Genomic DNA, 56,764 nt, shown 5'->3' with positions numbered 1-56,764 from the left:
TTGCTCGTCTCGCTCGTCATCTGCTGTTCTTGCTTTCTCTGCGTGCTCGTTCGGGCCCGGGTGCTGTCGCGCGCTGCGCAACTAGCCCAGCGGCGTCCCGAAGATAAAGACGGTAATGAACCCAAACACCTGGTCGAGCGCCCAGACGAGCGCCATCATGATCACGACGAACGCGATCACCACGATCGTGTAGCGGACGAGCTCTTTGCGCGTCGGCGTGACGACCTTCTTCAGCTCGGCGAACACCTGCTGCACGAACAGGATGATCTGGCTGAACCAGTTGCGCTTGGCAGCGCGATCGGCCTTGGCGCGCTCGACCAGGCCGCCGCTTTCCTCAACTTCGCTACTGCTCATCGCCGTTCCTTTCAATAAACCCGTCCGGCGCTTTCGCGCCGGACGGGAGCGGCAGGGCGGACAGGACTCGAACCTGCAACCTGCGGTTTTGGAGACCGCTGCTCTACCAATTGAGCCACCGCCCTATGGAAACTAACTCCGAATTTCGCGTGCCGTCCGGGAAACCTTCAGGCATAGGAAATTTTGGCAGAAGTCAACTACCTCGCACCACTGTACGGGATCCCGGGCGCGTTTGTCGAACCGGGGTCGCGCGCGCAGATTCACTGCTCGGTGGAGCCACCGCGCGGAGCATGCCCCCGCGCGAGGCGTCACGGCGTAGACTATTCGCGTGACCAACATCTCTCGTCTGTCAAAGAAGATCGCCGCTATTGCGGAGTCAGCAACCCTTAAAGTCGATGCGAAGGCGAAGGCCCTCCAGGCAGAGGGTCGCCCAGTCATTAGCTACGCCGCGGGCGAGCCCGACTTCGCGACTCCGCCGCACATCGTCGACGCGGCCCGCGCCGCCCTCGACGATCCCAAGAACTTCCGCTACACCGCCGCTGCGGGGCTCCCCGAGCTCAAGCGCGCGATCGCCGACAAGACCGCCCGCGACTCGGGATGGGCAGTCGATCCCGCCCAGGTGATCGTCACCAACGGTGGCAAGCAGGCCGTGTACCAGTCGTTCCAGGCACTGCTCGATCCGGGCGACGAGGTCCTCCTCCCCGCGCCGTACTGGACCACGTACCCCGAGGCAATCCAGCTCGCGGGCGGCGTGCCCGTCGAGGTGTTTGCCGGGTCCGATCAGGGCTACAAGGTGACCGTGGAGCAGCTCGAGGCGGCGCGCACCGAGCGCACCAAGGTGCTCCTGTTCGTCTCCCCCTCGAACCCCACCGGGGCCGTCTACTCCCCCGAGGAAACGAAGGCGATCGGCGACTGGGCCGAGACCCACGGCCTGTGGATCATCGCCGACGAGATCTATCAGAACCTCACCTACGACGGCGTGCGCGCGGTCTCGATCGTCGAGGCCACCCCCGCACTGCAGGACCGCACGATCCTCGTGAACGGCGTCGCAAAGACCTACGCGATGACGGGCTGGCGTCTCGGCTGGATGATCGGCCCGGCCGACATCATCAAGGGCGCCGCCAACCTGCAGTCACACCTCTCGTCGAACGTCAACAACATCGCGCAGCGCGCGGCCATCGCGGCGCTCACCGGCCCGCAGGAGCCGATCGAGGAGATGCGGCTCGCGTTCGATCGCCGCCGCAAGCTGATCGTTGGCGAGCTCAACAAGGTGCCCGGCTTCAACTGCCCCACCCCCGAGGGCGCGTTCTACGCCTACGTGGACGTGACCGCGGCTCTCGGCAAGCCCGTGCGCGGCGTGACCCCGACCACCTCGCTCGAACTCGCTGATCTGATTCTTGAGCACGCAGAGGTCGCCGCGGTGCCCGGCGAGGCGTTCGGCCCGTCCGGCTACCTGCGCTTCAGCTACGCGCTCGGCGACGAGGCGCTGCTCGAGGGTGTCCGCCGCATCCAGGGCCTGCTCGCCGAATAACAGGCCACATCGCGGCAGCGCGCACGGGCCGGATCCCGCACTCCACTGGGTGCGGGATCCGGCCCACTGCTTTTTCCGGGCGCAGCTCGCCGCTGGCGCCGCACCCGCAGTGGACTAGCCGGCGGCGGAGGCCGGCGGCGCTGCGAAGGCGCGGAGCACCTGGTCGAGCACGAGCTCGACCGGCTGGTCGCTGCGGAACAGGAGCCAGTCGAGGCAGGCGCCCGCGAGCGCCCCGAAGAACGCTGCCCCCGCGGTCTCGGTGATCTCCGAAAGTGCCGCTCCGCCCGGCGCCCGGCGCTCGGCTGCGCGCAGCACGTCGGTGAAGCGCACCACCACCGACGATCGGGCGAGCTCCATCGTGCCCGCCCAGGGCCGGTCGGTGCGGAACACCTCTGACGCCATGAGCTTTGCGAGGTCGAGGTTGCCGCGCAGCGTCTCGAGGGTCGCGGCGGCAACGGCGCGCGGGCCGTCGGCGGCCGGTGCGCCCACGCGCGCCTCGTCGATCGCCGCGGCGAGCCGCGCGAACCCGTCGCGGATCACCTCCTCGAAGATCGCGTCCTTCGAGGCGAAGTTGTAGTACAGGCTGCCCTTCGCCACGCCGGCGGCCTCGGCAATCTGATCCATCGAGGCGCCGCTGATCCCGTACTGGGCGGCGACGCGCACAGCGGCTTCGGTGATGAGCTGCTTCGTATTCACACGTGCCATGACTCCATCTTCCCCTAGTGGGCCGTGGTTCGCCCCCACGATGGCGGGATCACGCGGCCGGTGGCGCGCGAACAGGAACGGGGGTGGCCTGGATTCTTACCCAGGCCACCCCCGCGCGTTGGCGACGAACTCGGTTCGACTAGATCGCGAGCTCCGGGTGCAGCCGCGAGAGCGTCCACACCTTCTGGCGCCGAGCGGCGACCGAGCTGATCGCCAGCGAGCCCAGCAGCACCGCGAGCATCACCGCGAGCGCCACCCAGAAGCGCGCGTCGATGCCGCCGCCGATGAGCTGGCGCAACCCGTCGACCACATATGAGGCCGGCATGAACGGGTGCAGGATCTGGAAGAAGGCCGGTGTGGTCTCGACCGGGTAGGTGCCGCCAGAGGAGGAGAGCTGCAGCATGAGCAGCACCAGGCTGACCACGCGGCCGGCCGCCGTGCCCAGCACCGCGATGAACATCTGTTGCAGCGCGAGGAAGGCGAGGGTGACCAGCAGCATGAACCCGGTCATCCCGAGCCAGTGCGCCGGTTCGAGCCCGATCCCGTAGACGAGCACGAGCATCATGATGACCACCTGGCCGAGCCCGATGAGCGCGGCGGGCCAGAACCCGGCGAGCACGGAGCGCAGCCCCGACACGTTCGACGCGAGCGGGCGGCGCGGCAGCGGTCGCAGGATCAGCCAGGTGATGAGTGCGCCGACGAACGACGCGAGCGCGATGAAGAACGGGGCGAAGCCGCCACCAAATCCCTGCACGGCGTTCTCGGTTGACTCGTCGAGCGCCACCGGCGCCGCCATCGTCTCGGCGATCTTGACCGACTGCCCCGCGGCGAACTCTGGGGCTTCGTCGGCCCCCTCGGCGAGCTTCGTCGCGAACGTGTCGGCTCCCGCAGAGACCTGCGTCGCCCCCTTCGCGAGATCACCGGACTTCGCGCTCGCCTCCTGCGCCCCGGTATCGAGCTGCGTGGCGCCCGCCGCGAGCTGATCCGCGCCGGCAGCGAGGCGATCCGCACCGTCGGCAGCGGTGGCAACGCCCCCGGCGAGCGCCGCGCTCCCGGTCGCGGCGTCCTGCGCCCCGGTGGCGAGAGTGCCCAGTCCGGCGGCGAGCTGCCCGCTGCCGTCGCGCGCGGTGGCGGTCTTTTCCGAGAGGGTGCCCGCGCCGGCCGAAACGGTGGCGGCGCCCGTGCTCAGCTCCGACGCGCTGTCGCGCAGCGTTCCGAGCTGCGCCGAAATGGTGTTGGATCCCTGTGCGAGCGCGACGGTGCTGTCGCGCAGCGTGACGCTGCTCGCGGCGACGTCCCCGGCACCCGCGGCGAGCTCGCCGGCCTTCCCGGTGAGGGTCTGGAGCCCCGCGTCGAGATCGGCCGCGCCGGTGGCGACGGACCCCGCCCCCGTGGCGAGCTGCGCCCCCGCGTCCGAGAGCTGCGCGGCGCCGGCTGCGAGGCCCGCAATTGAGGACCCGTTTGCCTGCAGCGCGGCGTCGAGCTCGGCCACACTGGCGTCAGAGTTCGCCGCGAAGAACTGCGCGATCGCACCCGTGCCGCTCGCGAGCTGCGCGGCCCCGCCGCTGAGCTCCGCTGCGCCAGTCGAGACCCCGGCCGCGCCGGTGTTGAGCGCGGTCGCGCCGCCGCTCAGTGCCGCAGCGCCGTCCGAGAGCGCCGTGGCCCCCGTCGAGAGGGTGCCGGATCCGGTTGCGAGCTGCGCGGTCCCGGTCTGCAGCGCCGCCATCCCTTCGGAGACCGTTGCCGCGCCAGTGGCGAGCTTGTCGGCTCCGGCCGCAAGCTTGCCGCTTCCGGTCGCCACCGTGGCGGTCCCCGTGGCGAGCGAGTCTGCTCCCGTGCTCAGCTGTCCGAGCCCGTCGCGCAGCTCCCCCGTCTTCCCCGCGGCCGCGCTCGCCCCGGAGGCAAGCTGCGAGCCGCCCTCGGCGAGTGCGGCGCTGCCGTCGCGCGCCGCGCCGAGCCCGGTTGCCAGCTGCGCCGTACCGCTCGTGAGCTCCGGCGCCTTCGCAACGATCTGCGCGGTGCCAGCGGCGAGCTCGCCCAGGCCGACGCTCAGCTTCGTGCTGCCCGCTGCCACGGCGCTCGTTCCCGCGTCGAGGGTGCCGGCGGCGTCCGCGGCGTCGCGTGTGCCGGCGCTGAGCTTCTCAACGCCCACGAGCACCTGCTCCGCGGCAGTCTGCGTGGCAGTCTGCGCCACGGCGTCGCGCAGCTGCACCATCGCGGTCTTACCGAGGGTGGACGCGAGGAACGAGTTGTTGTCGTTGTACGTGACCTCCAGCGTGCCCGCCCGCGGCTCGTCCTGGAGTCCGGCAAGCGTCGCGGAGAAGTCGCGCGGGATCGTCACCGAGAAGTACACCTCGCCGTCGGAGACCGCCGTCGCTGCGGCAGACTCGGTCATCGGCTTCCAGCCGAGATCTTTCCTCTCCTGCAGCTCAGTAACGACGTCGTCGCCGGCCGCGAGCGCGTCGCCGGCCGGCGTGGTCGCCGGCTCGTCGAGGTTGACGACCGCCACGGGGAGCCGATCCATGTGGTCGGTGGGCGCCCAGAACGCCCACAGGTAGAGGGCGCCGTAGATCAGTGGGATGACGAGGAGGACGACGAGGGCGACCTTCGGCATCGTCCCCTTGCGGAAGCGCTGCAGCTCGGTGCCGCGTGTGAACAGTGACATGGTGTGTACTTCGATTTCGTGTCGGTGGTGCAAACAGGAGGGGTCGGCGCGGCGCCTACAGCGCGATCACCGCGGGGGCGAGCTCTGCGAAGCGCTCGATATCGCCGGGGTCGCTCGTGGCGATCACGCTGCGCACGCCGCGGCGGCTGAGTTCAGCGAGCCTCGCCGCGACGATGTCGCGGTCGGCGGGGTCGCGGAGCGCATCGAAGTCGTCGATCACGAGCAGCTCGGGCTCCTCGAGGAGGGCGAGTCCGATCCTGAGCAGCTGCTCGGCGGCCGGCTCGAGGTCGTAGCCGTTGGTCGCGAGGTCGGGGATCGGGCGCTGGCCGAACGCGGGCTCGAGCAGGTCGGCTGCGAGCTCGGCGGTGATTCGTGGCGTGCGGCGGTACCAGGGCAATGCCCAGGAGAGCCGCTCGCGCACGAGGTCGCCAACGGTGACCGCCGGCTCGAGCGCGTCGATCGCGTCGAACCCGGCGACGCCGGTGCGGCGACGCACCTCCCCAAGGCTCGTGGTGCCGAGCGTGCGGCACTCGCCCGAGCTGAGGCGCATGCGCCCGGCGATGGCAAGCAGCAGCGAAGTGCGCCCACTTCCGCGTGGCCCGTGCACCACGGTGATGGGCCGGTCGCTTGCGGCGGTGATGGGGCCGAAGACGGCGCCACGGGCGCCGTCAACGCGTGCGGCGGAGAGCGCAACAACGGCGGTACTGGCGGCGGGCGCCCCCTGGCGGGTGGCGTGCAGAGTGGTCACGGTGATCCTTCACATTCTTGAACTGACTAGTCAGTCTAAATCTGAATATTCGCTCGGTCAAGTTGGGAATAGAACCGACAACCCCGCGTTATCTTTATATGCAAGCGCATATATTTGGAGGCAGCATCATGGAATTCGGGATCTTCTCGGTCAGCGACGTCACCCGCGACCCCGTCGCGGACTACACCCCCAGTGAGGCAGAACGCATCACCGGGCTCGCGCAGATCGCCGTCCACGCTGAGTCGGTTGGCTTTGACGTGTTCGCGATCGGCGAGCATCACAACCCGCCGTTCTTCTCGTCAAGCCCCACCACGTTCCTCGCGCACATTGCCGCGCTCACCAAGACACTGAAGCTCTCGACCAGCACCACGCTCATCACCACGAACGACCCGGTGCGCATCGCCGAGGAATACGCGATGCTGCAGCACCTGGCCGGTGGCCGCATGGACCTCATGCTCGGCCGCGGCAACACCGCGCCCGTCTACCCCTGGTTCGGCAAGGACATCCGCTCCGCGCTCCCGCTCGCCCTTGAGAACTACAACCTGCTGCACCGGCTGTGGCGCGAGGACGTCGTCGACTACGAGGGCAACTTCCGCACCCCGCTGCAGGGCTTCACCTCGACGCCCCGCCCGCTCGACGACGTGCCGCCGTTCGTGTGGCACGGTTCGATCCGCACCCCCGAGATCGCTGAGCAGGCCGCGTACTACGGCGACGGTTTCTTCGCGAACCACCTGTTCGCGCCCTCGGAGCACTTCCTGCGCCTCGTGAAGTTCTACCGCGAGCGCTTTGAGCACTACGGGCACGGCACGCAGAAGCAGGCGATCGTGGGCCTCGGCGGCCAGGCGTTCGTCGCGAAGAAGTCGCAGGACGCGATCTCGCAGTTCCGGCCCTACTTCGCGGAGGCCCCCGTGTACGGTCACGGTCCACGCCTCGAAGACTTCACGCAGCAGACGCCCCTCACGGTCGGCAGCCCGCAGGAGATCATCGACAAGACCCTCACGTTCCGCGATACCTTCGGCGACTACCAGCGCCAGATGTTCCTCGTGGATCACGCGGGCCTCCCGCTGAAGATCGTGCTCGAACAGCTCGACCTGCTCGGCTCAGAGGTGCTCCCGGTACTGCGCCGCGAAATGGCCGCGGGGCGCGACCCGGAGGTGCCCGAGTCGCCGAGCCACGAGAGCCTGGTCCGCGCAAAGTACGGCGATGCCGAGCCGCGCCAGCCGCGCCCCAACGCGAACCGCGGTGATAATGTCACCGGCGGCTCCCCGTACCAGGACAGCCCGGCGAAGTCCGGCGCCGCATTCGGCCTGAGCTAGTCGCTCCGAGCCGACACCCGCACCACACCGCACCCGAGAGGACCATCATGACCGCCCCAGCCCGCACTGACGTACGGCTCACGAACGACGCGTGGGAGGCGCTCATGACCGCGCACGCGACGCTCCTCGCGAAATTCAGCGCGGAGGACATGTGGGGGGAGGCGAGCGTGCGCGAGTACGACGTGCTCTACACGCTCGCCAAGTTCGGCGCTCCGGTGCGGATCTGCTCGGTTCAGGAGCGCGTGCTCCTCAGCCAGCCGGCGCTCTCGCGCATGATCGACCGACTCGCCACGCGCGGACTCGTCGCCCGCGCCGCCGACGAGCAGGACGGGCGCGCCGTGCTCGTCTCGCTCACCGAAGAGGGCGCGCGCGTGCAGCGCGAGATCGGGCGCGCCCACGCGAAGAGCGTTGCGCGCGATCTCGGCGCGGGGCTCTCCACCGACGAGCTCCACGAGCTTGAGCGCCTCTGTCTCAAGCTTGTCGCCACGCAGACCGCGCCGCCCACCGAGTAGCGCGGCCGCCGAACCTCGGCGGCCGCAGCACCAGCCCAGTCACTGAATCCACCACCACGCGTGAGGAAGACCGCACCATGAACACCCCACTCGACGGCGCCCCGCAGCAGCCGCACACCGCAGACTCACCGGCCGACGCAATGCCCGCCGCGGCGCCCCGCCGCATCAGCCTGGCGATCGTGAGCGCCGGTACGAGCGACCCCTCGACCACCACCATGCTCGCGCGTCGCGTCGCCGACAAGGCCGCCGCGCTCGCCGCGAGCCAGGGCCTCGACGCCTCGATCCGGCTCATCGACCTGCGCGCGCTCGCGGCCGACGTCACCACGGCGCTCGTCTCGCAGCACGTCTCGCCGGCGCTCCAGGAGGCGAGCGACATCCTTCGCGACGCCGACGGCGTGATCGCCTCCACCCCGGTCTATAAGGCGGGCGCGAGCGGACTGTTCACCTCGTTCTTCCAGGTGCTCGACAACGACCTGCTGATCGGCACGCCCGTCGTACTCGCCGCAACCGCGGGCAGTGCCAGGCACGCGCTGGTGGTCGATGACCAGATCCGCGGCATGTTCGCGTACCTGCGCACGGTGACCGTCCCGACGGCCCTGTTCGCGGACCCCGACGACTGGAACCGCAGCGACTTCGGGACCCGGATCGAGCGGGCCGCGACCGAGCTGATCGCACTGGTCGCCGGCGGCTTCCGCGCCGCGGTGCGCGGCGACTCCTGGGGCGCCTACCAGCACTCCTACGGCAGCGCGGGCGGCACCGAGCTCGGCATCGACCTCTCCTCCGACCTCATGCGCCTCGCCACTGGCGGCCGCGGCTAGGCCCCTCGCACGGCTGCTGAGCCCCGGGCAGAACCGACCCTTTAGCACACAACCGACCCTGTACTTCGGCGGATTCGCGCGAAGTACAGGGTCGGTTGTGGTGTAGCGGGTCGGAGCTGCGGGGTGGGTGGCGCGGGCCGGCCAGGGACGGCTGGCCAGGGGGCAGCCGCGGCCAGGGGCAGCCAGGGGCGGCCAGCTACGCGTCGCCGACGGCGATCGCCGCGGCCTCGCTGACGGCCGTCTCGTGCGGCCGCCCGATGTGGGCCAGGAAGCGGCCGGCCACCGCGAGGGCGACCATCGAACCGATCACCGCGACCGCACCGGCGAGGTACGGAGCACCGGCGCCGAGCGCCTCGGCGAGCGGGCCCGCGACCGCCGGGGCCACGGCGCCGCCCATGAAACGCACACCCGAGTATGTCGACGAGGCCACGTTGCGCGGCAGCTCGGTCGCCTCCATGACCGCCTCGGTGAGCGCGGTGTTCATCACGCCGAGCAGCAGGCCACTCACGATCACGACGGCGACGAGCCCGGGCAGCGACTCGACGAACACCGCGAGCAGCACGAGGCAGACCGTGAGCGCACCGAGCATTGAGAACAGCACCGGCCGCAGCCCGAGGCGCCGCGTGAGCACGGGGGCAACGAGCACCGAGGTGATCGCGAGCGCGAGGCCCCAACCAAAGAACACGAGGCCGAGCTGGCTTGCCCCGAACTCGATTCCGGCGGCCTGGGCCGCGGCTTCCATCGGGTACGGGCTGTACGCGAGCAGCACGAAGAAGCCGAAGTTGTAGAGCAGCGCGACGATCGACAGCCCAAGCAGCGCGGGGTTGCGGAGCGCCCGGAAGCTCGCCAGGATCGAGACCCGCTCGGCGACCGCCTGGGTCACCGCGGCGCCCGCGGCGGTTGCCCGCGGCTGGCGCAGCAACACGAGGATCGCGATCAGCGCGATGGCCATGAGCGCGGCGGTGCCAAAGAACGGCCCGCGCCAGGAAATCGTGCCGAGCGCGCCGCCGATGAGCGGGCCCGCTGCGAGCCCAACACCGAGCGCCGCCTCGTAGAGCACGATCGCCTGCCGGGCCCCGCCCGAGGCGGCCCCCACGATTGCCGCGAGCGCCGTCGAGATGAAGAGCGCGTTGCCGAGCCCCCACCCGGCGCGGAAGCCGATGATCGCGTCGACCGTGCCGGAGAGGCCGGCGAGCCCGGCGAACACGACGACGAGCAGCAGCCCGGCGATCAGGGTGCGCTTGACTCCGATCCGGCTCGACACCCAGCTCGTGAAGAACATGGCGATTCCGGTGATGAAGAGGTAGCTCGTGAACAGCAGCATCGTCTGGCTCGGGCTTGCGCCGAGCTCGCGGCTGATCGCGGGGAGGATCGGGTCGACGAGACCGATCCCCATGAACGACACTGCGCAGGCGAACGCAATGGCCCACACGGCGGTGGGCTGACGCAGCAGCGAGGCGCGCGGTGCGGGCGCTGCGGTCTGGGGTGAGGGTGAGGCGGACGTGGGAGGCTCCTTGGGTGTGCGGCGGGCGAACGGCGAGCGGGGTGTCACGCACCCCGGGTCGGCGCTCAGCCGGACGGGTTCCCCACGCCGTCGGTAAGGTGCCGGATCAGCTCGACCGCGCGGGCAAGCGTTGCCCGGTCGCCGGCAGAGAGCTGCGCGAGGTGCGGGTCGACGGCGGCCGCGGCGGTGCGGCGGTAGTCGGCGAGCGCGCCGCGCCCGGCCGGGGTCACTGAGACGAGCGTGGCCCGGCCGTCGTCCGGGTCTGCCCCGCGCACCAGCCAGCCCTCGCCCTCGAGGCGCTGCACGAGCTCGGTCATGGTGGGCTGGGCCACCCGCTGCTGCTGCGCGAGCACGCTGATCCGGGCCGGCGCCGCGCTGAGTTCGGCGAGCACACGCCAGGCGACCGTTGAGTACTGCACGCCCGGCACGCGCCCGAGCGTGCGGCTGAAGCGTGCCGTCGCGAGGAGCAGATCGAGCGCGAGGCGGTCCCCCTCCGGCGCGTCAACGGTCCCGGTCGAGGGATGGGTCGCCGTCGCTGTCGGGCCAGCACCCGAGGGCGCGTCAACGGCCTCCTGCGCGTCACCGGCCACCGGCGCGTGAGCGAGCGGCCCAGCAGCCGCAGAGTCAGAGTGAGTCACAGTGTGCCAGCGTAGCACCATTTACATAGGCAAGCTATGTATCTGGTGCGCAGCACCCCGAATACGCCGCAGGGCCGGCCCCTCAGAGAGGAGCCGGCCCTGCGGTGTTGCACGTGGAACTATGCCGCGACGTACCCGTCGGCGACGTCGAGCGCCGCGTCGATGATGTCGAGTCCGGCGATCAGATCCTCTTCCGAGATGATCAGCGGCGGGGCCACCTGCAGGCGGTTGCCCGCGGCGAACGGCCACAGGCCCGCAGACTTGCACGCCGCAACCACGGCGTTGAACGGGGCAGCTGCCTCGCCCGACGCGTTGAACGGGATGAGCGGCTCGCGCGTTGCCTGATCCTTCACGAGCTCGATCGCCCAGAACAGCCCGGTGCCGCGCACCTCGCCGACCGAAGAGTGCTTCGCGGCCATCGCCTCGAGGCGGGGACGCACCACGCGCTCACCCAGATCGCGCACGCGCTCCAGGATCTGCTCTTCTTCGAAGATATCGAACGTTGCCACGCCTGCGGCGCACGCGAGCGGGTGTCCCGAGTACGTGAGGCCACCGGGGAACGCCTTGTTCTCGAACGTGGCGTGGATCGCCTCGCTGATCACCACACCGCCGAGCGGCACGTAGCCCGAGTTGACGCCCTTCGCGAAGGTCACCAGATCCGGGTTGACCCCGTGCGCCTGGTACGCAAACCACTCGCCCGTGCGCCCGAAGCCGGCCATGACCTCGTCGCAGATCATGACGATCCCGAACTCGTCGCAGAGCGCGCGCACACCGGCGAGGTAGCCGGGCGGCGGGATCAGGATGCCGTTCGTGCCGGTGACCGACTCGAGGATGATCGCGGCGATGGTGCCGGGGCCCTCGAGCTCGATGGTCTGGCGCAGGTGCGCGAGTGCGCGCTCCGACTCCTGCTCGGGCGTCTCGGCGTAGAACGCCGAGCGGTAGGCGTAGGGCCCGGTGAAGTGCACCACGCCCGCGTCGAGGGTGCCGTTTGCCCAGCGGCGCGGCTCACCCGTGAGGGTGATGGCCGTGCTCGTTGAGCCGTGGTACGAACGGTAGCGTGCGAGCACCTTCTGGCGGCCGGTGTGGTGGCGCGCCATGCGCACGGCGTACTCGATCGCCTCGGCGCCGCCGTTGGTGAAGAACACCGAGCGGGCGCCGTCGAACGAGCGCTCAACGATGCGCTTGGCGAGCTCGCCGCGCACGTCGTTCGCGAGGGCGGGCTGGATCGTCGCGAGCCGACCGGCCTGCTCCTGGATCGCCGTGATCAGACCGGGGTGCTGGTGCCCCAGGTTGAGGTTGACGAGCTGCGACGAGAAGTCGAGGTACTCGGTGCCGTCGTAGTCCCAGAACCGCACGCCCTCGCCCTTCGCGATCGGCAGCGGGTTGATTGCCCCCTGCGCCGACCACGAGTGGAAGACGTACTGCCGGTCGTTGGCGCGCACCTCGCGCTGCGCCTCGGTGTCGCCGAAGCTCTGCTCGGCACCGTGGAGGTCGATGTAGTCAGCCATTGCTCACTCCTCGCTTAGCTGTTGCTCGGGAAGCCGAGGTCAACCTTCGACTGGTCCGGGTTGGGCCAGCGGGTCGTGACGACCTTCGAGCGCGTGTAGAAGTTGATCGACTCGGGGCCGTAGATGTGCGAATCGCCGAAGAGCGAGTCCTTCCAGCCGCCGAAGGAGAACGAGCCAACCGGGACGGGGATCGGCACGTTGATGCCCACCATGCCGGCCTCGACCTCGAACTCGAACTGACGCGCGACGCCGCCGTCACGCGTGAAGATCGCGGTGCCGTTGCCGAACTGGTGGTCGTTGATCAGCTGCACGCCCTCCTCGTAAGTGGCGACGCGCACGACCGCGAGGACCGGCCCGAAGATCTCGTCGAGGTACATCTTGCTGTCGGTCTTGACGTGATCGACGAGCGAGACGCCCGTGAAGAAGCCGTTGCCGTCGAACTGGGTCTCGCGACCGTCAACGACGACCGTTGCACCCTCGGCCGCAGCGCCGGCGACGTAGGACTCGACGCGCTCCTTGGCCTCCTTGGTGATGAGCGGGCCCATCTCGGATGCCGGATCGGTGCCGTCGCCGATCTTGAGGTCGGTGATGCGCTCGGCGATCTTGCCAACGAGCTCGTCGGCGATGTCGCCAACGGCCACGACCACGGAGACCGCCATGCAGCGCTCGCCAGCCGAGCCGTACGCCGCGGAGACCGCGGCGTCGGCCGACATGTTGAGATCGGCGTCGGGCATCACGATCATGTGGTTCTTCGCGCCACCCAGTGCCTGCACGCGCTTGCCGTTCGCTGCGGCGCGCTCGTAGATGTACTTCGCGATCGGCGTGGACCCGACGAAGCTGATTGCCTTCACGTCGCGGCTGTCGAGCAGCGTGTCGACGGCGACCTTGTCGCCGTGGACCACGTTGAGCACGCCGTCGGGCAGGCCGGCCTCGCGGAACAGGTCAGCGATGAACACCGACGCGGAGGGGTCGCGCTCGGAGGGCTTGAGCACGACCGTGTTGCCGCACGCGATCGCCGAGGCGATCATCCACAGCGGCACCATGACGGGGAAGTTGAACGGCGTGATCGCCGCGACAACGCCGACCGGCTGCTTGATCGAGTGCACGTCGACGCCGGTGGAGACCTGCTCGTCGCGCTCACCCTTGAGGAGGTGGAGCAGGCCGGAGGCGAACTCGACGTTCTCCAGGCCACGGGCGATCTCGCCGGCGGCGTCGGAGAGCACCTTGCCGTGCTCGCTCGTGACGATCGCCGCGAGCTCCGGGGTGCGCTGCTTGAGCAGCTGGCGCAGGTTGAAGAACACATCCGCGCGCTTGGTGAGGCTCGTCTTGCGCCACATCGGCAGGGCGGCCTGTGCCGCCGCAATCGCCTGCTCGACGGTCGCCGCAGACGCGATGCCCAGCTCGTGCTGCGCCTCGCCCGTCGCGGGGTTGTAGACCGCCTGAATGCGCTCGGCTGCGTCGACCTTCTCGCCACCAATAACGTGGGGGATGCGTGCCATCCGTCCGCCTCTTTCCTGTTCGTGCCGAGATCTCGCTGTGAAATCCGGGCAATGTGTTCGAGGCCGAACGCCCCGCTGTGCTCAAGTGTGGCAGGCGAACACGCGGAGAACGACCGGCAAAGTATCGCATTCTCTCCCTGGTTTCGTACACTGTGTATGACATGCACACGAACCCCGCAGACCTCACCCCCGTCACCGTCGCTGACGTGCTCGAACTTCCGGAACTCGCCGCGGGCCAGCCGGAGCTCGCCGCGGGCGCAGCCGGCCTCCAGCGTCGACTCCGCTGGGCACACGTCGTGGCGGGAGCAGCCGCCATCGGGCTCCTCGACGGCGGCGAGCTGATCCTCACCACCGGCGCCGGCTGGCCCACGGCGCAGGGCGCGCTCGAACGACTCGCGACGGAGCTCGCCGGGGTCGACCCCGCCGCCGTGGTGCTCGAGCTCGGCGCCCACTTCGAGACGGCGCCGGAGCCACTCGTGCGCGTCTGCGGCGAGCGCGCGATCCCGCTCATCGTGCTGCACCGCGAGGTGCGCTTCGTGCAGATCACGCAGCGGATCCACCAGCGCGTGCTCGCCGCGCAGAACGAGGCGCTCTCCGCACGAACCGAGATCCACGAGATGCTCACCGAGCTGGGCCTCAATCGCAGCCCGGTCGACTACGTGATCGACCGGCTTTCTGAGACCCTCGACGCACCGGTGGTGCTCGAGGATCCCTCCGGGCGCGTGGTCGCGTGGGCCGCGCGGGATCGGGACCCGGAGTCGGTGCTCGCGGCGTGGACCCAACCGGGCGAGCCGGCGCTGCCCGCCGACGCCGAGCGCGTGGTGGTCGAAGCGCAGGGACGCCGCTGGGGCACGCTTTCAGCGCTGGGCGGGCCCGCGCACCCGGCGGGCCGACGCACCGTGCTCGAGCTCGGCGCGCTCGCGCTCGCGCTCGGGCGGCTCGCCGACACGAGCGGCGAGGCGTGGCTCCGGCTGAGCTCGAAACAGCTCTTTGACACGCTCCTGAGCGGACGGTACCGGCGCGACGCCGAGCTTGCCGTGCAGCTCGCCGCGGCCGGGCTCCCGGTCACCGACCGCGTGCTGGTCGGCGCGACGCTCCGTGGCACCGGAGACTTCGGGGCGCACGGGCCCCTTGAGCGCGCGCTGCTTGAGACGGCCCTGCGCCGCGCGGTCGCCCCCGAGGGGCGGGTGATCCTCGTGCCAGACACCGAGGCCGCCGATGGGGGCGCTCGCGCGACCCTGCTCGCGCTGCTCTCGTTCCCACGGGGCGACCCGCGGGTTGCCCCGTCCGCCGGGGACAGCCCCACACCGCTCGTGACGCGCCTCGCCCGCGAGCTTGACATGCTGCTGCCCTCCACCACGCCGGCGTCCTGGCGTGCGCACCTGGGGCTCGGGGCCGACGGCACCGGCGTGCGCTCGCTCATCACCTCGCTCGAGCGGGTGCGCGCCGCCGGGCAGCTGCGCCCCTCGGCGGCGGCCGGACGCGTGACGGCACAGGTCGCGGAGCGCCAGGCCCTGGCCTACCTGGTGCGCGGCTTCGCTGGCTCGCCCGAGCTGCAGGAGTACGCGACCGCGACGCTCGGGCCGCTCGTTGCGCACGATGCGGCGTCCGGGCCGGGCCACAGCGGGGACCTGCTGCGGGTGCTCCGCGCGTACCTCGATCAGCCCACCAACCGCTCGCTCGCCGCCGAGCGCGCCCGGCTCTCACGCTCGGTGTTCTACCAGCGGCTCGCACTCATCGAGGAGCTGCTCGACGTCGATCTCGCCGACGGCACCACGATCGCGACGCTCGCCGTGGCGCTCCTCGCACTCGGCTGAGGCGGCGCGCACGCCGCGCCGTTCTCGGTGCTCGCTCCTCCAGCGCCCGGGGCGCGAGCGCCGCGAGGCGCTAGACCGCGGTCGGCAGGTTCCAAAGCGCCGAGTAGTCGTGTCCGAGCCGCACCACGAGGCGCCGCAGCTCGGGCAGCGAGAGCCCGATCACGCAGCTCGGTGCGCCCTCGATCCGCTCGATGAACGCCCCGGCGAGGCCGTCGACCGCAAAGCCGCCGGCGAGCTCGAGCGGCTCCCCCGTCGCGACGTACGCCGCGAGCTCCGCGTCGCTCACGTCGGCTGCGAGGGTGACCGTGGCGGTGTCGACGCCGCCGGCCGCGCCGCGCACGGCGCCGCCCGTGTGGTCGATCACCCAGTGCCCAGAGTGCAGCACGCCGGTGCGGCCGCGGTGGTGCTGGGCGCGCGCGAGCGCGACCTCGGGCAGGTGCGGCTTCCCCAGGATCTCGTCGTCGAGCAGGAACATCGAGTCGCCCCCGAGCACGAGCCCGTCGATCTCGGCCCCGTGGCGCCGCACCACGTCCTCGGCTTTGAGTCGCCCGAGGTACTCGGTGAACTCGGGCGCAGAGAGCGCGCGGCCCAGCTCGGCCTCGCGCGCGGCAATCGCCGCGTCCTCGTCGACCTCGGGCGAGAAGCAGATCGGTTCGATCCCGGCGCCACGCAGCACTGACAGGCGGGCAGGGGACGTCGAAGCGAGGTAGAGGCGCATGCTCCGATCCTATTATCGCGCTCACCCCGGCGGCAGGCGGCGCCCCCGCCGGGACGTTGCTCCCGGTGAGCATGGGAGAATGGAGCCCATGGCTACTCATGAACCCACCGGCGCACCCCTCGAAGTGGGCGCCGAGATCGAACTCGACGTCACCGGCATCGCGCACGGCGGCGTGAGCGTTGCCCGGCACGAGGGCCGCGTGGTGTTCGTCGCCGACGCGATCCCCGGCGAGCGCGTGCGCGCCCGCGTGACGGACGCGAAGAAGAAGTCGTTCGCGCGCGCCACGACGATCGCCACCGTCGACGCGTCACCGGATCGCCGTCCCCACGTCTGGGACGCCGCCGATCTGAGCCGCAACCCGGAGGACCGGGCCGGCGGCGCTGAGTTCGGGCACATCGCGCTCGAGCGCCAGCGCTCGCTCAAGGCCGAGGTGCTCACCGACGCAATGCGCCGCTTCGGGGGTGTCGAGCTTGCCGCTGACGAGGGCGAGGACCTCGCTGAGGCGCTCGCCGACCTGGTCGAGGCGGCACCGGGCGACGAAGAGACGAACGGGCTCGGCTACCGCAGCCGCGTACGCCTGCACGTCGATCCGGAGTCGGGCACCGTGGGGCCGTACGCCGCGCGCAGCCGCCGCGTGATCCCCGTCACCTCGCTGCCGCTCGCGAACGCCGACATCGCCCAGATCGCCCCGCTGGGCGACTTCATGCCCGGCGTCGCGACCGTCGACCTCGTGGCGCCCTCGGCCGACGATCCGCGCATGCTGCTCGGCATGGTCGGTGACCGCACGCGCACGGGCGCCGCCGACGCGGTGCAGGAGCTCGTTGAGGATCGCGGATTCATCGTGCGCGCCGGCGGGTTCTGGCAGGTGCACCGCGAGGCGCCGGCGCTGCTGTTCACCGCCGTGCGCGACGCGATCAGCGAGCTCATCGAGGCCGGCCGCTTCGACCCGGCCGCCGGCAACCTCGACCTCTACGGCGGGGCCGGGCTGCTTGCCGCCGCGATGGCCGAGGCCGCCGGCCCGGGGCTCAAGGTGACCACCGTTGAGTCCGACGACGCGGCGACCGACGACGCCTCGGAGAATCTCTCCGAGCTGCTCGGCGCGCTCGCGGTGACCGCGCGCGTGGATCGGCACCTCTCCGAGCTGCTCCAGGCGCCCGCATCGGTGCGGGATCGCCTCAGCCGCGGCACCGTCGTGCTCGATCCGCCCCGCTCCGGCGCGGGTGGCGAGATCACCTCGCAGCTCACGCAGCTCGCACCCGCGAACATTGTCTACGTGGCGTGCGACCCGGTGGCGCTCGCGCGCGACACGAAGACGCTGCGCGACTCCGGCTACGAGCTGACCGGGCTGCGCGCGTTCGACATCTTCCCGCACACGCACCACTTCGAGTCGCTCGCGGTCTTCGAGCGCGAGTAGGCGCCGGGGCGCGGCTCGCACGCGCGCCCGCACACTGAAGTCCCGCGGGCAGAGTCACACGACTCTGCCCGCGGGACTTCGGCTTTTCCGCCCGAGCGAGCGGCACCGCCCACCGCGGCCTGACACAATGGCGCAATGATCGCACGAACGCCGACGTTCACCCTCGTACAGTTGCGCTACTTCGTCGCGGTGGCTCAACGCGAGCACATGACGGCCGCCGCCGCGGACCTCAACCTCACGCAGTCGACGCTCTCGAGCGCGATCGCACAGCTTGAGCGCGAGCTGGGCGTGGCGCTGTTTCTCCGGGTCCCGCGGCGCGGGCTCCAGCTCACGCCGGCCGGGGAGATTCTGCTCGCGCGCAGCGCAGCGTTCCTTGAGGAAGCCGAGCTGATCGGACGGACGGTGCAGTCGAGCGGCGAGGTGCTCAGCGGGGAGATCTCGGTTGGCTTGTACGCCCCGCTCGCGCCCTACCAAGCCCCGCTGATCCTGCAGCGCTTTGAACGGCAATTTCCCGAGGTGTCAGTGACGTTCGTTGAGGGCGACCAGGGCACCCTGCAGGAGGCCCTGTACGACGGCGCCTGCGAGATCGCCCTCATGTACGATCTGGGCGTCGACGAGCGCTTCGAGCGCACGGTGATCGACCGCATCCCGCCGCACGTGATCGTCGCAGAGGAGCACCCGCTTGTGCAGCGCGGGCGCGCGGAGGTGAGCCTCGCGGAGCTCGCGGACGAGCCGTTCATTCTGCTCAATCTGCCGCACACCCGCGACTACTACCTCAGCCTGTTCCGCCAGCTCGGGGTGTCGCCCAGGATCCGCCACATCTCGCTCGGCTACGAGACGGTGCGCTCGTTCGTGGCGCAGGGGCACGGCTACTCGGTCCTCAATCAGTGGGTCGACTACGGCCGCACGTACTCGGGTTCGCGGGTCGTACCGATCCGGCTCGCGGACGAGCTCCCGCCCACCGAGGTCTCCCTCGTCGCGCGGCGCGGCCTGGTCCCCACCCGCAAGGCGCGGGCGTTTGCCCAGGTCTGCACCGAACTCGCGAACGAGCACGCGTATTCATCGAATTTCTCGATCGAAACAAACGAATCTCCCCGTTAGACGAGATCGTTCCGGGCCCGAATGATTGAGGCAAGTCCCGCCCCGCCGGCAATGGAGTCGGCGGACCGCGCAGGGGCTCACCCCAGGAGGACGCAATGACGCAGCAATCCGACACCGTTGATTCGACCGTCGCGCCGCAGCCGCAAGGCGGCGCCGCCCCGCCCACCGATCCGGTCAACCTCCCGACCGGTCCCGTCTCCGTCGCCGAGCGGCGCACGCTCACGCGCGACCGCCGCCGCGTGCTGCTCGCCGGCAGCGTCGGTCAGTTCATCGAGTTCTACGATTTCACGCTCTACGGCCTCTCGGCGCTCACGCTCTCCGCGCTGTTCTTCCCCGGAGTGAGCCCCACGCTCGCACTCCTGTCCACGTTTGCCGCGTTCGGCGTCGCGTTCTTCGTTCGCCCACTCGGCGGGCTCTTCTTCGGTGCGCTCGGCGACCGCTACGGCCGCCGACCGGTGCTCTACGTGACGCTGCTCACGATCGGGATCGCGACCACGGCGATCGGGCTGCTGCCCACCTACGCGCAGATCGGCGTCGCCGCCCCCGTGCTCCTCGTGCTGTGCCGCCTGCTGCAGGGGTTTTCGGCCGGTGGCGAATCGGTGGGCGCACCGGCCTTCGTGTTCGAGCACGCGCCCAACCACCGTCGCGGGTTCTGGCTCAACATCACGCTCGCCGCCACCGCGCTGCCATCTGTCGTCGGTGGCACACTGATCCTCGTGCTCTCGCAGAGCATGTCTGCCGAGTCGTTTGAGGCGTGGGGGTGGCGGATCCCGTTCATCATCGCCCTCCCGCTCTCACTGTTCGGGCTCTGGATCCGCTCGCACACCGAAGAGTCTGACGCGTTCAAGCAGGTGCAGCAGAAGCAGCTCGCCCAGAAGAAGGAGCACACCCCGATCCGCGACGCGTTCCGAGAGAACTGGCTGCAGATGCTCCAGGTCATCATGGTGATGGGGCTCACCGCCATGGGCTTCTACTTCCTCTCCGGCTACTTCGTCGCCTACGTGCAGACCGCCGGCGACCTCAGTCGCGAGGCCTCGCTGCTGGCGAACGCCGCCGCGATGCTGCTCTACGCACTGGTACTGCCCGTCGCGGGGCTCCTCGGCGACCGCTTTGGCCGCAAGCCGATGCTCATCGTGGGCGCCGCGGCGATCGCGGTGCTCGCGGTTCCGGCGTTCCTGCTGGTCACCTCGGGCTCGTTCCCGCTCGCAATGCTCGGCCAGTTTGTGTTCGTGCTCGCCGTCTGCACCTACGGGGGCGGTTGTTACACCTTCTTCGTTGAGATTTTCACCACGCGCACCCGCTTCACCTCGGCTGCCGTGAGCTACAACGTCGGCTACGCCATCTTCGGCGGCACCGCGCCGTTCATTGGCACCTGGCTTGTCGAGGCCACCGGCTTCGGCGCGAGCCCCGGCGTGTACATGGCCATCGCCGCCGCCGTCGTCTTCCTCGTCCTCGTCTTCACCAATATCCCCGAAACCCACCCGCTCAAGCGGACGCGCACCTCAGGAGCTGCTCTGTGACCACCCCGTCATTTCTCACCGATTTCCACCGCGTCGCCGAGATCGGTGCGACGCCCAACCACGGGGTCGACCGGCAGGCGGCGACCGCGGAGGACCGCGAGACCCGGGAGTGGTTCCGCACGTTCGCGCAGACGCGCGGCTGGGAGGTGCGGGTCGACGGGATCGGCAACCAGTTCGCGCTCGTGGAGCTGGTACCCGGCGCTCCCTACGTGCTGCTCGGCTCGCACCTCGACTCGCAGCCCCTTGGGGGGCGCTTCGACGGGGCCTACGGGGTCATCGCCGGGCTCCACGCCGCCGACCGGATCGCGAACTCCCACGCCGCGGGTGACGCCGCCGCGCCCCGCTTCAACCTCGCGGTCGTGAACTGGTTCAACGAGGAGGGCGGCCGCTTCGCGCCGTCGATCATGGGAAGCTCGGTGTTTGCCGGGATCATGGACGAGGCGGAGATGCTGGAGGTCCGCGACCTCCGCGGAGTGTCCGTGCGCGAGGCGCTGGACCAGATCGGATACCTCGGCAGCGACGCGCGCCCCGAGATCGCGGCCTACGCCGAGATCCACATCGAGCAGGGCAGGATCCTTGAGCGCGAGGGCATTCCGATCGGCGCGGTTGACTCGAGCTGGTACACGCAAAAGCTCGACATCGAGGTGCTCGGCGAGCAGTCGCACACGGGGGCGACGCTCATGTCTGACCGGCACGACGCCCTGCTGGGCGCGGCGAAGGTGATCCAGCGGGTCCACGAGGTCACCGACCAGTTCCCACCCGAGACGCTCGTGTCGTCGGTGGGCCAGCTCACGCTCGAGCCGAACTCCCCGATCGTGGTGGCCCGCCGCGTGCACCTCGTCGCCGATCTTCGGGCCGACGACGAGGCGGTGGTGCTCGCCGCGCGCGATCGCCTCCTCGCCGACATCCGCCTCATCGAGGCCGAGCACGGCCTCACGATCCACGCGCGCGACTTCGACGTCCGCGCGAATCAGCACTACCCGGAGTCGGGGATCCGGCTGAGCGAGGAGGTCGCAGCCTCGCTCGGTCTCGGCGCGCGACGGATCCGCACGATGGCGGGGCACGACTCGGTCGCCATGAACCGGATCGCCCCGACCGTCATGCTGTTCATCCCGTCGGTCGACGGCGTGAGCCACTGCGAGCGCGAATTCTCCCGTGACGAAGACATGGCCGCCGGGGTGGATTTCCTCACGGAGGTGGCGCGGCGCCTGCTCACGGGCGCGCTTCAGGCCGAGTAGCCGGCGCAGCTCGAGCCACCCCACCGCCCCGCCACCACCACCGCGACTCGTTTCGCGGCCGCCCGCACGCACAGGAGCCCCCATGCACTCAGATCCAATCCCCACCGAGCTCACTCGCCTCGACGCCACGACGGCGCGCGCGCTCTTTGCCTCCGGGGACCTCGCACCGACCGAGCTCCTGGCTGCGACGCTCGCGAGGATCGACGCGGTGAACGGGGACCGCGACACCGGAGTGAACGCGTTCACCGAGGTGATGGCCGAGGAGGCCCGCGCGGCGGCGCGCGCCGCCGACACCGCGTGGGCAGAGGCCCGAGCCGCGGGGACCACCCCGCCGCCGCTCCTCGGGATCCCGGTCGCCACGAAGGAGAAGCACGGGATCGCCGGGCGCACGCTTGAGCAGGGGCTCGCCGCGCAGCGCGGGGTCGTGGCGCGCACGCACCACCCGGTCGTCGAGAGGGCCCTCGCGGCGGGCGGGATCATTCACGCGCGCACCACCTCACCAGAGTTCTCGTGCGCCACGGTGACGCACTCCCCCGCCTGGGGGATCACCCGCAACCCGTGGCACCTCGCGGCCTCCCCCGGCGGCTCCTCAGGCGGCGCGGGCGCCGCGCTGGCGGCGGGCATGGCGACGCTCGCGACCGCCTCCGACATTGCGGGCAGCACCCGGATCCCGGCCGGCTTCACCGGCACCGTGGGATACAAGGCACCGTACGGGCGGATCCCCGGCCTGCCACCGCTCTCGGGCGACTGGTACCGGGGGGACGGACCGATGGCGCGGTCCGTGGCCGACACCGCACTGCTCACCGGGGTGCTCAGCGGCACGCACCCGGCCGACCACGCCTCGCTCGGCCCGGCCGGGCTTGCGGTGGCGCCAACCGCCCAGTCCGGACTCGCCTGGGTCCGCGGGCGGCGGATCGGTCTCGCGCTCACGCTCGGCGACTACCCGGTCGCCCCGAGTGTGCGGGCGAACACCGAGCGGGTCGCCCTCGCCCTGGAGGAGGCGGGCGCGGTGATCGTGCCGGTCGAACTGCCGTGGACGGTGGAGCGCATCACCGCCACCACCTTCGCGCACTTCGGCCACATCCTCGGCCCCGCGATGGCGGAGCTCACCGCCGGCACTGAGGCGCAGCTCGCCGCGTACACGCGCCAGTTCATCGCCGACGCCGCGCGCGCGGCCGACGGGGTCTCGCTCCCGCAGTCGCTCGCGCGCGACGCTGCTCTCCAGGGCGAACTGGCGGACGCGATGGCCGGGCTCGACGCGCTCCTCACCCCCACGCAGGCGGTCGAGATGCTCGATGCCGCGAGCGACTATCTCGACGGCATCGACGCCGTGGGCGACGACGGCGTGCCAGTGCATCTCGCCCACTACTGGGAAGCGCACATGACCAGCCCGTTCAACGTGGCAAACCGCTGCCCGGTACTCGCGGTGCCGAGCGGGATCTCGAGCGTCGGCGTGCCCACCGGGGTGCAACTCGTGGGGCACCCGTGGGACGAGGCCGCCGTGTTCGAGCTCGGCGCGGCGGTCGAGGCGCTGGTCGAAATGCCGGCGTACCCCGAACTCGGTGCGGCAGCGCACGGCGCCGCAGCGCACTAGACCGCGGCGCACGGTGCGGCGCGCCCCGGACGCTAGGCCCGAAGTGACGCGCCCCGCGGAGCGCCGAGGAGCTCCGGGGCTACTTCGCGCGCACCGTGACGACGCCGGTCATCTCGGGGTGGATCGAGCAGTCGTAGTCGAAGTCGCCTGCCTCCGTGAAGACGTGCGTGTAGCTGCCCGATGTCTGCAGCTCGCTCACGAAGCTCCCGTCTGCCGCGACCACGTCGTGCTCCGCCGGCCCCTCGAACACCCACTCGACCGCGTCGCCCGCGACGATCTCGATCTCGCGCGGCTCGAACGCGTTGTCGTACGCGCGCACCGTCACGGCGGGCTTCGCGTGATCGTCGGACGGCACGAGCTCGGGCTTCCCCGTGGGGCCGCACCCGCTCAGCGCCGCGGCGGCGCCGAAGCCGATCACCCCGGCGAGCCCGGTCAGGATCCCGCGCCGGGAGATCTCGCTCGCGCCAACGTTGCTCATGCCCATACTGCGGTCCTCCAGTGGTGCCGGTGTGCTCGTGTCAGTGCTTGTGCAGGGCGCGCGCCGCGTCCGTAATGGCGCCCGTCATCGACGGGTACACGGCAAACGCCGAGGCGACCTGGTCGACGGTGAGCCGGTGCTCGACCGCGAGTGCCACCGGGAAGATCAGCTCGCTCGCGCGATGGGAGACGATCACGCCGCCGATCACCGTGCCGGATGCCTCCCACGCGAACAGCTTCACGAAGCCGTCGGTGAAACCGATCATCTTCGCGCGCGGGTTCACGCTCAGCGGGATCGTGTGCGAGATCGCCTTGGCCACGTCCGCGGCGTCTTCAAGCGAGCGCTCGTTCCAGCCGACGGTCGCGATCTCCGGGTAGGTGAACACGTTCGCCGCAACGTTACGCAGATCGATCGGGCGCACGAAGTCACCGAGCGCGTGCATGATCGCCGTGCGCCCCTGCATCGACGCGACCGAGGCAAGCGGGTAGAAGTCGGTGCAGTCACCCGCGGCGTAGATCGAGGGGATCGCGGTGCGCGCCACCTTGTTGACGCGGATGTGGCCGCTGTCGGTGAGCGCCACGCCCGCCTCTTCGAGACCGAGGCCCGCGGTGTTCGGGATCGAGCCCACCGCCATGAGGCAGTGTGAGGCCTCGATGGTGCGCCCGTCCTCGAGTGAGACAAGCACGCCCGTCTCGGTGCGGGTGACCGTCGATGCGCGCGACTTCGACATCACGTTCATGCCGAGGCGCGTGAACTCGCGCTCGATCACGGCCGCCGCGTCGGGGTCCTCGCCCGGCAGCACCTGCTCACGGCTCGACACGAGCGTGACCTCGGCGCCGAGGGTGCGATAGGCGTTCGCGAACTCGGCGCCGGTGACACCGGAGCCGACGACCACGAGGTGCTCCGGGATCGAGGTCAGGTCGTAGAGCTGCTTCCACGTGAGAATCCGCTCACCGTCGGGCTTCGACGAGTCGAGTTCGCGCGGGCTCGCGCCCACCGCGACCACGATCGTGTCCGCTTCGATGCGGTCGAAGTCGGTGCCCTCGCCGGCCGCGGCGGTCGACACCAGCACCGCGTTCGGGCCGTCGAGCCGCCCGTCGCCCTGCACCACACGCACCCCGGCGTCCTCAAGCGTGCGCAGCATATCGACCGACTGCGCGCCGGCCATGGCGAGCAACCGCTTGTTCACCGCCGCGAGGTTGACCGCGATCTCGGGTCGCACGGGCTTCCCGTCGCCACCCGGCACGAAGGTTTGGACCCCGAGCTTGCCGGAGTCGCGCACCGCCTGCACTGCTCCCGCGGTGCCGATGAGGCTCTTCGACGGCACCACGTCGGTGAGCACCGCTGCTCCCCCGACGCCCGCGCTCTCGATCAGCGTGACCTCGGCGCCCAACTGCGCGCCGGCAAGGGCCGCCTCGTAGCCGCCCGGACCGCCACCGAGCACCGCGATCCGGTGCTTTCGTTCATACGCTTTCGCCATGCCCCCAGTCTACGGCTCGGCGGCCGCGCCGGGCGCCGCCGGCCTAGGAGGTGGCGTGCGTGCGCTGGGTGGTGCCGCCCGGCCAGCGCTTCTCGAGCCGGCGATCGAGCGCGGTCCAGTAGTTCTGCATCACGGGGCAGGATCGTGCGCCCGTCCACAGCTCGATGTTGCGCACCGCCTCGCTGTCGGCCCAGACCCACTCGTCAAACCAGGCGTCCACGGCGGTGGCGAGCGCCTCGCCGCGGCGGCGGCCGATCCCCGGGCGGGGGCTCGCCTCGCGCTCCTCGCGGCACAGCCACGTCACGCCGACGTGCGGGGGCACCGGCAGCTGTTCGATCTGCATGGGCGCGAACACCTCGACGAACACGCGACCGTAAGAGGTCTCGGGGAGGCTGCCGAGCCACTGGCGCAGCGCGGGGAGGTCGGCGGCGTCGCACGCGGCAATCACGCAGTCGACGCCAGCGGGGTCGACGACGGACACCAGCTCTGGTCGCTCGGCAGGATCGAAAAGGTTCACGACTCGATCTTAGGGCATCCTAACCATCGTCGGGTGATCTCTCGGCGAACGATCAGCAACGCTGTCTTCGCGGGAGGGAGAATGCCACCCACCGGCGAACGTGCCCCGCCCGGCATCATCGACGGCCTAAGATCAACGGTCAGGGAGTACGCGCGGCACCGCCAGCCGCCGCCCGGCACCACGAACGATGATGTTGGAAGGATAGCCACACACATGACGAGGACTGAATCCGACTACGACATGTCTGCCGATGCGTTCCGCCGCGGCCTGGGCACCATCGACATGGCGATGACGGGTTCGATTCCGCTGCCGTCCCACGCGGGGACGGCGACGCAGGAGTCCCCCGCAGCCGGTGCCTCACTCGAGCGAGATCCCGGCATGCCCGCCAGCACGTGGCGCATGCGCAGTGATGCGTGGGAGTACCTCCGCTTCGCGGTGAAGCGCCTCGTCTACGGGAACGACGACGTTGACCTGCTCGCGTCCGACGGCGAGATCCGACGCTCCCTCCGCTCGCTCGAGACCGTCGAGATGTACTGGGCCGGCTTTGGCCAGCGCTACGTCGCCGCGATCACCGAGCTCCTCGAGGCCGGCGACTACCGCGTGGCGCTCGATCGGATCGGCCGCGTGGTCAACCGCCTCCGCGGAGACACCGTCCCCGAGGAGCCGCGCGACGAGTTCGGCGACGAGCAAGAGCGCTCGGAGTTCACCGCGGACGCGGATCCCCGCCCGCGCTTTGAGGTCCTCATCGTCGACGAGACCACGCCCACAGAGCGCGACGCCACGCGCTCGGAGGCGCTCCGGCTGCGCTCCTCGGCCGACGACTTCATCTACGAGTTCGTGATCGTCCCGTCCGCGGACGACGCGGTCGCCGCGGTGCTCACCAACCCGAACATCCTCGCCTGCGTGGTGCGCCCCGGGTTCAGCGAGCGCACCCGCCAGCGCCTCAGCCGCGACCTGCGCGAGACGATCGACCTGGCCCGCGCCGAGGTGGCCCCCGGCTCGGCGCCGGCGCGCAGCTCGCTCGCGTCAGTGCAGCGCGTGCTCGGTCTCGCGGACACGCTCGCCGCGATCCGACCGGAGCTCGATCTGTACCTCATGGCCGGCGCGCACATCGAAGACCTCGCCGGCGCGCTTACCCGCCGCTTCCGCCGGGTGTTCCGGCGCGAGGACCAGCTCGAACTGCACCTGTCGCTGCTGCGCCGCGTCTCGCACCTCTACGACACCCCGTTCTTCTCCGCGATCCAGGACCACGCGCGCCGCCCCGTCGGCGTCTTCCACGCCCTCCCCGTGGCCCGCGGCGGCTCGGTCGTGTCGTCGAAGTGGATCAAGGACCTCGCCGATTTCTACGGCCTCAACCTGCTGCTCGCCGAGACGAGCGCGACCTCGGGCGGCCTCGACTCGCTGCTCGCCCCGGTGCGCACGCTCAAGAAAGCGCAGGAGCTCGCGGCGCGCGCGTACGGGGCGAAGCACACGTTCTTCGTCACCAACGGCACCTCGACCGCGAACAAGATCGTGCACCAGGCGCTCGTCGCCCCGAACGACGTGGTGATGGTCGACCGCAACTGCCACAAGTCGCACCACCACGCGGTCATGCTGACCGGCGCGCGCCCCGCGTACCTCGAGGCGTACCCGCTCAACGACTTCGCCTTCTACGGCGCGGTGCCGCTCGACCGGATCAAGCAGCTGCTGCTCGACTACCGGGCCGCCGGTCGGCTCGACGAGGTGCGCATGATCACGCTCACCAACTGCACCTTCGACGGCATCGTCTACGACCCCGAGCGCGTCATGGCCGAGTGCCTCGCGATCAAGCCTGACCTGGTGTTTCTGTGGGACGAGGCCTGGTTCGCGTTCGCCGCGTTCCACCCCGTCACCCGGCGCCGCACCGCGATGGCGGCCGCGAAGCGACTCGAACAGCACCTGGGCAGCACGGCGCACGCCGCCGCCTACCGCGAGCAGCAGGAGCGCCTGTTCACGCCAGACGGCACCCCCGCTGCCGACGAGCTGTGGATCTCGGAGCGCCTGATTCCCGCGCCGAGTGCCAGGATCCGCGTCTACGCAACGCAGTCGACGCACAAGACACTCACCGCACTGCGGCAGGGGTCGATGATTCACGTCTACGACCAGGACTGGGTCCGCGAGGCCGAGGAGGCCTTCCATGAGGCGTACATGACGCACACCTCGACCTCCCCGAACTACCAGATCCTCTCTTCCCTCGACATCGGCCGCCGCCAGGTCGAACTCGAGGGCTTCGAACTCGTGCAGCGTCAGCTCGACCTGGCGACGAGCCTCTCGCAGGCGATCGCCCGGCACCCGCTGCTGCGCCGCACCTTCCGCGTGCTCACCGCGCACGATCTCGTTCCCGGGGATAACCGCGAGATCGGGCGGCCGATGCCGCTCCGCGACGGGCTGTCTTCAATGTGGCAGGCCTGGGCCACCGACGAGTTCGTGGTCGACCCGAGTCGGATCACGATCGAGATCAGCCGCACCGGGGTCGACGGCGACACGTTCAAGCACGAGCACCTCATGGACCGCTACGGAATCCAGGTCAACAAGACGAGCCGGAACACCGTGCTCTTCATGACAAACATCGGCACCTCGCGCAGCGCGATCGCGTACCTCATCGAGGTGCTCGTGAAGCTCGCGGAGCGCTTTGAGGAGCAGCAGGCGCAGCGCGACCCGGAGATCCCGCTGCCCGCGGAGGTCCCGATGCCGCCCTTGCCCGATTTCAGTGCGTTCGCAGCGAAGTACGCCACGGACGCTCTCCTCCCAGACGGCGATATGCGGGCCGCGTTCTTCCGCGGCCAGCAGCGCGGCGCCGTGGAGCACGTGCGGCACGACGAGCTGCGCGAGCGGGTCGCCGGCGGCGCGCAGCCGATCTCGGCCGGCTTCGTGACCCCGTACCCGCCGGGCTTCCCCGTGCTCGTCCCCGGTCAGTTGATCACCGCCGAGGTGCTCGACTTCATGGCCGTCCTCGACACCCGTGAGATCCACGGCTACGATCCGCTGCGCGGCTACCGCATCCTGCGGGAGGCGTAGGCTGCAGGGTGGCCCTGGCGATTCCGCCCGGGTCACCCCACCGCGATCGGGCCCGTCATGACTCACCTGTACCTTCCGTCAGAACTCTGCAATACTCCAAGCGGGGGCTCAACAACGGAGTTTTGCTCATGACGAATCAGTCGCCAGCCGCGGGCAGCGCCGCACCGCAGGCGGCCCACACCCTCAGGCGCAACCTCAAATCCCGCCACATTCAGATGATCGCGCTCGGTGGCGCGATCGGCACCGGGCTCTTCTACGGCTCGTCCGAGTCGATCGGTCTCGCCGGCCCTTCGGTGCTGCTCACCTACCTCATTGGCGGCGTGGTGATCTTCCTCGTGGTCCGCGCTCTCGGCGAGATGTCGGTAGACGAGCCGGTCTCCGGGGCGTTTAGCCACTACGCGAACAAGAACTGGAGCGCCAGAGCCGGCTTCGTGTCCGGTTGGAACTACTGGTTCAACTACATCGCCGTGTCGATGGTGGAGCTCGCCGTGGTCGGATCATTCGTGAACTACTGGCTCCCGGGCATTCCCGGCTGGGTGTCCGCCGCGTTCTTCCTCCTCCTGATCACGGGCGTCAACCTGGTCGGGGTTCGCCTCTTCGGCGAGTTCGAATTCTGGCTCGCCCTCATCAAGGTTGCCGCGGTCATCGGGATGATCGTGCTCGGGGCGATCGTTGTGGCGATCGGGATCAACAACAGCACCGACCTCCCCGATCCGAGCTTCGCGCACCTCTGGGATCAGGGCGGCTTTTTCCCCCTGGGGCTCAGCGGCATGCTCTTCGCCCTGGTCGTTGTGATGTTCTCGTTCGGCGGCACCGAGCTCGTCGGGATCACCGCCGGTGAGGCGGAGGAGCCCGAGCGTACGATTCCGCGGGCGATCAACCAGGTGATCCTGCGCATCCTTATCTTCTACATCGGGGCCCTCGCGGTGATCATGGCGGTGGTGCCCTGGGACCGACTCGACGGCCAGACGAGCCCGTTCGTGCAGATCTTCGACCGCATCGGGATCGCGGGAGCCGGACACATTCTCAACCTCGTGGTGCTCACCGCGGTGATCTCCGTATACAACTCGGGGCTCTACGCGAACGGCAGAATGCTGTACTCCCTCGCCCAGCAGGGCAATGCCCCGCGCTACTTGCGCACGGTCTCCCAAGCTGGCGTGCCGGTTGCCGGAATCCTCACGTCATCAGCGGTCACGGTCATCGCGGTGTTCGTGGTGTTCCTGTGGCCAGACTTTGCGTTCCAGTACCTCATGTCGGTGGCGCTCATTGCCGCGATCATCAACTGGTCGATGATCATGATTACGCAGCTCAAGTTCCGGAAGCGCATCGGCCCGGAGGGGGTTGCCGCGCTCAAGTTCACGCTCCCGTTTCCGCGCGTCACCCCGTGGGCCGTGCTCGCTTTCTTCGTGCTCATGGTGGTGCTCATGAGCTTCCACGACGGCTACCGCACCGCGGTGATCGTGGGCCCCATCTGGCTCGCCGTGCTCCTCATCGCCTACCAGCTCAAGCGTCGGCCGGGGTCGGCCGCGGGGAGCGACGAGGTCGCGGCCGACCCGGCGGCGCAGACCGCCGCGCCGCCGGGCTCGACCGACGCGCCTTGAGCTACGCGCCGAGGTCGCTGATCTCGGTGCGCACCGAGACAAGCTCTGGGAAGAACGTGAGGTCCAGGGCCTTGCGCAGGAATCCGACGCCGGACGAGCCACCGGTCCCCCGTTTGAAGCCGATGGTGCGCTGCACCGTGCTCATGTGCCGGAACCGCCACAGCTGGAACGCGTCCTCCACGTCTACGAGTGACTCGCACACCTCGTAGACGTCCCAGTGCGCGGCGACGTCCTCGTAGATCTCGGTGAACACCGGCACCAGCTCCGGGTGCTCCACCCACGCCTGCGACACGTCTCGGTCGATGATGCTCTGCGGCACCCGGTAGCCGCGCCGCGCGAGCATCAGCAGGAAGCTGTCGTACACCGTCGGGGCGGCGAGGGCCGCCTCCACCTCGGCGTAGACCTCCGGGTTCGGCTCAAACATGCGCAGCATGCCGGGGTTCTTGTTCCCGAGGATGAACTCGATCGAGCGGTACTGGGCCGACTGAAAGCCGCTCGAGGATCCGAGCACCCAGCGAAACTCGGCGTACTCCGCCGGGGTGAGCGTCGCGAGCACGGACCACTGCTCGGTGAGGGTGCGAAGAATCTGCTTCACCCGCGCGAGCCCCTTCAACGCCCGCTCGGGCTCGTCGGCGTCGAGCCGATCCCGCACCGCCCGCAACTCGTGCAGCATCAGCTTGAGCCACAGCTCGGACGTCTGGTGCTGGATGATGAACAGCAGCTCATCGTGGTGCGCCGGCTCGCTCAGCGGGTGTTGGGCCGAGAGGATCTGGTCGAGGCTGAGGTAGCCCGCGTAGTCCATCCGATCCGAGAAATCTACGCGAACGCCCGCTTCGATCGAGCGCTCGCCTGGTGTCTGTGACATCGTGCCTCCATCGCCGTCCTGGATTCTTCGGTCACTCCCGCGATGCTCGCCCCACGTCAGAATCACCCACAGCGTAGCCCACCCGCGCGCCGCCCGCAGCCTGGCCCACCCCGCACGCGTAGGCTTAACGCATGAGCACGGACCATGACCCCACCGCGCTGGCCGCGGCCGCAGCGCAGGAACTCGCACGCCTCACCGGAGTCGCGCGGCACGACATCGCCCTCACCCTCGGAAGCGGCTGGGGCGGTGCCGCAGACGTGATCGGCGAGACCGTCGCCGAGGTGCCCGCCGACCAGGTGCCGGGCTTCCACGCATCGGGTGTCGCTGGCCACTCGGGCACGCTGCGCTCAATCCGACTCGCAAACGGCTCCCACGCGCTCCTCATCGGCGCCCGCACCCACTTCTATGAGGGCCGCGGGGTGCGCGCCGTGGTGCACGGGGTCCGCACCGCGGCGGCGGCGGGGGCGAAGGTGATGATCCTCACGAACGGCGCGGGCGGAGTCGACCCGGCCTTCGGCGCGGGTGAAGCGGTGCTCATCAGCGACCACCTGAACCTGACCGCCACGTCCCCGATCGAGGGCGCAAACTTCGTGGATCTCACCGATCTGTACGCCTCGCGGCTCCGCGACATCGCGCGCAGCGTCGAGCCGAGCCTGCAGCAGGGGGTGTACGTCCAGCTCCCTGGACCGCACTACGAGACCCCCGCAGAGATCCATTACTTGCGCGCCATCGGTGGCCAGATCGTGGGCATGTCGACCGCGCTCGAGGCGATCGCCGCCCGGGAAGCCGGCATGGAGATCCTCGGCCTCTCCCTCATCACGAACCCCGCCGCGGGCATGGGCGACGATCCACTCAACCACGAGGAGGTCTTGGAGGCCGGCCGGGCCGCAGCGCCCCGCCTCGCAGAGCTGCTCGGCAGGGTCGTAGCTGCCCTGTAGGAGGTCGCAGTCGCGCGGCTCCGGTGGGACCGCGGCCGGGGGCGCTCGCCGCTCGCGCGGGCGCTCATAACTTCGTACAAGATCACAGCGCAACAGGGTGTGATCGTCTGCTGCGGCACGCCCCCGAGCCCCGATAGCCTGGACCGACGGGGGCAACGAAGCCGCAGAAGGAGCACACTATGCAATCGGTCGACGTCGTCGTGATCGGCGCCGGGTTCGCGGGGCTGACGGCCGCGCGCGAGCTGGGGCACGCGGGGCTTGAGGTTCTCACGCTTGAAGCGCGGGACCGGGTCGGTGGCCGCACCTGGACCGAGTATCGGCTCGGCCACGAACTCGAGCTCGGCGCGAACTGGGTGCACTGGGTGCAGCCGCACGTGTGGGCTGAGATGACCCGCTACGGGCGCGAGATGATCCGCAGCCCGCGGGCCGACGAGGCCTACTGGCGCGGCGCCGACGGCTCGGCGCGACAGGGCACACTCGACGAGTTCATGACGCTGATCGACGCGGGGCAGCAGCTCATCATTGACGACGTGCGCGCAGCGATTCCGCGCGGCACGGAGCCGACCGTCGGCACGATCCAGGAGCTCGACCACCTGAGCATCCAGGACCGCATCGACGCACTCGGCCTCGACCCAGAGTCGCGCGCAGCAAACGAATCGGTGTGGGTGGGACACGTCAATGCCCCGCTCGACCAGGTCGGGCTCTCCAGCGCGCTCCGCTGGGTCGCGGCGAGCGGCGGGCACTGGCAGCTCATGCACGAGGCGTCATCGACCTACCGCGTGGTCGACGGAATGCGCGAGTTCACCGCCAGGATCGCCGCGCACGTGGCCGGCGAGATCCGACTCAACACTCAGGTTGTCTCGGTCTCTTCAGATGCGGCCGGCGCGATCGTAGAGACCGCCGACGGCACGCAAATCCGGGCACGACGAGTGGTGAGCACGCTTCCGGTCAACGCGGTCGCCGGGATCCGCTTCGAGCCGGCGCTCCCGGAGGTGTGGGCACGTCAGCACGCCGAGACGGTCGCCTCGCAGGGGACCAAGGTCTGGCTGCGCGCGTCCGGGCACGTACCGCGGTTCTTCGCGTACGGGAGCCAGCACGACGTGTTCTCGGTGTTGAAGGCCGAGTTCCACGAGAGCGACGAGCGGGGCGACTACACGCTCCTCGTGGCGTTCGGCCCCCAGCACGACCGCGTGGACCTCGACGACCTCGCCGGAGTGCAGACGGCGGTCGACGCACTGCGGCCCGGTCTCGACATCACCGAGGTCACCGCGCACGATTGGATGACCGATCCACTCGCCCGCAATACCTGGATGACCCACCGGCCCGGGCAGCTCACCCGCGACCTTGCAGCTCTGCAGGCCCCCGCCGGCGTCGTGCACTTCGCCACGACCGACAATGCGAATCTCTGGGGCGGCTTCATCGACGGGGCAATCGAGAGCGGGCTCCGCGAATCGAGGCGGATCGCGGACGCGCTGCGCCACGGCTAGGGGCCGCGCCTTCCCTCCACAGGCAGCGGATTCGCGGCGCTCGCGCACGTTATCCACAGATGCGCGTCGCTCGCGGAACGCCGGGTGCGCGCGCCACGCGCCGGGGGTATCGTGGCAGCACGTCATTCCCCGCGGCAGGAGGTGATTCGCGTGTCGCTCACTGAACTCATCACGATGCTGGCTGGCTTCGCCACGATCGGCTCGCTCCTCATTGCCGGTCAGCTCGGGCAGGCACGCCGGATCGATGATCTTGGGAAACAGATCGACGTGAGGTTCGAGCGCGTCGACGAGCGGCTCGAACGGGTGGAAGTGCGGCTCGACCAGCTCGCAGCGCGACTCGAACGGGTCGAAGTGCGGCTCGACCAGCTCGCAGCGCGACTCGAACGGGTCGAAGTACGGCTCGACCAGGTCGAAGTGCGGCTCGACCGCATCGACGCTCGACTCGACGGAGTCGACACCCGGCTCGACCGGGGTGACGAACGGTATGTTCAGATTGACGACCGGTTCGGCTGGCTTGAGGCACGGTTCACCGAACAAATTGTCAGCACCCGGGCCGAGCTGCTCCAGCAGATCACCCGCGTTGACGACCGCCTCTACGCGCTCACCGCACACCTGATTCCCGGGTACGGGGCGCGCCACCCACGGGGGAATGGCGCGCCCTCGAATCCAGTGACCTCGTAGCGCTCCGCGGCGGCCGCGCGGGGCGGAGCCCGGCAGAACGCGCGGGGCGTCGGGCTAGCCCTCGTGGATCACCCGCCCGTCAACCACGGTGAGCCGCACGGGCAGCTCGGGGAGCTCGTCCGGGGTGGCGGTGACAGGGTCGGCGCCCCAGACCGTGAGATCGCCCACAGCACCCACCGTGAGCACCCCGCGGTCGTGGTGCCCCCGAGCCCGCGCCGGCCAGAGCGTGTACGCGAGCACTGCTTCCTCGCCCGTCAGCTGCTGTGACGGCTCAAACACGTGCGCGCCGGGATCTCCCGGGGTGTGTCGACCGCGCGCCCAGGCCATCCCGAGGCGCGGGTCGTACTGCGCGACGGGCCAGTCAGAGCCGAGCGTCAGCTCAACCCCCGCGTCGAGCACATCGCGCACCCGGTAGCCGGTCGCGTCGCGCTCGGGGCCGAGCCGGACCGTCCAGTTGTCGCTGTGATCGGGCGCGCGCCACTGCATGTGCAGGGGCTGCATCGAGGCCGTGACCCCGGATCCTCGCAGCTGCGCAACGTCCGCGTCAGAGAGCACCTCGAGATGCTCGATCGAGTGGAACGGGAGGCCCGCCCGCTCAGGCAGGGTGGCGTAGACGTCGAGCACGCGACTCACCGCGTAGTCACCGACCGCGTGCGTTGCGATCAGCATCCCGGCGTCGTGGTAAGCCCGCACCACCTCGCCGTAGCGGTCCCAGGACGGCCAGAAGGGGGCACGCCCGTCGCCGCACGCGTCGACGGTGTGCAGCCACGCGGTGCCCGTATCGATCACGCCGTCACTGAACAGCTTGATGGCACCGGTCTGCCACAGCCGTCCGGCGCGATCCTTCCCGGCGATGACTCGGGCCACGTCGGCGTCGGTATCGCCCACGGCGTGCCAGTGGTGCATCGTGACCCGGTGATCGAGTTCGCCGCGCGCCTCAAGCTCGGTGAGCAGCTCAACCGTGCGGTCCTTGCCGTCCATGATGGCGCCGCCAGTAAGACCCACCGCGGCGAGCGTACGAAACATATCGCGCAGGCCATCGCGTTCCTGGTCGTGCGTGGGCGAGGGGGCCGCGTCGAAGAGCAGCTGGTACGCAGTCGGTTCGCGCAGCTCCCCGGTCGGGGTGCCGTCCGCGTCGACGACGATCTCGCTCGCGTCGTCGAACTCCCGCGCGCCCGCGATGCCGGCGGCCGCGAGCGCGGGCGCGGTGCCGAGCCCGGTGTGCAGGTCGTAGCAGATCAGCGCGACCGGGCGGCCCGGGGCCGCGTCCTCGAGCAGCTCGCCGCGCAGCCCGGTTTCCTCGAACGGTTCGTACTCAAGGTTCCACCCGCGCACCCAGGCGCCCTCGGGGAGGCGCGCGTGCTCGGCCGCGATGGCGGCCCGGATCTCGGCAACGGTTTCGAGGCCACCGAGGTTGATTCCCGCGGTGACCTCTGCGGCCCAGTGCGGGTGGGTGTGCGAGTCGAAGAAGCCAGGGGTGATCGTGGCGCCGGCGAGGTCGCGCACCTCGATCCCGGCGGCCTCCGCCTCAGCGCGCACTGCCGCGTCGTCTCCGATCGCACTGATCCGACCGCCCCGGATCAAGATCGCGGTCGCGTCCCCGGCCGTGGCGGTGGTGTTCGTGCGGAGCTGTGCTCCCACGAGCGCGAGATCGCCTCCGAGCTGTGCCATGCTGTGTCCTTTCAAAAGCTTCTGGTTAGTGCCGCCCGATTGAGCTGTGTCCGCTGCGGGGCGCCGTTGAGGCCCCGAACCGGCGTGGGTTCCAGCGCGCCTGGTACTCCGCGTCGACATCCTCGTGCAATACGAGCGCCGCAAGATACTCGCCCATAAACGCAGCGTACTTGAATCCCTCGCCGGAGTCCCCGCAGGCGAGCACGACACTCGGGTGGGTGCGGCCGATGATGAAATCCCCGTCCCCCGAGTCGGTCCACGTGCACACCTGCGTGCCGAGCACCCGCGGGGTGATCGCCGTGAGGTCCCGGGCCACGCGCGCTCGGATGTGTTCGGTTCGCGTCGGCTGCTCCGCTCGGTCGAGGTCATCGCCGAGCCGTCCCGCCGCAAGCGGGCGGAGCGGGATATCGAGGCCCACCTTGTATCCGGAGGCCCCGTTGGGCATCGCGTAGATGCCGGCGCTGTCGGCATCGCTGCCCGCTCCAACGGGGCAGTCGACGAGGCCGGGAAGGGGCGGTGCCGGCGGCTGCGCGCCGGGATCGCCGAGGTAGACGACCTGCTCGATGTACGGGGTGAGCGGCAGCTCCAGCCCGAGCCCGGGCAGCAGCTCCGGCGTGCCGGGCCCCGCCGCGATGAGCACCTGGTCGGCGCTCAGCGTCGTGCCGTCGGGCACCCCGGACCCCGCGCCCACACGCACCGTCGCGGCGTGATCGCCCGCCGCCACCTCGATCACGCGCGTGGCGGGGAGGTAGCGGCCTCCCGCCGCAATGAACGCCTGCAACGCGCCCTGAAGTAACCGGTCGGCGTGCACCACGCCGGCCTGCTCCACGTACAGCGCGCCGCGCCCGTCGGGGCGCAGCCCGGGGAACGCCTCCCCCACGCGATCCGCCGCGACCGGTTCACCGCGTTCCCCGATTGCGGCGAGCGCAGCGGCGACCGCCGGCAACGACTCGGTGTCACGCCACAGGAGACCGGTGCGCGTGAACACCGACTCGCCGAGCCGTTCGCCGAGCCGTTCGAGCGCGTCCCGCGCGTCGCGCAGTGAGCGAGCACGCCACGGCAGCGTATCGGCGAGGCGCCAGAGCCTCGTGGTGCCACCGTTCGATGCCGACTGCCCGCCGGGAACAAAGCGCTCGATCAGGGTCACCGCCACACCCCGGTCTTGGAGCCTGAGCGCAGCCGGCAACCCCCAAGCTCCCCCGCCGACGACGATCGCCGTGCCGCCCATGAGCTAGTCCTGGATGGTGGTGTAGTGCTTGCGCAGGGGCTCGTGCACTCGCCAGGTCCCGGCCCAGCCGGACGGCATCACCATGACGTCGCCGGGCCCAAACTCCTCGGGGGCCTCACCCGCCACCTCGATGGTGACCCGTCCGGAGAGAATCGTGCAGATCTCGGTGTAGCCCACGCGCGTCGCCGTGAAGTCACCGACCGTGCACTCCCACAGCCCGGTGTCGATGCGGTTCTGTGATCCGCCGGTCCAGACCGAGACCGCTGCCTCAGTCATCCCCGCGGTCGTGGCGGTTGGCTTGGCAGCGTGGGGGCCGAGGTCTGCGGCCGCGGTGTGGTGCACGGAGAGCGTGGGAATCGTCGTCATTGGAGGTTCCTGTTCTTTTCTATGGTGTGGGTGGTCTCAGTTGCGCCCGGTAATCACGTCGGCGACGTGTGCGATGGGCGAGGTCTTCTCGCGGCCGGCGAGCTCGGTGCGATCGGCAACGCCGTACGCGGCGTAGAGCCCCTTGGTCGCGATCCAGCGCAGGGGCTCGGGTTCCCACTTACGCACTCGGTGATTGACCCACGGGAGGCCGGCGATCTCGCTGTCGTTTCCGAGGATCAGGTCCGCGATGGTGCGGCCGGCAAGGTTCGTGGAGGTGACGCCGGTACCCACGTATCCGCCGCCCCAGGCAATCCCGGTCTCGCGATCGAGCCCAACGGTGGCGGCCCAGTCGCGGGGCACTCCGAGCACGCCCGACCAGACGTGGTCAACCGCTGCGCCGCGCGTGGCGGGGAAGAACCGGTGCAGGATCTCGCTCAGGGTCTCGACGGTCGCCGGTGAGGTCTGCCCGTCGGTGTCGGTCTTCGAACCGTACTTGTAGGGCACGCCGCGGCCGCCGATCGCGATCCGGTCGTCGGCGGTGCGCTGCGCGTACATGTAGACGTGGGCGAAGTCGCCGAGCACCTCGCCGTTGCTCCAGTTGAGTTCGTCCCACACGTCCTTCGACAGTGGCTCAGTCGCGATCAGCGACGAGTTCATCGGCAGCCAGAGTCGGTGCAGGCCCTTGAGGTTCGCGGTGAAACCCTCGGTAGCGCGGACCACGTACTGCGCGGAGACTGTGCCGTGGGTGGTGCGCACCGCGTGAGGCGCGATCTCGACCGCGCGGGTGCGCTCGTAGATCTCGACACCGAGACGCTCGACGGCGTCGGCGAGCCCGGACGCAAGCTTCGCAGGCTGGATCCGGGCGCTGTGCGGGTGCCACACCGCGGCGCGGGTGTTCGCGACGTTGATGCGCGCCATCGCCTCCGGCGCCTCAAGAAGCTCGGTGTCGGCGTACTTCCATTCGCGTTCAGCCGCAGCGAAGGCGCGGATCCTATTTTCCTGTGCGGGCGTGTACGCGACGTTGAACTCGCCGCCCTTCTTGATGTCTGCGTCGATCCCCTCGTGCGCGGCCACCCGGATCACTTCATCGACGGTCTCGTTCATCGCGCGCTGGAACCGCTCGGCCGCGTCGCGGCCGTGCGTCTTCACGTACTGCTCGCGACCCCCGGTGATTGCGGAGGTAAGCCAGCCGCCGTTTCGGCCGGAGGCGCCGTAGCCGACGTGGCGCTGCTCCACGATCACAATCCGCAGGTCGGGCTGCGCCTGCTTCAGGTAGTACGCGGTCCAGAGCCCGGTGTATCCGGCGCCGACGATTGCGACGTCAGCCGTGAGGTTACCGGGAAGCTCGGGTCGCGGCTTCGGGGCACCAATCTGCTCCCACCAGTGCGACACATTGCCGTTGATCATCTTTCGGTCCTTTGTTCTCGTGCGTGAATTCGTGGGGTGCGTGCTGGCTGCACTGGTCAGCGCGCGGATGCGGCTGGATCGGCGGCGCCGTGCGGCGTCTCTTCGGGCGTGGGCGGGCTGTTGATCCAGAGGATCGCTGCGGGTGAATCTGACTCGTTGACCACTCGGTGCGGCACCGAGCTGAGAAACTCAATCGAGTCGTCGGTGCGCAGCACGTACCGGTCACGGTCGAGCTCTAGAGTGATCTCCCCGGCGGTGACGAGGAGGATCTCCTGGGAGTGTCCGTGCGCGTATGCGTCTGGCCCCGTGGAGCCGCCCGGCGCAAAGCGGCCGGCGTACACTTCGAGGTTGCGCAGCGGAGGCAGCGCGATCACGTACTTCTCGGCACCCTCCAAGGGTAAACTCGGGCGGTCCGCGGCGCGCAGCACTCCGCGGGTGTGCACGGCACTGTCGTCGAGAAGTTGAGCGGGCGAAACTCCGAGCGCCGCTGCCACCTTCCGCAGCGAGGCGACGCTCGCGTTGGTGTGCCCGTTTTCAAGCTGGCTCAGAAAGCTTGAGCTGACACCGGCTGCCGCGGCAAGTGCGCGCAGACTCATTCCCCGCAGCTCGCGGAACCCCGCGACGCGCTGGCCGAGCGTCCCCCCGGGTGCGCCGTCGTCTTGACTCGCCACTGTTCCTCCTTGAACCGGCTCACGAGCACCGGCGCTCACTGAACGAAGTGTTCAGTATGTTGTGACTCACCGTACATCGAGCTCAGAAACCGCGCAAGCGGTACACCTGCGCCCGGCGCGCGCACGCCGCACTCACCCGCGGCTACGCCGGTGCGGGCCCCGCGGCGGCCTGGGCAGCGACGACCTCCGCGAGGATCTCAGCGACCCCAAGCGTCTGATCTGGAACGTAGGCGAGCGGGTCGCCGGTTCCCTCGACCCCGAGCAGGCCCTCGATCGTCGCAAGCAAACAGTACGGCGCATACGACGGGTTGTAGCCTCCCTCCTGGATCAGGATTGCTCGGCCCTCCGCGTGCCGATCGGCGAGGGCGCGCACACGCGCACCTATTCCGTAGAACCCTGGCATCGAAACGTTGTGTCGTCCGTTCGGATCGTACGCGCTGGCGTCTTGCCCGCTCGCGCACACGATCATCCCGGGCGCAAACCGCTCTGCGAGGGGTGCGATCACTTCGTCGAACGCACGCAGATACGCGGCGTTTCCGACGCCGAGTGGCAGCGGGATGTTCTGGTTAAACCCCACACCACGCCCCACGCCGCGTTCTTCAAGTCCTCCGGTCTGTCGGTGGCTCTCACCCCAGGCCCCGTGATCCATGTGCAGGCTTACGGTGAGCACATCGTCCCGTTCGTAGAAGATGTCCTGCGTCCCATTGCCGTGGTGGACGTCCCAGTCGATCACCAGCACCCGCTCAATTCCCGCTCGCCGCGCTGCATCCGCCGCGAGCGCCGCACCATTGAAGAAGCAGTATCCATCCGCTTGCGCCCGCTGGGCGTGATGCCCTGGCGGACGCGTCAGCGCATACGCGAACGGGGCGGCTCCGCTGAGCACAGTTTCAGCCGCAGCCAATGCGGTCCCCGCAGCCGCGCGAAGTGGGTCGTACGAGTTCGCGCTGAGCCTCGTCGTCGGAGTCACCCACCCACCACCGCGCTCGATGGTGCGTCGCAGCTCAGCCACGTAGCCGGGGTCGTGCACCGCTGCGAGCTCGTCTTCCTCTGCGAGCCGCCCGGGTGCGAGCCTGATTGCGTCGGCCACCGGGCCGCGCGCAAGAATGTCGTGCATCCGCTCAATCCGCAGGCGGCCCTCCGTGTGAGGTTCGTGTGCCGCGAACCACGGGCTGGGGGCTGCTTCGTGCAGCGCAACACCGGTGTCGTGGTCAAGCACCCGCGCGTCGAAGTGCACCCGCAACAGTTCATCGTGCCCCATCAGTATTCCCTTCAAAACTCGGCAGTGTCACCGCGCACGTTCATTCCTGCGCGGGTGTCATGTTGTACACGAAGAATGCGGGCTCGTCACCGACATTTTCGAGGTGGTAGGTCCACCCCGGGGCCAGATATACGGTGTCGTCGGCCTCCAGCTCGAAGACGCCCTCGTCCCACGTCAGCCGCAGCCTGCCGCGAATTACGTAGTACGTTTCGTCGACGGGACCGTACCAGTGATCAGCTTCTGTCGGGTCAAATTCTTCCCGGCTCGACCATCGGTTTGTCTGCTCCCCAGGCTCCATCCAGCAGACGCCCTGCGTGAGCTCGCTCTGGTGCTCTGCCCGGGTGATAATCCGCGCGATGCGCACCCTCGTCGGGGCTGTTGCCGCGTCGCGCGGGGTCAGCTCAGCGAGCTTGATGTGGACTGGGCGAGGGTTTCGGTCCATGCGTTTCTCGTTTCTGTTTCAGAGTGTTTGGTGGGAAAGACTGCCGTGCGCTCGGTCGACCAGGCCAGTCGGACGCGTGCGCCGACCTCTGGGGCTAACGTCTCAACGCCGGAGCGCACAATCACGGTGCCGTCCTCAGTGGCGATTTCGACTCGGCGCTGCGCACCGAGGTAGGTGATGTCGGCGACGACGCCGTCAAGGACACACTCATGCCCGGCGGAGTCGGGGTCGTGAACACGAATCCGCTCGGGGCGGACCACTGCTACGGCAGGGCCGTCCGGGAGGTCTGCCGCTGGCACGCGCACCCCACTCCCGCTCACAAAGACACCGGCGGATACGTCGCCAGCAAGCGCGTTCGACTCGCCGATAAATCGTGCGACGAACAGGGTCGCCGGCCGCTCGTAGAGTTCCTCCGGCGTACCAACCTGCTCGATCCGCCCCTCGTTGAACACCGCGATCCGGTCGGAGAGGGTCAACGCCTCCTCCTGATCGTGAGTCACGAACACCACTGTGATTCCGAGCTCGTGGTGTAGTCGTCGCAGCTCAAGCTGGAGCCGCTCACGCAGCGCGCGGTCGAGCGCGCCAAATGGTTCGTCCATGAGGAGTAAACGCGGCTCGAACACCAGCGCCCGAGCGAGAGCCACACGCTGCTGCTGGCCGCCGCTGAGCTGGCCCGGTTTTGCGTTGGCGCGCGCGCCAAGTTCGACAAGGTCGAGCGCCGCGAGCGCGCGTTTCACGCGTTCAGGCTTCGCGATGCCTCGCTGACGCAGGGGAAACTCGACGTTCTCCCGCACGGTGAGGTGTGGGAAGAGGGAGTAGTTCTGAAATACCATGCCGAGGCCGCGGCGATGCGGTGGTACCGAGGTAATCTCGGCCCCGTCGCATACAACGCTGCCGTTGGTTGGGGCGGTGAACCCGGCAACCATCGAGAGCGTGGTGGTCTTTCCGGATCCGCTGGGTCCGAGCAGGGTCAGAAACTCCCCCGAAGCCACGTTCAGGTCGACGCTCTCGACCGCCGCGGTTCCGGCGTATCGCTTTCCGAGGCGACTGAGTTGAAGCTCAGCGCCGGAGGTGTGGGTGACGGTCATGCGACGTCTCCTAGTCGTTTCTCGGCACGTCGTTCGTGGACGACCTGCACGAGGCGGGGAATCAGGATGATGAGGGTGGACAGCACGAGGAGCAGAGTGGACGCCGCGGCGATACTCGGGTCGGTTTCAACGGTCACCGAGCTGTACATCTGCACGGGAAGGGTCCGCACTGTGGGCGACTGGAGGAAGTACGCAACCACGACCTCGTCGAGGCTTGTTACGAACGCGAAGATGAAACCGGTGACGATCCCCGGAAGCAGGATCGGGAACTGCACCTGCGCAAAGCGAGCGAGCGGGCCTGCGCCCAGCACCGCTGCGGCGCGCACTAGAGTCTCATCGAGTCCACGGAGCGCGGTCCCGACCGGGATGATGACGAACGGGATCGCGAGCGCAATGTGCGCCAGGGCGATTCCGAGCGGTGAGCCGGCGAGACCCCAGCGGAGATACATGCCAAAGATAGCGATTGCTGCAACGATGCCCGGCACCAAAATCGGCAACATGATCGCCACCTGCGTGACAGCAGCAAGGCGCGCGCGGAGACCCCGAATTCCAAGTGCGGCAAGCGTGCCGGCGGCGGTCGCCACGACGCCCACGATCAGTGCGAGCCCGAGGCTAGTCCCCAGCGAGTTCAACCAGCGTGAATCGGTGAAGAAGTTCTCGTACCACTGCAGCGACCACCCCTCAATCGGGAAGGCGAAGCTGCGTTTATCGGTGAACGACAGCGGGATCACGACCAGCGTGGGGGCGACGAGGAGCAGGGCAGCTACGCCGGCCCACAGGCGCAGTGGGAGACGAATGCGCGTGCGTTCGTTCATCGCGCGTCACCCCCAGACACCATCTGCACGATGCCACGCCGGAGCGGCGCCACTGCGAGAATCACGACACAGAAGAGGCCGAGTGTGGCGAGCAGCAGGATGCCCGAGAGCGCCCCGGCTCCGGCAAAGTCGACGATCTTCTCGACGCGCTGTCCGATGGCCTGAGCAATCATTGCTTCCTTCGGGCTGCCGATCAGTTGGGGGGTGATGTAGAAGCCGAGCGCGAGGATGAATACGAGTGAGCTCGCTGCAAAGAGACCGGGAAGGGACTGCGGCAGGTACACCTGCCAGAACGCGCGGTAGCGGTTTGCGCCGAGGCTTTGCGCAGCTGCGAGCTGTCTCCGATCGATCGCAGCAAGCGCCGTGTAGAGCGTGAGGATCATGTACGGCAGGAGGATCTGCACGATTGCGAGCACCACACCGGGAAGCGTGCCCCGGAGCGTGACATCCTCGGCGCCGAAGAATGCGAGCACCGCCGACACCGGCCCGTCGCGCTGGAGCAGGGAGATCCAGGCGAAGGTGCGCGCCATGAGCGAGGTCCAGAACGGCACGAGCACGAGGATCATCAGGAACGTTCGCGCCGTGGGCCCGACGAGCGTGAGGAGATAGGCGAACGGGTATCCCAGGCCGATGCAGACGACGACCGTGATGAGGGCGGTCATGAAGGTGCGCCCGAGCACTCGGAGAGTGGTCGGGTCGGCGAGCGCGGCCGCATACTGGCCGAGCCCCGGTTCCGGGTCAGTAAATGAGCGGAACAGGATCACACCGATGGGGAGCAGGAAAAAGATCAAGATGACGGCGAGCGCCGGGACAACGGCGACGCCACTCAACAGGCGCGATTGACGCATGTGGCCTCCGGGGAGTGGGTGGGCAGTGGGGCGGATCGGCCGGCTCACTCAGCGGGCCGACCCGCGCGTGAAGTGGCTAGCTCGTTGACCAGGCAGTCCACTCGGTCTCGGCGTCAGCCGAGTTGTCAGCCCACCACTGCACATTTGTCACGATCGACTGCCGCTGCACGGCCTCGTCAGCCACGTTCCATTTCTGCTGCAGTTCGTCGAGTTCGGGCTGAGCGGAGAGGTCTGCCGGAGCGTACGGCTGCAATTCCGCGAAGCGCGCCTGCGGCTCGGCTTGGGCCGCGAACTCGATAAAGCTCTGCGCATTCTCGAGGTTCTTCGTCCCCTTGACAATGCTCAGGCTTGCCCAGGCGAGGAGGTTATCCTCCCAGACCGGCGCGATCTTTGCTCCGTTGTTCTCTGCCTCGTAGCCCCGACCTGACCAGGCGAGCCAGAGGTCGGCTGAGCCGTCCTCCATCGCCTGCTGCGACTCAGAGCTCGTATTCCAGAACGTGAGGGAGTCCCGGATGGTGTCGAGCTTTGCGTAGGCTCGGTCGGTGTCGAGCGGGTAGAGGTCCGCGGGCGCGACGCCATCAGCGAGAAGTGCGAACTCGAGCGCCCCGGCCCCCGCCCACCCGGGGACCATCCGGGTACCGGGGAATTTCTCAAGATCAAAAAAGTCAGCCGGCGTGGTCGGCGCTGCAGCGCCACTGAACGTCTCGGTGTTGTAGATCATCATCGTCGAGTACTGCGCGATCGGAATTGAGCAGTCTGACCAGGTCCCCTCCGGGTAGTTGGAGGTGTCGATCCCGCTGAAATCGATCTCTTCGACGAGCGTTCCGCAGTTCGCAACCGGGAAGTAGGGCTCGGTGTCAACGACGTCCCAGATCGTGTTTCCGGAGTCCACCATCTGCTGAATCTTGGGGTATGAGGTCGGGCCATCGTTCTGCACGGTGACGCCGGCTTCCTTTGCCCATGGGGTGAGGAAAGCCTCATTCTGCGCGTCCTGGTAGGCACTCCCGTAGCTCGCGAACACGAGCGATCCGCCATCGCCCGCGCCGCCATCGGGCGCGGCGCCCGATGAACACGCAGCGAGCGAGAGCGCAGCAACCGCGGCGAGCGGCAGCAAGAACTTGCGGGTTGGATGAATCATCTTCGTGACTCCTTCGTCAACAGGATTGGAGTATCATAATAACGCATTATTATCATTCTGCAAGGCGTTCGGACCCGCGCCCCCTAGGGTCGAAGTACGGTGCGCCCGGCGAGACCCGCCGAGCGCACCAGCAAGAAGGGACCACGCGTGACCATCGCACCTGAAGACCCAGCACGCTTGAACGAGGTCGACCTCACAACTCGGCGTCGTGCAGAGATCCTCACCGGCTCAATCAGAGTCATCGCACGAGACGGCGTCGTCGCGGCAAAGCTGAAGGACATCGCGCGGGAGTCTGGCGTGAGCCTCGGACTCATTCAGCACTACTTCGACACTCGCGAGAACCTGGTTGACGCGACCTTCGAGGTCATGATGCGCGTAATCTCGCGCGAGAGCGCACTCCGAGTGCGCACCATTGAGGATCCGCTGCAGTTCATCTACGCGCTCAATTCACAACACGTGTTCGGATCTGTCGCATTCCCTGAGCGTTGGGGCTTCTGGAGCGAGCTCTGGTCCGGATCGGGGCGCTCCGGCCCACTCCGCACCGTCGCGTCTCAGGTGTACGAGCTCTGGGCGCGGCCACTCGAGGAGGCGCTCGGGCAACTCGCCGAGAGCCACCGCCTCCCAGCATCGGCGGATCCACACCGGCTCACCGCGGGGATCCTTGCGCTCATGGACGGGCTCTCAATCCGCACACTCGCAGACCCAGACGTGGTGAGCCCCGAATTCATGCTTGAAGTCCTCAACGACTGGGTTACCGTCCAGCTGGGCGTCGACCCCGCAGAGGCGAGACTCCACCTGACCGAGCTCGAACGCCACCGCGACGCAATGCAGCCGCGCGCACTCACCCCAGAGGTGGTTGCCGAAGCCCTCCTTGAGGGCCCGGCCACGTAACCCCTGGGTTCACCACGCGCCAGCCCCGACTGCTGGAATCCCCAATGCAACCGGCCAATCCCGCCGGCACGCCGACCCTGCCGGGCCCCGCAAGACAGTCGCAATGCCACACATTCCGCTATTCCAATAATATGTTATTATCACAATCGCAGCGTCGCGATTGAGGTCTCGAGCTGCCCCACACAACCGCAGAGACACTCAGAGGTGAGCATGCTCGATCCATCGATTACTCGCTTTCTTGCAGAGCAGCAGGAACAGATTTCAGGAACCGAACCGCACGTTGCATTTTCGGCCGAGGAATACGCCAGTCGGCTCGCGAAGCTCCAGCGCGCAATGGCGGAGGATGGCGTCGACACGCTCGTACTCTCCTCCCCCGAGGCTCAAAGCTGGCTTCACGGCCTCGCACTGCGCTGGTACAAAGCGAACGGCCCCAGGGATTGGCGTCCGCTAACCTGCACGGTCGTGCGGGTCGATGCAGGGTACATTCTGTTCGAGGGCGTTGAGCACACGGAGATGATTCGGCGCACGTCGGCCGCCACCGATGTCCGCCTGCTCCCTCGCTACGAGCGAAACGGGATGCTGCGATTCATCGTCTCCGAGATCGCGGCCGAGGGCTGGGTGAACGGCTCACGGGTCGGTATCGAACTTTACTCAGCGATCCCGAACCCGGCAGTGTCAAAAATGATTGAGGGGGCACTCCTCGACGCCGGCGCCCACGTCGTCGACGCGACCCTGACTGCGCGCCGAGTTCGCATGATCAAGTCCGCCGCAGAAATCGCTGCCGTAAAGCGGGCCGCCGCTATCTGCGACGCTGGCCTCCTTCACCTCGCCGACGTGCTACGCCCAGGAATGACCGAATTGGACGCGCACGGCGAACTGATCCGCGGGCTCTCCGCAGCGGGCGGCGAACCCGCCGGGCTGCACCAGGTCGCGTTCGTCGGCTTGGCAGCTCTCGGGGTCTACCACGAGATTTCCGGACGTCGCGTCATCACCGAGGACGACTTTCTCGACGTCGATCCCTGCGGCGTCTATAAGCGATATCACTCAAACCGTTCACAGCTCTACACGTTCAAGGAACCACCACGGGCGGCGGTCGAGCTCCTGAAGATCTTGACCGGCGGATTCGACATCTTGCTCAATCGCGCGCGTCCCGGGGTGCGAATTGGCGACGTGAACGCCGAGTTGTACGCGTACTACCGCGATGCCGGGGTCTTCGAGCTGAACTCGAGCGTCTGGATCGGCGGGTATGAGATGGGAATCGCGTTCCCACCTGACTGGGTCGGCGAATGGAAGTTCACAGTTGTCGGCGGCCAGGACGACGATCGCACCTTCGAATCAGGCATGGTCGCGAACTTCGAGAGCATGTGCGGGATCGGTCTTCTCGACACGTTCGTCATCGAGGACGAACAGACCAGCCTGCTCTCGAAGCTCCCCCACGAGATCATGGTGGTGGGCATCTAGCTCGCTCCCGGCTGGGAACGCATTCGCCGCTGCCGCGGTGGAGCCGTCCCAGCCGGGGTACACTAGCTTTCAGCGAGTTCCCACAAAGGAACCGCGTGTTCTCTGGCGCGAGCCATCTCACCACACCGGCGTTGCGGGGTTAGCGCATCATCCAACCCCGAAAGCCCCCTCCGTGAGCACATCATCTGCCGCCTCGGCAGCTCCAGCCAGTCCCCCCACCGCCGCACCCCGCAACTCACGCTCTCGCGTGATTCTCGCGAGCCTCGTCGGCACCACGATCGAGTTCTACGACTTCTACGTCTACGCCACCGCGGCGGTGCTCGTCTTCCCGCACCTGTTCTTCCCCACCGGGAACGAGACGACGGCGCTGCTCGCCTCGTTCGCCACGTTCGGTGCGGCGATGCTCGCGCGCCCCGTCGGCGCGATCTTCTTTGGCCACCTGGGCGACCGCGTCGGCCGCAAGACCACCCTCGTGGCTTCGCTCCTCACCATGGGTATCGCGACCTTCTTGATCGGCCTGCTCCCCACGCACGCCCAGATCGGGCCGTGGGCCGCCGTACTGCTGCTCGTGCTGCGCCTCGCGCAGGGCTTCGCGATCGGCGGCGAGTGGTCGGGTGCGGCGCTCGTCGCGACCGAGAACGCGCCGAAGGGCAAGCGCGCCTGGTACGGCACGTTCCCCCAGCTGGGAGCACCGATCGGCTTCATCATCGCGAACATGCTGTTCTTCGTGATCAACAACGCCCTCTCCGATCCCGAGCACCCCGGGATCGCCTCGGAGGCGTTCCTCAGCTGGGGCTGGCGGATCCCGTTCCTGTTCTCCGCCGTCATGGTGATCGTCGGCCTGTGGGTGCGCCTCAAGCTGGTCGAGTCGACCGCGTTCGAGCGCACGAAGGAGGCCGGCAAGGTCACCCGCATGCCGATCGCCGTCGCGTTCCGCTACCACTGGAAGGGCCTCATCCTCGGCACCTTCGCGATGCTCGCAACGTACGTGCTCTTCTACCTGATGACCTCGTACACGCTGACGTTTGGCACACGCCCCGGCCTCGCTGTGGCAGAGCAGGCGGCCGCGGCCACCGGTGTCGACTTCGACGCCAGCGCGTACGTGCCCGGCCTCGGCTACGCGTACAACGATTTCATCCTGATGCTCGTGTTCGGCGTCATCTTCTTCGGCGTCTTCACGCTGGTATCGGGACCGCTCGCCGACCGCTTCGGCCGCCGTCGTACCCTCATCTGGGTCACGATCGCGATCGCTGCGTTCGGTTTCACCTTTGTTCCGCTGCTGGGCGGCGGCACCGCGCTCGTGATGTTCTTCCTGGCGCTCGGCTTCACCCTCATGGGACTCACGTTTGGCCCGATGGGCGCGTTCCTGCCGGAGATGTTCCCCACCAACGTGCGCTACACGGGTTCGGCGGTCGCGTACAACGTGTCGTCGATTCTCGGCGCCGCCCTCGCACCCATCATCGCGGTCTGGCTGTGGGGCCTCGCCGACGGCAGCCCCGTCTACGTGGGGCTCTACCTCACGGGCGCGGCAGTGCTCACGCTCATTGCGCTGGTGCTGACGCCCGAGACCAAGGACGTCGACATCGAGGCGTAGCGCCTCATGCACGCACAGGGGCGGTCCCGGATCGAGAGATCCGGGACCGCCCCTGTGCGTTTCCACGCCCTCGCGGGCTGGGCGGCGTCTGACCCCACCGCGCGCACCTCCTACGTGGCCGATTCACCGGCCTCGCCGGTGTTGATAAGCAGCACGCCGGAGTCGATGTCCCACATCATTGCGACCTGGTCACCGCGGTTGTGGATGCGCGCCTCCTGGCCGAGTCGCACGGCGCCCTCGCTGCCGTCGGGCAGGCGGACGGTGTAGCGGCGCGACGCCCCGAGATAGGTCACGTCGATGATCGTCACCGGAATCGCGTTCTGCGTGTCGCTCGGCGCGGTACCCGCCGCCTCGAGCCGCAGGTTTTCAGGGCGGATCAGAATCGCGAGATCCTCGTGAATCGACTGCCCGTCGGCGACAACGCGGTGCCCTGCGACCTCGATCGCGGTCTGCCGCTCACCAACGGGGGTACCGGCGCCGAGCAGCACGGTCGACTCCCCAAGGAAGCGCCCCACGAAGAGCGTCTGCGGGGCCTCGTAGAGATCCTCGGCGGTGCCCACCTGCTCGATCTTGCCGTTGTTGAAGACGGCAATGCGATCGGACATCGACAGCGCTTCCTCCTGGTCGTGCGTCACGTAGACGAACGTTGACCCCACCTCGCGGTGGATCCGCTTGATCTCGGTCTGGAGCCACTCGCGCAGCTTCTTGTCGAGGGCGCCGAGCGGCTCGTCCATGAGCAGCACGCGGGGCTCGTAGACGAGCGCACGGGCGAGCGCCACGCGCTGCTGCTGCCCGCCGGAGAGCTCCGAGGGGAAGCGGTCGCCGTACTCGCCCATACGCACCATCGCGAGCGCGGTCGACACTTTCTCCTGCTGCTCAGCTTTCGAGAGCTTGCGGCGCTGCAGCGGGTACGCGATGTTCTCCGCGACGGTCTTGTGCGGGAAGAGCGCGTAGTTCTGAAACACCATGCCGATGTCGCGCTTGTGGGGCGGCAGTTTGGCCACGGGCTTGCCGTAGATGTGCAGCATGCCCTCGGTCACCGAGGTGAAGCCGGCAATCATATTGAGCGTGGTGGTCTTGCCCGAGCCCGAGGGGCCGAGGAAGGTCATGAACTCGCCGGGTTCGATCACGAGGTCGATCTCGTCGACGACCGCTTTGTCACCGTAGCGCTTGGTGACCTGGTTGAGGCTGATCCCGGCGTCTCCGATGGCGTGGATCGCCTGGGTGTTGAGGCCCTCGGAGCGCAGCTCCTGCTCGTGCCCCTCGGGCACGGGGATGTCGTTGTGAGTCATAGCGTTCACGCTACCGGTCGCTTTCTCTTCCGCGTGGAGAACTGGGCGATGAGCATGACGACGACCGAGGTCAGCATCGTGATCACGGCCACGGCAGCCACCGTGGGGTCATTTGTCTGGGTGACGCTGTTGAAGATCTTCACCGGCAGGGTCTGCAGTGAGGGGCTCTGGATAAACAGCGAGAGGATCACCTCGTCGAACGAGGTCACGAACGCGAACAGCGCGCCGGCGGTCACACCGGGTGCGATGAGCGGCAGCGTGATGCTGAAGAAGGTGCGTACGCGCCCGGCCCCGAGCGAGGCTGACGCCTGTTCGAGCCGCGGGTCGAGGCCCTGCAGCGACGCCATCACGTTCGTGATCACGAGCGGCATTGCCACGATTGTGTGCGCGAGCACGAAGCCCGGGAGCGTACCGAGCAGGTTCATCCGGAGAAACAGCGAGTACAGGCCGACCGCGAGCACGATCCCCGGCACGATGAGCGGCAGCAGGAAGTAGCCTTCCATCAGCCCCTTGCCGCGGAACCGCACCTTCGACAGCCCGAGCGCCGCGAGCACGCCGACTGCCGTTGCGACGACCATCGTGAGGATCGCAACCTGCAGCGACGAGAACAGCGACTTGAGCCACGTCGGGTCCGTGAAGAAGTTCTCGTACCAGCGGGTTGAGAAGCCCTTCGGCGGGAAGTTGAACGACGGCGCCTCGTTGAACGACATCGGGATGATCACCAGCGTCGGCAGAATGAGCCAGAGCACGATGAGCACGGCGAAGACGCCGAGCACGCGTTTGAAGGTCATCAGCGGTTCACCCCCGGGAACAGGCTTCCGCCCTTATTGAACCGGGACACCACCACGAGGATCAGGATCGTACACACGAGCAGGAATATGCCGAGGGCTGTGCCCTGGCCCCACATGAGGAACACACTGATCTGCTGCTGGATCATCGCCGAGATCATGATCTCCTTCGACGAGCCAAGCAGCGCAGGGATGATGTAGAACCCGAGGCCCAGGATGAACACCGTCACACCGCCCGAGAAGATGCCGGGCTTCGATAGCGGCAGGTACACCGTGAAGAACGCGGTGACCGGGTTTGCGCCGAGGTTCGCGGCGGCGGGCAGCAGACGCTTGTCGATCTTCGCCATCGACGAGTAGAGCGGCAGCACCATGAACGGCAGCAGCACCTGGCTCATACCGAGCGCGACGCCGAAGGTGGTGCGGATCAGCGGGATCGGCCCGATGCCGAACCAGGCCGCGAGCAGGCCGTTGATGGGGCCGGTGTCCTGCAGCAGCACCATCCAAGCGAGGGTGCGCACCAGGATCGAGGTCCACAGCGGCATCATGATGAACAGCTGCAGCATGTTGCGGGTGCGATCCGAGACCACCGTCATCAGGTACGCGTACGGGTACGCGAGCAGGAGACAGACGATCGTGACGAGGATCGCGGTGCCGAAGGTGCGCAGCACCACCGCGAGGTTTGCCTCGGTGGTGAAGAGCCAGACGTAGTTTTGAACGCCGGGCTCCGGATCCGTTACCGAGCGAATGAACACGTCGACGAGGGGGGCGAGGAAGAACAGGGAGACGATCACGAACGCTGGGATCAGCAGCAGGAACGGGCGCCAGTTCTTTGGCCCCCGTTGCTTCGGAGTCCCGGAGTCCGCACCGAGGGCGATCGCGCGCGTTGACACGTCGCCCCCGGTGTCGGTGTCGGTGGTCATGTCGATCAGTTACCCGTGGCCCAGCCGGCCCACGCGGTGGCGAGGGCGTCGTAGTTCTCGACCCAGAAGTCGACGTTTGGTGAGATTCCGGTGTCGAGGTGCTCGGTGGTCATCCACTCGGTGAGGAGCTCGTCCATCTCGGGCTTCGCGTCAACGTTGACCCCACCGTAGGAGGTCTCCTCAGTCATCTTCGCCTGCTGCTCCGCGCCGATGGAGTAGTTGACCGCCGCGAACGCCGCCTGCGGATCCTTGACCCCCTTCGGGATGCCGTTCGAGTCGACCATGATCATCCACTCGTCCCACATCGGGGCAACCGGCGCACCGGCCTCGGCGGCGCCGTAGCCGCGGCCCGACCAGACGAGTCCCATCACGGCCTCACCCGATTCGAGCTGCTGCTGAGCGGCCGCGCCGGTAGTCCAGCCGATCACGTCGTTGCCGAGGTCCTTGTACATGTCGAACGCGCCCTCAATGTCCTCGGGCTTGAGGTTCTTCACGTCTTTGCCCTGCGCGGTGAGCGCGAACTCGACGGTCTGCGGGTCAACGTAGGTGGACTGGCTCACCGTGCGCTTGCCCGGGAACTTCTCGGTGTCGAAGAAGTCGGCGGCGCTCGTGGGCGGATTATCACCGAACTTGTCGGTGTTGTAGACCACGACCAGGCCGTACAGGATCTGCGGCACCATGCAGTCGTCGGTAATGGTGCCCTCGGGGATCTTCGAGACGTCGATCTGCGAGTAGTCGTACTTCTCGTACAGCGTGCCGCAGCCGCGGGCCGTGTCGAACTGGGTGGTGTTCACCACGTCCCAGCTGACGTTGCCGCTGTCGACCATCGCTTTGAGCTTGCCCGCGTCGAACGCGTCCTGGTTGACGGTTGCGCCAGACGCCTCGGCGAACGGGTCCCAGAGCGCGACCTTCTGGCCGTCCTGGAACACGCCGCCGGAGCCGGCAAAGGTGAGGGTCACGCCGTCGAGCGCGCCGGCCTTGATCTCGCCGGCGACCGGGGTGCCGAGGTCGCGTTCGGGAGCGGCCTCGGGCTCGGCCGTGCCGCCGCATCCGACGAGTGTCAGCGCGAGCGCGGCGGTGCCTGCGGCGAGCGCGAGCCCACGGCGGGCGAATGGGCGCTTGCTCGCCCGGAGTGTTCTGGGAGTGGACATGTGTTCCTCACTTCGTTGTGATCGTGGTCCTCATGATCGTGATCGTGCCGGGGCGCGGCCGCCTCGGGGGCGGTCGCACCGTGTCCGGCAGTTCCTGAAGCTAGCAGCGGATCACGCGTTCGGCCCCCGCCCCGTTACTCCTTCGTTACCGCCGCGGTGATCTTTCATAGATTCGTACGTCGGTGTCTCCGCGGGGTGTACGAACATAAGCTTTCGCCCCGAGAGGGGCGCCCGGAGGCGCAGATCCTCGCCGAGATCCCTACGATGGGGAGCGACACACCGATCGGTTCAAGGAGGAACACGGATGGACGTCATCGTCATCGGAGCCGGGCTCGCGGGGCTCACCGCCGCGTGGGAGCTGAGCAAGGCCGGCCACCAGTGCACCGTGCTCGAAGCGCGTGACCGTGTCGGCGGCCGCACCTGGTCGCAGCGGCTCGGGAACGGCGAGGTGACTGAGCGCGGTGGCGAGTACATCTTCCCCACCGAGTTCCCCATCCGGCGCCTCTCCGCCGAGGTCGGAGTGCCGATCATGTCGCACGCGGTTCGCTACGGCCGCCGCACCGTGAACGGCCGCGTGATCTCGGTCGACGAGCTCGATACGACCGGTGACCGCGTGCGGGCGACCCTCGCCGAGATGCTTGCAGACGGCGCCCGCGCAGTGTCCCTCGAGGCCGCGTTCGCCACGGCGCTCGGCTCCGGCTACCGGCTGGACCCGGTGTACCGCCGCACCACCACCTCCGCCGCGGCCGACCCGGCACTCGTCAGTGCCGAGGCGGTGCTGCTGCACGAGTCGTCGACCGCAAACGGGTACATCGAGGACGGCGGCCGCTTCGTGGGGGGCAATCAGTCGCTCTCGCTGGAGCTCGCGCGGCGCCTCGGCGACCGCGTGCGGCTTGACCACCCGGTCGCTGGCGTGGATCAGAGTCCGACCGGCGTGCAGGTGGTGCTGCGCGACGGTACGCGGCTCGATGCCGCCGCCGCCGTGGTCGCCGCCCCGCTCCCCCTGCTGCGCGAGCTTGAGCTTGGCTTCGCGCTCCCGGAGGCCCAGCAGCGGGCCCTCGATCACCGGTTCATGGGGGTCGCTGCGAAGCTCGGCGTCCCGCTGCGCCGCGTCGACAGCGACGTTGCGCTGCAGAACCCCGAGCACACCTGGTGGTCGTGGCGCTCACTCAGCACCGACGGCGAGCACCGCATCAACGCCCTCTCGTCATTCGCCGGGGGCCCGTTCGCGCTCGATGCCCTGCGCGTCAGCGCGGGGCCCGACACCTGGGTGGCCGCGCTGCGGGCCATGCGCCCGGAGCTCGAGATCGACGGAGACGTGCTCCTCACCACCTGGGCCGATGACCCGTGGGCGCGGGGCGCCTACTCAGCCCCCGGCCTCGGCTGGGAGGCCGCCGATGCGACCGCGTTCGAGGAGGCCGCTGGTCGCGTGGCGATCGCGGGCGAGCACACGGGGCTCGCGCAGTCACTCTCCGGCGCCGTGGCGTCCGGGTACCGCGCCGCCGCAGCACTCAACCGAGCGCTGGAGAGTTGACCGTGTCGGGGCCGAGCATATGCTTGAAATATGACCTTCACGGTTAGCTCGCTCCTGCAGCTGCCCGCCGTCGGCACCACCTCCCTGACGCCCGGCATCGGAAACGACCGGGTCATCGAGTGGGCGCACGTGTGCGAGCTCGCTGAGCCGTGGCAGTGGCTCGGCGAGCACGCGCTCGTCCTCACCACCGGCATCGGAGTGCCCGCGGGCACAGCGGCGCAGCAGGCCTACCTGTCCGGAATGCACGCTGCGGGGATCGCCGCGATCGCGATCGACGCGAAGATGCCGAAGCACCCGTTCACGCAGGAAGCGCTCGCCCACGCCGCACAGATCGGTTTCCCGGTGCTCGAGACGGAGCACGAGGTCCCGTTCGTGTCGCTCGCGAAGGCCGTGGCGCAGGCGGTGCAGCGCGAGTACAACACCCGGGTGCTGCAGACCGAGCGCATGTACGCGGCGCTCGGCGAGCACTCGGTCGACGACGCGATCGACGCGCTTCTCGACGGGCTGGGGCGGATCCTGCTCGCGGATCTCACGCTGCACCCGCGCGACCGAGCGCGCGGCCCAGGGGCGCTCCGGCAGCTCGCCTCCGGGATCTGGGCGGTGCCCCTGCTCTCGCCGGGCGAACCCGAGCTGCAGATCGCGCACGCGGGCCCGATCGACCGCACCCTGCTGCAGCACGCGGCGAGCATCGTCGACAACGCGCTCGCCGTGAAGGTGGCGGCGCGGCGCAGCGACTGGCTCCACGGTTCGCTCCTGCTGAGCGATCTCTCCGACGAGGCGGTCGCGTCGGCGCCGTCCGATCACCTCGTGGCCGCCTACGGCGTTGCGCCACCCTACCTGCTCGCGGTGTCGCAGCACGCGGATACGCGCGCCACGCTCGAGGAGGTGCACTCCACATTCGCCACGAGCCAGGTCCCGGCGCTCGCGACGATCAAAGAGGGGCAGGTGCTGCTGCTCGTCGAGTCAAGCCCCGAGCTCGATCCGATGCTTGGCTCGATCGCTGACACGCGCGGCGGCGTGGGGGTGAGCGCTCCGTTCACCGATCTCACGGAGCTGCCGACCGCGCTCCGCCAGGCGCGGAGCGCGCTGATCCGCGCGCACCAGTCCGGCCGGGTGCTGCGCTTCGAGGAGCACGAGACCACCTCACTCTTCCTGCCGAACGATCCCGAGCAGCTCCGCGGCATCGCCCGGCAGGTGCTCGGCCCGCTCCGCACCTACGACGAGCAACGCGGCACCTCGCTCACGCACACGCTCCGAATCTTCCTCGAGGAGAACCGCAGCTGGGTGCGCGCGTCAGAGCGGCTGTTCGTGCACCGGCAGACCCTGATCGCCAGGATCTCCCGCATCGAGAAGATCATCGACCGCGACCTCTCGTCGATGGAAGACACCGCCGAATGCTGGCTCGCCGTGCAGGCGGCCATCGGGTGCGGCGACCTCGCCCCCAGCGACCCGCCGCCCGAGCTCGCCACGGCGGAGTAGCCGGCGGCGCAACGAGATACGCTGAGCTGCGACCCGTCACCGAGCCTGAGGAGCCGTATGCTGCGCGTTCTCGTCCCCTGCCGGATCCGGCCCGAGCACCGCGAGGCGGCCCTCGCCGTGTATCGAGACCTCATCGCCGCGACCCGCGCCGAGCCCGGGTGCCTCAGCTACGAGCTCCTCGCCGACATCGAGGATGACTCAGCCTTCGTGCTCTCCGAGTCGTGGCGTTCTCAAGCCGACCTCGACGCGCACACCGAGACGCCCCACTTCGTGTCCGCGATGGCGGCCCTCGCACCGCTCGAAGACGCAGAAAACGCCCGTCGCCTTCGCGTCGTGTGAGACGCGGGGCGCGGGCGCTCCCCGGCACCCGGCGGGCTTCGCCGCGGTGCCGTTCCTGTTGCGCTGGGTGCCCCTAGCGGGGGCAGACGCAGCGCTCAGC

Annotated in this window: 50 protein-coding genes and 1 tRNA gene (1 of these 51 only partly in view); 21 read left to right on the top strand and 30 right to left on the bottom strand. The window is 68.9% G+C overall.

Annotation, left to right across the window (positions count from 1 at the left end; translation table 11 throughout):
• The 3 genes from nusG to EV139_RS12960 form a co-directional block, all read right to left on the bottom strand.
• Positions 1–20 carry the 5' end (the start) of a transcription termination/antitermination protein NusG gene (gene nusG / locus EV139_RS12970; RefSeq protein ID WP_130454755.1) on the bottom strand. 802 nt of this gene lie to the left of the window's left edge, so 20 of the gene's 822 nt are visible here — the first part of the coding sequence; the start codon lies at positions 18–20; its stop codon lies off the left edge, out of view.
• Between the two features lie 61 nt (positions 21–81).
• Positions 82–354 (bottom strand): preprotein translocase subunit SecE, encoded by a 273-nt coding sequence (secE, locus tag EV139_RS12965; RefSeq protein ID WP_130454754.1) that lies wholly within the window; start codon positions 352–354, stop codon positions 82–84.
• A gap of 52 nt (positions 355–406) precedes the next feature.
• Positions 407–479, bottom strand: a tRNA-Trp gene (locus EV139_RS12960).
• Positions 480–682: 203 nt separating this feature from the next.
• On the opposite strand from EV139_RS12960, the gene EV139_RS12955 reads away from it, so the two are divergent.
• Positions 683–1,885 carry a pyridoxal phosphate-dependent aminotransferase gene (locus EV139_RS12955; protein WP_130454753.1) on the top strand — a complete coding sequence of 401 codons (1,203 nt, stop codon included), beginning with the start codon at positions 683–685 and terminating at the stop codon, positions 1,883–1,885.
• 114 nt (positions 1,886–1,999) lie between these two features.
• Here the strand turns inward: EV139_RS12955 and EV139_RS12950 are convergent, their stop codons facing one another.
• The 3 genes from EV139_RS12950 to EV139_RS12940 all read right to left on the bottom strand — a co-directional run bounded on the left by EV139_RS12950 (position 2,000) and on the right by EV139_RS12940 (position 6,003).
• A complete protein-coding gene (locus EV139_RS12950) occupies positions 2,000–2,590 on the bottom strand; it encodes a TetR/AcrR family transcriptional regulator (protein ID WP_130454752.1) in 591 nt (196 codons plus the stop codon).
• Between the two features lie 139 nt (positions 2,591–2,729).
• Positions 2,730–5,255, bottom strand: a complete 2,526-nt coding sequence (locus EV139_RS12945) for a YhgE/Pip domain-containing protein (RefSeq protein WP_130454751.1) — start codon at positions 5,253–5,255, stop codon at positions 2,730–2,732.
• A gap of 55 nt (positions 5,256–5,310) precedes the next feature.
• Complete coding sequence (locus EV139_RS12940; protein ID WP_241989059.1) at positions 5,311–6,003, bottom strand: ATP-binding cassette domain-containing protein; 693 nt, start codon at positions 6,001–6,003, stop codon at positions 5,311–5,313.
• A gap of 128 nt (positions 6,004–6,131) precedes the next feature.
• On the opposite strand from EV139_RS12940, the gene EV139_RS12935 reads away from it, so the two are divergent.
• From EV139_RS12935 to EV139_RS12925, 3 genes are all read left to right on the top strand, one after another.
• Positions 6,132–7,319, top strand: coding sequence for a CE1758 family FMN-dependent luciferase-like monooxygenase (locus EV139_RS12935; protein ID WP_130454749.1), 1,188 nt, complete (start codon positions 6,132–6,134; stop codon positions 7,317–7,319).
• A 47-nt stretch (positions 7,320–7,366) separates the two neighbouring features.
• Positions 7,367–7,831 carry a MarR family winged helix-turn-helix transcriptional regulator gene (locus tag EV139_RS12930; RefSeq protein ID WP_130454748.1) on the top strand — a complete coding sequence of 155 codons (465 nt, stop codon included), beginning with the start codon at positions 7,367–7,369 and terminating at the stop codon, positions 7,829–7,831.
• Between the two features lie 77 nt (positions 7,832–7,908).
• A complete protein-coding gene (locus tag EV139_RS12925; RefSeq protein ID WP_337248797.1) occupies positions 7,909–8,649 on the top strand; it encodes a CE1759 family FMN reductase in 741 nt (246 codons plus the stop codon).
• A 196-nt stretch (positions 8,650–8,845) separates the two neighbouring features.
• Here the strand turns inward: EV139_RS12925 and EV139_RS12920 are convergent, their stop codons facing one another.
• The 4 genes from EV139_RS12920 to EV139_RS12905 all read right to left on the bottom strand — a co-directional run bounded on the left by EV139_RS12920 (position 8,846) and on the right by EV139_RS12905 (position 13,798).
• Positions 8,846–10,201, bottom strand: coding sequence for an MFS transporter (locus tag EV139_RS12920; RefSeq protein ID WP_420029119.1), 1,356 nt, complete (start codon positions 10,199–10,201; stop codon positions 8,846–8,848).
• Between the two features lie 17 nt (positions 10,202–10,218).
• Positions 10,219–10,791: a MarR family winged helix-turn-helix transcriptional regulator gene (locus EV139_RS12915; RefSeq protein WP_241989058.1), complete on the bottom strand. Its 573-nt coding sequence runs from the start codon at positions 10,789–10,791 to the stop codon at positions 10,219–10,221.
• 119 nt (positions 10,792–10,910) lie between these two features.
• Positions 10,911–12,299 carry an aspartate aminotransferase family protein gene (locus tag EV139_RS12910; RefSeq protein ID WP_130454746.1) on the bottom strand — a complete coding sequence of 463 codons (1,389 nt, stop codon included), beginning with the start codon at positions 12,297–12,299 and terminating at the stop codon, positions 10,911–10,913.
• Positions 12,300–12,313: 14 nt separating this feature from the next.
• Positions 12,314–13,798, bottom strand: a complete 1,485-nt coding sequence (locus EV139_RS12905) for a CoA-acylating methylmalonate-semialdehyde dehydrogenase (RefSeq protein WP_130454745.1) — start codon at positions 13,796–13,798, stop codon at positions 12,314–12,316.
• A gap of 161 nt (positions 13,799–13,959) precedes the next feature.
• Between EV139_RS12905 and EV139_RS12900 the strand changes: the two genes are divergently transcribed.
• Positions 13,960–15,615 carry a PucR family transcriptional regulator gene (locus tag EV139_RS12900; protein ID WP_130454744.1) on the top strand — a complete coding sequence of 552 codons (1,656 nt, stop codon included), beginning with the start codon at positions 13,960–13,962 and terminating at the stop codon, positions 15,613–15,615.
• Between the two features lie 70 nt (positions 15,616–15,685).
• Here EV139_RS12900 and EV139_RS12895 read toward each other — a convergent pair whose 3' ends face one another.
• Positions 15,686–16,333, bottom strand: coding sequence for a Maf family protein (locus tag EV139_RS12895; RefSeq protein WP_130454743.1), 648 nt, complete (start codon positions 16,331–16,333; stop codon positions 15,686–15,688).
• Positions 16,334–16,421: 88 nt separating this feature from the next.
• Here EV139_RS12895 and EV139_RS12890 point away from each other — a divergent pair, with 88 nt between their 5' ends.
• From EV139_RS12890 to EV139_RS12870, 5 genes are all read left to right on the top strand, one after another.
• Positions 16,422–17,747, top strand: a complete 1,326-nt coding sequence (locus EV139_RS12890) for a class I SAM-dependent RNA methyltransferase (protein WP_130454742.1) — start codon at positions 16,422–16,424, stop codon at positions 17,745–17,747.
• 135 nt (positions 17,748–17,882) lie between these two features.
• On the top strand, positions 17,883–18,848 hold the full coding sequence (locus EV139_RS12885) for a LysR family transcriptional regulator (protein ID WP_130454741.1): 966 nt from the start codon (positions 17,883–17,885) through the stop codon (positions 18,846–18,848).
• Positions 18,849–18,943: 95 nt separating this feature from the next.
• Entirely contained in the window at positions 18,944–20,368 is a 1,425-nt protein-coding gene (locus EV139_RS12880) for an MFS transporter (protein ID WP_130454740.1), read from the top strand.
• Positions 20,365–21,606 carry a M20 family metallo-hydrolase gene (locus EV139_RS12875; RefSeq protein WP_130454739.1) on the top strand — a complete coding sequence of 414 codons (1,242 nt, stop codon included), beginning with the start codon at positions 20,365–20,367 and terminating at the stop codon, positions 21,604–21,606. The genes EV139_RS12880 and EV139_RS12875 overlap by 4 nt, the downstream gene beginning before the upstream one ends.
• A gap of 82 nt (positions 21,607–21,688) precedes the next feature.
• Positions 21,689–23,200 carry an amidase gene (locus tag EV139_RS12870; protein ID WP_130454738.1) on the top strand — a complete coding sequence of 504 codons (1,512 nt, stop codon included), beginning with the start codon at positions 21,689–21,691 and terminating at the stop codon, positions 23,198–23,200.
• 79 nt (positions 23,201–23,279) lie between these two features.
• Here the strand turns inward: EV139_RS12870 and EV139_RS12865 are convergent, their stop codons facing one another.
• From EV139_RS12865 to EV139_RS12855, 3 genes are read right to left on the bottom strand one after another with little or no spacing between them, the layout of a single operon-like run.
• Complete coding sequence (locus EV139_RS12865; protein ID WP_241989057.1) at positions 23,280–23,684, bottom strand: cupredoxin domain-containing protein; 405 nt, start codon at positions 23,682–23,684, stop codon at positions 23,280–23,282.
• A gap of 34 nt (positions 23,685–23,718) precedes the next feature.
• A complete protein-coding gene (locus EV139_RS12860; RefSeq protein ID WP_130454737.1) occupies positions 23,719–25,158 on the bottom strand; it encodes an NAD(P)H-quinone dehydrogenase in 1,440 nt (479 codons plus the stop codon).
• 43 nt (positions 25,159–25,201) lie between these two features.
• Complete coding sequence (locus EV139_RS12855) at positions 25,202–25,675, bottom strand: SIP domain-containing protein (protein WP_130454736.1); 474 nt, start codon at positions 25,673–25,675, stop codon at positions 25,202–25,204.
• Between the two features lie 213 nt (positions 25,676–25,888).
• Between EV139_RS12855 and EV139_RS12850 the strand changes: the two genes are divergently transcribed.
• Together EV139_RS12850 and EV139_RS12845 are read left to right on the top strand one after the other, a co-directional pair.
• Positions 25,889–28,711: an aminotransferase class I/II-fold pyridoxal phosphate-dependent enzyme gene (locus tag EV139_RS12850; protein WP_420029120.1), complete on the top strand. Its 2,823-nt coding sequence runs from the start codon at positions 25,889–25,891 to the stop codon at positions 28,709–28,711.
• A gap of 128 nt (positions 28,712–28,839) precedes the next feature.
• Complete coding sequence (locus EV139_RS12845) at positions 28,840–30,312, top strand: amino acid permease (RefSeq protein WP_198677569.1); 1,473 nt, start codon at positions 28,840–28,842, stop codon at positions 30,310–30,312.
• A gap of 1 nt (position 30,313) precedes the next feature.
• Here the strand turns inward: EV139_RS12845 and EV139_RS12840 are convergent, their stop codons facing one another.
• Positions 30,314–31,177: a tryptophan 2,3-dioxygenase gene (locus tag EV139_RS12840; protein ID WP_130454735.1), complete on the bottom strand. Its 864-nt coding sequence runs from the start codon at positions 31,175–31,177 to the stop codon at positions 30,314–30,316.
• 131 nt (positions 31,178–31,308) lie between these two features.
• On the opposite strand from EV139_RS12840, the gene EV139_RS12835 reads away from it, so the two are divergent.
• From EV139_RS12835 to EV139_RS12825, 3 genes are all read left to right on the top strand, one after another.
• Positions 31,309–32,115: a purine-nucleoside phosphorylase gene (locus EV139_RS12835; protein ID WP_130454734.1), complete on the top strand. Its 807-nt coding sequence runs from the start codon at positions 31,309–31,311 to the stop codon at positions 32,113–32,115.
• 179 nt (positions 32,116–32,294) lie between these two features.
• Positions 32,295–33,602: a flavin monoamine oxidase family protein gene (locus tag EV139_RS12830; RefSeq protein WP_130454733.1), complete on the top strand. Its 1,308-nt coding sequence runs from the start codon at positions 32,295–32,297 to the stop codon at positions 33,600–33,602.
• Between the two features lie 150 nt (positions 33,603–33,752).
• On the top strand, positions 33,753–34,283 hold the full coding sequence (locus EV139_RS12825) for a hypothetical protein (RefSeq protein ID WP_130454732.1): 531 nt from the start codon (positions 33,753–33,755) through the stop codon (positions 34,281–34,283).
• Positions 34,284–34,337: 54 nt separating this feature from the next.
• Here the strand turns inward: EV139_RS12825 and EV139_RS12820 are convergent, their stop codons facing one another.
• From EV139_RS12820 to EV139_RS12770, 11 genes are all read right to left on the bottom strand, one after another.
• Positions 34,338–35,954: an amidohydrolase gene (locus tag EV139_RS12820; RefSeq protein ID WP_130454731.1), complete on the bottom strand. Its 1,617-nt coding sequence runs from the start codon at positions 35,952–35,954 to the stop codon at positions 34,338–34,340.
• A gap of 25 nt (positions 35,955–35,979) precedes the next feature.
• Positions 35,980–37,182: an NAD(P)/FAD-dependent oxidoreductase gene (locus tag EV139_RS12815; protein WP_130454730.1), complete on the bottom strand. Its 1,203-nt coding sequence runs from the start codon at positions 37,180–37,182 to the stop codon at positions 35,980–35,982.
• Positions 37,183–37,185: 3 nt separating this feature from the next.
• On the bottom strand, positions 37,186–37,548 hold the full coding sequence (locus tag EV139_RS12810) for a cupin domain-containing protein (protein WP_130454729.1): 363 nt from the start codon (positions 37,546–37,548) through the stop codon (positions 37,186–37,188).
• 36 nt (positions 37,549–37,584) lie between these two features.
• Entirely contained in the window at positions 37,585–38,955 is a 1,371-nt protein-coding gene (locus tag EV139_RS12805; protein ID WP_130454728.1) for an NAD(P)/FAD-dependent oxidoreductase, read from the bottom strand.
• Positions 38,956–39,011: 56 nt separating this feature from the next.
• Positions 39,012–39,626 (bottom strand): helix-turn-helix domain-containing protein, encoded by a 615-nt coding sequence (locus tag EV139_RS12800; protein ID WP_241989056.1) that lies wholly within the window; start codon positions 39,624–39,626, stop codon positions 39,012–39,014.
• Between the two features lie 142 nt (positions 39,627–39,768).
• On the bottom strand, positions 39,769–40,884 hold the full coding sequence (locus tag EV139_RS12795; RefSeq protein WP_130454727.1) for an arginase family protein: 1,116 nt from the start codon (positions 40,882–40,884) through the stop codon (positions 39,769–39,771).
• Positions 40,885–40,924: 40 nt separating this feature from the next.
• A complete protein-coding gene (locus tag EV139_RS12790; protein ID WP_130454726.1) occupies positions 40,925–41,326 on the bottom strand; it encodes a cupin domain-containing protein in 402 nt (133 codons plus the stop codon).
• Positions 41,281–42,414, bottom strand: coding sequence for an ABC transporter ATP-binding protein (locus EV139_RS12785; RefSeq protein ID WP_130454725.1), 1,134 nt, complete (start codon positions 42,412–42,414; stop codon positions 41,281–41,283). Before EV139_RS12785 ends, EV139_RS12790 begins: the two co-directional genes overlap by 46 nt.
• A complete protein-coding gene (locus EV139_RS12780) occupies positions 42,411–43,229 on the bottom strand; it encodes an ABC transporter permease (protein WP_130454724.1) in 819 nt (272 codons plus the stop codon). The genes EV139_RS12785 and EV139_RS12780 overlap by 4 nt, the downstream gene beginning before the upstream one ends.
• A complete protein-coding gene (locus EV139_RS12775) occupies positions 43,226–44,077 on the bottom strand; it encodes an ABC transporter permease (protein WP_130454723.1) in 852 nt (283 codons plus the stop codon). The genes EV139_RS12780 and EV139_RS12775 overlap by 4 nt, the downstream gene beginning before the upstream one ends.
• 76 nt (positions 44,078–44,153) lie before the next feature.
• Positions 44,154–45,215: an ABC transporter substrate-binding protein gene (locus EV139_RS12770; RefSeq protein WP_130454722.1), complete on the bottom strand. Its 1,062-nt coding sequence runs from the start codon at positions 45,213–45,215 to the stop codon at positions 44,154–44,156.
• Positions 45,216–45,362: 147 nt separating this feature from the next.
• Here EV139_RS12770 and EV139_RS12765 point away from each other — a divergent pair, with 147 nt between their 5' ends.
• From EV139_RS12765 to EV139_RS12755, 3 genes are all read left to right on the top strand, one after another.
• Positions 45,363–46,106 carry a TetR/AcrR family transcriptional regulator gene (locus tag EV139_RS12765; RefSeq protein WP_198677568.1) on the top strand — a complete coding sequence of 248 codons (744 nt, stop codon included), beginning with the start codon at positions 45,363–45,365 and terminating at the stop codon, positions 46,104–46,106.
• 210 nt (positions 46,107–46,316) lie between these two features.
• On the top strand, positions 46,317–47,567 hold the full coding sequence (locus EV139_RS12760; RefSeq protein WP_130454720.1) for a M24 family metallopeptidase: 1,251 nt from the start codon (positions 46,317–46,319) through the stop codon (positions 47,565–47,567).
• 247 nt (positions 47,568–47,814) lie between these two features.
• On the top strand, positions 47,815–49,161 hold the full coding sequence (locus EV139_RS12755) for an MFS transporter (protein ID WP_241989055.1): 1,347 nt from the start codon (positions 47,815–47,817) through the stop codon (positions 49,159–49,161).
• 110 nt (positions 49,162–49,271) lie between these two features.
• Here EV139_RS12755 and EV139_RS12750 read toward each other — a convergent pair whose 3' ends face one another.
• The 4 genes from EV139_RS12750 to EV139_RS12735 are packed head-to-tail and all read right to left on the bottom strand — an operon-like array spanning position 49,272 to position 53,312.
• Positions 49,272–50,453 (bottom strand): ABC transporter ATP-binding protein, encoded by a 1,182-nt coding sequence (locus EV139_RS12750; RefSeq protein ID WP_130454718.1) that lies wholly within the window; start codon positions 50,451–50,453, stop codon positions 49,272–49,274.
• A 5-nt stretch (positions 50,454–50,458) separates the two neighbouring features.
• A complete protein-coding gene (locus tag EV139_RS12745; protein ID WP_130454717.1) occupies positions 50,459–51,244 on the bottom strand; it encodes an ABC transporter permease in 786 nt (261 codons plus the stop codon).
• A complete protein-coding gene (locus EV139_RS12740; RefSeq protein WP_130454716.1) occupies positions 51,244–52,161 on the bottom strand; it encodes an ABC transporter permease in 918 nt (305 codons plus the stop codon). Before EV139_RS12740 ends, EV139_RS12745 begins: the two co-directional genes overlap by 1 nt.
• A gap of 5 nt (positions 52,162–52,166) precedes the next feature.
• The gene (locus tag EV139_RS12735; RefSeq protein WP_198677567.1) at positions 52,167–53,312 is read right to left on the bottom strand and encodes an extracellular solute-binding protein; all 1,146 of its coding nucleotides are present in this window, start codon (positions 53,310–53,312) and stop codon (positions 52,167–52,169) included.
• A gap of 304 nt (positions 53,313–53,616) precedes the next feature.
• On the opposite strand from EV139_RS12735, the gene EV139_RS12730 reads away from it, so the two are divergent.
• From EV139_RS12730 to EV139_RS12720, 3 genes are read left to right on the top strand one after another with little or no spacing between them, the layout of a single operon-like run.
• Positions 53,617–54,846 carry a flavin monoamine oxidase family protein gene (locus tag EV139_RS12730; RefSeq protein ID WP_130454715.1) on the top strand — a complete coding sequence of 410 codons (1,230 nt, stop codon included), beginning with the start codon at positions 53,617–53,619 and terminating at the stop codon, positions 54,844–54,846.
• A gap of 30 nt (positions 54,847–54,876) precedes the next feature.
• The gene (locus EV139_RS12725) at positions 54,877–56,325 is read left to right on the top strand and encodes a helix-turn-helix domain-containing protein (protein WP_130454714.1); all 1,449 of its coding nucleotides are present in this window, start codon (positions 54,877–54,879) and stop codon (positions 56,323–56,325) included.
• Between the two features lie 57 nt (positions 56,326–56,382).
• Positions 56,383–56,664 carry a putative quinol monooxygenase gene (locus tag EV139_RS12720; protein WP_130454713.1) on the top strand — a complete coding sequence of 94 codons (282 nt, stop codon included), beginning with the start codon at positions 56,383–56,385 and terminating at the stop codon, positions 56,662–56,664.
• Positions 56,665–56,764 lie beyond the last annotated feature (100 nt).

Origin of the sequence: Leucobacter luti (assembly GCF_004217175.1) — a bacterium.
In the GTDB taxonomy this organism is placed as follows: domain Bacteria; phylum Actinomycetota; class Actinomycetes; order Actinomycetales; family Microbacteriaceae; genus Leucobacter; species Leucobacter luti.
The sequence above is the reverse complement of the archived record's forward strand: the minus strand, read 5'-3'. Positions and strand labels throughout refer to the sequence as shown.

Excerpts from the sequence above, each read along its gene's own strand:
- EV139_RS12870 (WP_130454738.1), top strand. The coding sequence starts at position 21,689 with ATGCACTCAGATCCAATCCCCACCGAGCTCACTCGCCTCGACGCCACG.
- EV139_RS12850 (WP_420029120.1), top strand. The coding sequence starts at position 25,889 with ATGACGAGGACTGAATCCGACTACGACATGTCTGCCGATGCGTTCCGC.
- EV139_RS12890 (WP_130454742.1), top strand. The coding sequence starts at position 16,422 with ATGGCTACTCATGAACCCACCGGCGCACCCCTCGAAGTGGGCGCCGAG.
- EV139_RS12865 (WP_241989057.1), bottom strand. The coding sequence starts at position 23,684 with ATGGGCATGAGCAACGTTGGCGCGAGCGAGATCTCCCGGCGCGGGATC.
- EV139_RS12790 (WP_130454726.1), bottom strand. The coding sequence starts at position 41,326 with ATGGACCGAAACCCTCGCCCAGTCCACATCAAGCTCGCTGAGCTGACC.
- EV139_RS12895 (WP_130454743.1), bottom strand. The coding sequence starts at position 16,333 with ATGCGCCTCTACCTCGCTTCGACGTCCCCTGCCCGCCTGTCAGTGCTG.
- EV139_RS12745 (WP_130454717.1), bottom strand. The coding sequence starts at position 51,244 with ATGACCTTCAAACGCGTGCTCGGCGTCTTCGCCGTGCTCATCGTGCTC.
- EV139_RS12815 (WP_130454730.1), bottom strand. The coding sequence starts at position 37,182 with ATGGGCGGCACGGCGATCGTCGTCGGCGGGGGAGCTTGGGGGTTGCCG.
- EV139_RS12795 (WP_130454727.1), bottom strand. The coding sequence starts at position 40,884 with ATGGGGCACGATGAACTGTTGCGGGTGCACTTCGACGCGCGGGTGCTT.
- EV139_RS12925 (WP_337248797.1), top strand. The coding sequence starts at position 7,909 with ATGAACACCCCACTCGACGGCGCCCCGCAGCAGCCGCACACCGCAGAC.
- EV139_RS12860 (WP_130454737.1), bottom strand. The coding sequence starts at position 25,158 with ATGGCGAAAGCGTATGAACGAAAGCACCGGATCGCGGTGCTCGGTGGC.
- EV139_RS12930 (WP_130454748.1), top strand. The coding sequence starts at position 7,367 with ATGACCGCCCCAGCCCGCACTGACGTACGGCTCACGAACGACGCGTGG.
- EV139_RS12785 (WP_130454725.1), bottom strand. The coding sequence starts at position 42,414 with ATGACCGTCACCCACACCTCCGGCGCTGAGCTTCAACTCAGTCGCCTC.
- EV139_RS12750 (WP_130454718.1), bottom strand. The coding sequence starts at position 50,453 with ATGACTCACAACGACATCCCCGTGCCCGAGGGGCACGAGCAGGAGCTG.
- EV139_RS12910 (WP_130454746.1), bottom strand. The coding sequence starts at position 12,299 with ATGGCTGACTACATCGACCTCCACGGTGCCGAGCAGAGCTTCGGCGAC.
- EV139_RS12740 (WP_130454716.1), bottom strand. The coding sequence starts at position 52,161 with ATGACCACCGACACCGACACCGGGGGCGACGTGTCAACGCGCGCGATC.
- EV139_RS12770 (WP_130454722.1), bottom strand. The coding sequence starts at position 45,215 with ATGATTCATCCAACCCGCAAGTTCTTGCTGCCGCTCGCCGCGGTTGCT.
- EV139_RS12820 (WP_130454731.1), bottom strand. The coding sequence starts at position 35,954 with ATGGCACAGCTCGGAGGCGATCTCGCGCTCGTGGGAGCACAGCTCCGC.
- EV139_RS12835 (WP_130454734.1), top strand. The coding sequence starts at position 31,309 with ATGAGCACGGACCATGACCCCACCGCGCTGGCCGCGGCCGCAGCGCAG.
- EV139_RS12840 (WP_130454735.1), bottom strand. The coding sequence starts at position 31,177 with ATGTCACAGACACCAGGCGAGCGCTCGATCGAAGCGGGCGTTCGCGTA.
- EV139_RS12780 (WP_130454724.1), bottom strand. The coding sequence starts at position 43,229 with ATGAACGAACGCACGCGCATTCGTCTCCCACTGCGCCTGTGGGCCGGC.
- EV139_RS12775 (WP_130454723.1), bottom strand. The coding sequence starts at position 44,077 with ATGCGTCAATCGCGCCTGTTGAGTGGCGTCGCCGTTGTCCCGGCGCTC.
- secE (WP_130454754.1), bottom strand. The coding sequence starts at position 354 with ATGAGCAGTAGCGAAGTTGAGGAAAGCGGCGGCCTGGTCGAGCGCGCC.
- EV139_RS12945 (WP_130454751.1), bottom strand. The coding sequence starts at position 5,255 with ATGTCACTGTTCACACGCGGCACCGAGCTGCAGCGCTTCCGCAAGGGG.
- EV139_RS12900 (WP_130454744.1), top strand. The coding sequence starts at position 13,960 with ATGCACACGAACCCCGCAGACCTCACCCCCGTCACCGTCGCTGACGTG.
- EV139_RS12735 (WP_198677567.1), bottom strand. The coding sequence starts at position 53,312 with ATGTCCACTCCCAGAACACTCCGGGCGAGCAAGCGCCCATTCGCCCGC.
- EV139_RS12885 (WP_130454741.1), top strand. The coding sequence starts at position 17,883 with ATGATCGCACGAACGCCGACGTTCACCCTCGTACAGTTGCGCTACTTC.
- EV139_RS12905 (WP_130454745.1), bottom strand. The coding sequence starts at position 13,798 with ATGGCACGCATCCCCCACGTTATTGGTGGCGAGAAGGTCGACGCAGCC.
- EV139_RS12760 (WP_130454720.1), top strand. The coding sequence starts at position 46,317 with ATGCTCGATCCATCGATTACTCGCTTTCTTGCAGAGCAGCAGGAACAG.
- EV139_RS12880 (WP_130454740.1), top strand. The coding sequence starts at position 18,944 with ATGACGCAGCAATCCGACACCGTTGATTCGACCGTCGCGCCGCAGCCG.
- EV139_RS12725 (WP_130454714.1), top strand. The coding sequence starts at position 54,877 with ATGACCTTCACGGTTAGCTCGCTCCTGCAGCTGCCCGCCGTCGGCACC.
- EV139_RS12720 (WP_130454713.1), top strand. The coding sequence starts at position 56,383 with ATGCTGCGCGTTCTCGTCCCCTGCCGGATCCGGCCCGAGCACCGCGAG.
- EV139_RS12830 (WP_130454733.1), top strand. The coding sequence starts at position 32,295 with ATGCAATCGGTCGACGTCGTCGTGATCGGCGCCGGGTTCGCGGGGCTG.
- EV139_RS12730 (WP_130454715.1), top strand. The coding sequence starts at position 53,617 with ATGGACGTCATCGTCATCGGAGCCGGGCTCGCGGGGCTCACCGCCGCG.
- EV139_RS12950 (WP_130454752.1), bottom strand. The coding sequence starts at position 2,590 with ATGGCACGTGTGAATACGAAGCAGCTCATCACCGAAGCCGCTGTGCGC.
- EV139_RS12805 (WP_130454728.1), bottom strand. The coding sequence starts at position 38,955 with ATGATCAACGGCAATGTGTCGCACTGGTGGGAGCAGATTGGTGCCCCG.
- EV139_RS12810 (WP_130454729.1), bottom strand. The coding sequence starts at position 37,548 with ATGACGACGATTCCCACGCTCTCCGTGCACCACACCGCGGCCGCAGAC.
- EV139_RS12845 (WP_198677569.1), top strand. The coding sequence starts at position 28,840 with ATGACGAATCAGTCGCCAGCCGCGGGCAGCGCCGCACCGCAGGCGGCC.
- EV139_RS12935 (WP_130454749.1), top strand. The coding sequence starts at position 6,132 with ATGGAATTCGGGATCTTCTCGGTCAGCGACGTCACCCGCGACCCCGTC.